Origin of the sequence: Enterobacter cloacae complex sp. SHL022, from assembly GCF_049237785.1 — a bacterium.
Taxonomy (GTDB): domain Bacteria; phylum Pseudomonadota; class Gammaproteobacteria; order Enterobacterales; family Enterobacteriaceae; genus Enterobacter; species Enterobacter hormaechei_C.
Genome location: NZ_JBMKJH010000001.1, coordinates 230,687 through 287,128 on the forward strand (window position 1 = coordinate 230,687; position 56,442 = coordinate 287,128).

54 protein-coding genes, 1 pseudogene and 1 riboswitch (2 of these 56 only partly in view) are annotated in these 56,442 nt (G+C 54.0%); of the genes and pseudogenes, 22 read left to right on the forward strand and 33 right to left on the reverse strand.

The window, feature by feature from the left end:
• Both sdaA and ACOTZD_RS01115 read left to right on the forward strand, forming a co-directional pair.
• Positions 1-793: the 3' portion of an L-serine ammonia-lyase gene (gene sdaA / locus ACOTZD_RS01110; RefSeq protein WP_003859920.1), read on the forward strand. 572 nt of this gene lie to the left of the window's left edge; 793 of the gene's 1,365 nt are visible here — the last part of the coding sequence; its start codon lies off the left edge, out of view; it ends in the stop codon at positions 791-793.
• Between the two features lie 129 nt (positions 794-922).
• Positions 923-2,521 carry an EAL domain-containing protein gene (locus ACOTZD_RS01115; protein ID WP_048240598.1) on the forward strand — a complete coding sequence of 533 codons (1,599 nt, stop codon included), beginning with the start codon at positions 923-925 and terminating at the stop codon, positions 2,519-2,521.
• Positions 2,522-2,527: 6 nt separating this feature from the next.
• Here ACOTZD_RS01115 and yoaE read toward each other — a convergent pair whose 3' ends face one another.
• Both yoaE and ACOTZD_RS01125 read right to left on the reverse strand, forming a co-directional pair.
• Positions 2,528-4,087: a CNNM family cation transport protein YoaE gene (gene yoaE / locus ACOTZD_RS01120; protein ID WP_003859916.1), complete on the reverse strand. Its 1,560-nt coding sequence runs from the start codon at positions 4,085-4,087 to the stop codon at positions 2,528-2,530.
• Positions 4,075-4,284, reverse strand: coding sequence for a protein YoaL (locus ACOTZD_RS01125; RefSeq protein WP_071785693.1), 210 nt, complete (start codon positions 4,282-4,284; stop codon positions 4,075-4,077). Before ACOTZD_RS01125 ends, yoaE begins: the two co-directional genes overlap by 13 nt.
• Before the next feature lie 265 nt (positions 4,285-4,549).
• Here ACOTZD_RS01125 and manX point away from each other — a divergent pair, with 265 nt between their 5' ends.
• The 5 genes from manX (at position 4,550) to mntP (ending at position 8,705) form a co-directional block, all read left to right on the forward strand.
• Complete coding sequence (gene manX, locus ACOTZD_RS01130; protein WP_022651434.1) at positions 4,550-5,512, forward strand: PTS mannose transporter subunit IIAB; 963 nt, start codon at positions 4,550-4,552, stop codon at positions 5,510-5,512.
• 47 nt (positions 5,513-5,559) lie between these two features.
• Positions 5,560-6,360, forward strand: coding sequence for a PTS mannose transporter subunit IIC (gene manY / locus ACOTZD_RS01135; protein ID WP_003859914.1), 801 nt, complete (start codon positions 5,560-5,562; stop codon positions 6,358-6,360).
• A gap of 12 nt (positions 6,361-6,372) precedes the next feature.
• Positions 6,373-7,224, forward strand: a complete 852-nt coding sequence (locus ACOTZD_RS01140; RefSeq protein WP_006810994.1) for a PTS mannose transporter subunit IID — start codon at positions 6,373-6,375, stop codon at positions 7,222-7,224.
• 54 nt (positions 7,225-7,278) lie between these two features.
• A complete protein-coding gene (locus tag ACOTZD_RS01145) occupies positions 7,279-7,737 on the forward strand; it encodes a DUF986 family protein (protein WP_003859912.1) in 459 nt (152 codons plus the stop codon).
• Positions 7,738-7,935: 198 nt separating this feature from the next.
• Positions 7,936-8,137, forward strand: a riboswitch (yybP-ykoY riboswitch).
• Position 8,138: 1 nt separating this feature from the next.
• Positions 8,139-8,705: a manganese efflux pump MntP gene (mntP, locus tag ACOTZD_RS01150; RefSeq protein ID WP_003859911.1), complete on the forward strand. Its 567-nt coding sequence runs from the start codon at positions 8,139-8,141 to the stop codon at positions 8,703-8,705.
• On the opposite strand, the gene rlmA is transcribed toward mntP, so the two are convergent.
• The 6 genes and pseudogenes from rlmA to mgrB form a co-directional block, all read right to left on the reverse strand.
• Positions 8,702-9,517, reverse strand: coding sequence for a 23S rRNA (guanine(745)-N(1))-methyltransferase (gene rlmA / locus ACOTZD_RS01155; RefSeq protein ID WP_045329821.1), 816 nt, complete (start codon positions 9,515-9,517; stop codon positions 8,702-8,704). The two genes, mntP and rlmA, sit on opposite strands and share 4 nt — an antisense overlap.
• A 39-nt stretch (positions 9,518-9,556) precedes the next feature.
• Entirely contained in the window at positions 9,557-11,302 is a 1,746-nt protein-coding gene (ftsI, locus tag ACOTZD_RS01160) for a peptidoglycan glycosyltransferase FtsI (RefSeq protein WP_003859909.1), read from the reverse strand.
• Positions 11,303-11,518: 216 nt separating this feature from the next.
• Complete coding sequence (gene cspE / locus ACOTZD_RS01165) at positions 11,519-11,728, reverse strand: transcription antiterminator/RNA stability regulator CspE (RefSeq protein ID WP_001062678.1); 210 nt, start codon at positions 11,726-11,728, stop codon at positions 11,519-11,521.
• A gap of 12 nt (positions 11,729-11,740) precedes the next feature.
• A pseudogene (locus ACOTZD_RS01170) lies at positions 11,741-11,885 on the reverse strand (DUF2627 domain-containing protein).
• Positions 11,886-12,553: 668 nt separating this feature from the next.
• Entirely contained in the window at positions 12,554-12,841 is a 288-nt protein-coding gene (locus ACOTZD_RS01175; protein WP_003859907.1) for a YebO family protein, read from the reverse strand.
• Between the two features lie 74 nt (positions 12,842-12,915).
• Positions 12,916-13,059 (reverse strand): PhoP/PhoQ regulator MgrB, encoded by a 144-nt coding sequence (gene mgrB / locus ACOTZD_RS01180; protein WP_003859906.1) that lies wholly within the window; start codon positions 13,057-13,059, stop codon positions 12,916-12,918.
• Positions 13,060-13,219: 160 nt separating this feature from the next.
• Here mgrB and ACOTZD_RS01185 point away from each other — a divergent pair, with 160 nt between their 5' ends.
• Positions 13,220-13,459 carry a YobH family protein gene (locus ACOTZD_RS01185; RefSeq protein ID WP_003859905.1) on the forward strand — a complete coding sequence of 80 codons (240 nt, stop codon included), beginning with the start codon at positions 13,220-13,222 and terminating at the stop codon, positions 13,457-13,459.
• A 63-nt stretch (positions 13,460-13,522) separates the two neighbouring features.
• Here the strand turns inward: ACOTZD_RS01185 and kdgR are convergent, their stop codons facing one another.
• Positions 13,523-14,314, reverse strand: coding sequence for a DNA-binding transcriptional regulator KdgR (gene kdgR, locus ACOTZD_RS01190; protein ID WP_003859903.1), 792 nt, complete (start codon positions 14,312-14,314; stop codon positions 13,523-13,525).
• Between the two features lie 178 nt (positions 14,315-14,492).
• On the opposite strand from kdgR, the gene ACOTZD_RS01195 reads away from it, so the two are divergent.
• Positions 14,493-15,866, forward strand: coding sequence for an MFS transporter (locus ACOTZD_RS01195; RefSeq protein WP_023314330.1), 1,374 nt, complete (start codon positions 14,493-14,495; stop codon positions 15,864-15,866).
• Positions 15,867-15,917: 51 nt separating this feature from the next.
• On the opposite strand, the gene htpX is transcribed toward ACOTZD_RS01195, so the two are convergent.
• The 4 genes from htpX to ACOTZD_RS01215 form a co-directional block, all read right to left on the reverse strand.
• On the reverse strand, positions 15,918-16,799 hold the full coding sequence (gene htpX / locus ACOTZD_RS01200) for a protease HtpX (RefSeq protein ID WP_003859899.1): 882 nt from the start codon (positions 16,797-16,799) through the stop codon (positions 15,918-15,920).
• A 193-nt stretch (positions 16,800-16,992) separates the two neighbouring features.
• A complete protein-coding gene (prc, locus tag ACOTZD_RS01205; protein ID WP_003859896.1) occupies positions 16,993-19,041 on the reverse strand; it encodes a carboxy terminal-processing peptidase in 2,049 nt (682 codons plus the stop codon).
• Positions 19,042-19,060: 19 nt separating this feature from the next.
• Positions 19,061-19,747, reverse strand: coding sequence for an RNA chaperone ProQ (gene proQ, locus ACOTZD_RS01210; RefSeq protein ID WP_003859895.1), 687 nt, complete (start codon positions 19,745-19,747; stop codon positions 19,061-19,063).
• A gap of 96 nt (positions 19,748-19,843) precedes the next feature.
• A complete protein-coding gene (locus ACOTZD_RS01215) occupies positions 19,844-20,341 on the reverse strand; it encodes a GAF domain-containing protein (RefSeq protein ID WP_032609503.1) in 498 nt (165 codons plus the stop codon).
• 132 nt (positions 20,342-20,473) lie between these two features.
• Between ACOTZD_RS01215 and yebS the strand changes: the two genes are divergently transcribed.
• From yebS to ACOTZD_RS01235, 4 genes are all read left to right on the forward strand, one after another.
• Positions 20,474-21,757 (forward strand): membrane integrity lipid transport subunit YebS, encoded by a 1,284-nt coding sequence (yebS, locus tag ACOTZD_RS01220; protein ID WP_003859890.1) that lies wholly within the window; start codon positions 20,474-20,476, stop codon positions 21,755-21,757.
• Positions 21,726-24,359, forward strand: a complete 2,634-nt coding sequence (locus ACOTZD_RS01225) for a PqiB family protein (protein ID WP_023314332.1) — start codon at positions 21,726-21,728, stop codon at positions 24,357-24,359. The genes yebS and ACOTZD_RS01225 overlap by 32 nt, the downstream gene beginning before the upstream one ends.
• A gap of 56 nt (positions 24,360-24,415) precedes the next feature.
• The gene (rsmF, locus tag ACOTZD_RS01230) at positions 24,416-25,879 is read left to right on the forward strand and encodes a 16S rRNA (cytosine(1407)-C(5))-methyltransferase RsmF (RefSeq protein WP_174401961.1); all 1,464 of its coding nucleotides are present in this window, start codon (positions 24,416-24,418) and stop codon (positions 25,877-25,879) included.
• Between the two features lie 106 nt (positions 25,880-25,985).
• Positions 25,986-26,225, forward strand: coding sequence for a YebV family protein (locus ACOTZD_RS01235; RefSeq protein WP_003859885.1), 240 nt, complete (start codon positions 25,986-25,988; stop codon positions 26,223-26,225).
• 34 nt (positions 26,226-26,259) lie between these two features.
• Here ACOTZD_RS01235 and pphA read toward each other — a convergent pair whose 3' ends face one another.
• Positions 26,260-26,904 (reverse strand): protein-serine/threonine phosphatase, encoded by a 645-nt coding sequence (gene pphA, locus ACOTZD_RS01240; RefSeq protein WP_045337547.1) that lies wholly within the window; start codon positions 26,902-26,904, stop codon positions 26,260-26,262.
• Positions 26,905-27,071: 167 nt separating this feature from the next.
• On the opposite strand from pphA, the gene ACOTZD_RS01245 reads away from it, so the two are divergent.
• Both ACOTZD_RS01245 and ACOTZD_RS01250 read left to right on the forward strand, forming a co-directional pair.
• Entirely contained in the window at positions 27,072-28,052 is a 981-nt protein-coding gene (locus tag ACOTZD_RS01245) for a VirK/YbjX family protein (RefSeq protein WP_045337549.1), read from the forward strand.
• Between the two features lie 45 nt (positions 28,053-28,097).
• Positions 28,098-28,295, forward strand: coding sequence for a hypothetical protein (locus ACOTZD_RS01250; protein ID WP_032609507.1), 198 nt, complete (start codon positions 28,098-28,100; stop codon positions 28,293-28,295).
• A 125-nt stretch (positions 28,296-28,420) separates the two neighbouring features.
• Here ACOTZD_RS01250 and ACOTZD_RS01255 read toward each other — a convergent pair whose 3' ends face one another.
• The 3 genes from ACOTZD_RS01255 to yobA are packed head-to-tail and all read right to left on the reverse strand — an operon-like array spanning position 28,421 to position 30,018.
• Positions 28,421-28,759: a YebY family protein gene (locus ACOTZD_RS01255; protein WP_003859787.1), complete on the reverse strand. Its 339-nt coding sequence runs from the start codon at positions 28,757-28,759 to the stop codon at positions 28,421-28,423.
• Between the two features lie 16 nt (positions 28,760-28,775).
• On the reverse strand, positions 28,776-29,645 hold the full coding sequence (gene copD / locus ACOTZD_RS01260) for a copper homeostasis membrane protein CopD (protein ID WP_022651438.1): 870 nt from the start codon (positions 29,643-29,645) through the stop codon (positions 28,776-28,778).
• A 1-nt stretch (position 29,646) separates the two neighbouring features.
• Positions 29,647-30,018 carry a CopC domain-containing protein YobA gene (gene yobA, locus ACOTZD_RS01265; protein ID WP_023314337.1) on the reverse strand — a complete coding sequence of 124 codons (372 nt, stop codon included), beginning with the start codon at positions 30,016-30,018 and terminating at the stop codon, positions 29,647-29,649.
• A gap of 137 nt (positions 30,019-30,155) precedes the next feature.
• On the opposite strand from yobA, the gene ACOTZD_RS01270 reads away from it, so the two are divergent.
• From ACOTZD_RS01270 to exoX, 3 genes are all read left to right on the forward strand, one after another.
• Positions 30,156-30,386 (forward strand): DNA polymerase III subunit theta, encoded by a 231-nt coding sequence (locus tag ACOTZD_RS01270; protein ID WP_003859784.1) that lies wholly within the window; start codon positions 30,156-30,158, stop codon positions 30,384-30,386.
• A gap of 111 nt (positions 30,387-30,497) precedes the next feature.
• Positions 30,498-31,148, forward strand: a complete 651-nt coding sequence (locus ACOTZD_RS01275) for a carbon-nitrogen hydrolase family protein (RefSeq protein ID WP_003859783.1) — start codon at positions 30,498-30,500, stop codon at positions 31,146-31,148.
• Positions 31,149-31,172: 24 nt separating this feature from the next.
• Entirely contained in the window at positions 31,173-31,835 is a 663-nt protein-coding gene (gene exoX, locus ACOTZD_RS01280) for an exodeoxyribonuclease X (RefSeq protein ID WP_015570288.1), read from the forward strand.
• Here exoX and ptrB read toward each other — a convergent pair.
• Positions 31,817-33,892: an oligopeptidase B gene (gene ptrB, locus ACOTZD_RS01285; protein ID WP_045343596.1), complete on the reverse strand. Its 2,076-nt coding sequence runs from the start codon at positions 33,890-33,892 to the stop codon at positions 31,817-31,819. The genes exoX and ptrB overlap by 19 nt on opposite strands.
• A gap of 75 nt (positions 33,893-33,967) precedes the next feature.
• Positions 33,968-34,618 carry a tellurite resistance TerB family protein gene (locus ACOTZD_RS01290; protein WP_032609515.1) on the reverse strand — a complete coding sequence of 217 codons (651 nt, stop codon included), beginning with the start codon at positions 34,616-34,618 and terminating at the stop codon, positions 33,968-33,970.
• A gap of 171 nt (positions 34,619-34,789) precedes the next feature.
• Here ACOTZD_RS01290 and purT point away from each other — a divergent pair, with 171 nt between their 5' ends.
• A complete protein-coding gene (gene purT / locus ACOTZD_RS01295; RefSeq protein WP_023324868.1) occupies positions 34,790-35,968 on the forward strand; it encodes a formate-dependent phosphoribosylglycinamide formyltransferase in 1,179 nt (392 codons plus the stop codon).
• Between the two features lie 61 nt (positions 35,969-36,029).
• Here purT and ACOTZD_RS01300 read toward each other — a convergent pair whose 3' ends face one another.
• The 11 genes from ACOTZD_RS01300 to zwf form a co-directional block, all read right to left on the reverse strand.
• Positions 36,030-37,424, reverse strand: a complete 1,395-nt coding sequence (locus tag ACOTZD_RS01300; protein ID WP_023324869.1) for a hypothetical protein — start codon at positions 37,422-37,424, stop codon at positions 36,030-36,032.
• Positions 37,424-37,681: a PAAR domain-containing protein gene (locus ACOTZD_RS01305; protein WP_023324870.1), complete on the reverse strand. Its 258-nt coding sequence runs from the start codon at positions 37,679-37,681 to the stop codon at positions 37,424-37,426. Before ACOTZD_RS01305 ends, ACOTZD_RS01300 begins: the two co-directional genes overlap by 1 nt.
• Before the next feature lie 12 nt (positions 37,682-37,693).
• Positions 37,694-38,401 (reverse strand): T6SS immunity protein Tli3 family protein, encoded by a 708-nt coding sequence (locus ACOTZD_RS01310; RefSeq protein WP_032659013.1) that lies wholly within the window; start codon positions 38,399-38,401, stop codon positions 37,694-37,696.
• A gap of 3 nt (positions 38,402-38,404) precedes the next feature.
• The gene (locus ACOTZD_RS01315) at positions 38,405-39,112 is read right to left on the reverse strand and encodes a T6SS immunity protein Tli3 family protein (RefSeq protein WP_047653736.1); all 708 of its coding nucleotides are present in this window, start codon (positions 39,110-39,112) and stop codon (positions 38,405-38,407) included.
• Between the two features lie 3 nt (positions 39,113-39,115).
• Positions 39,116-39,823: a T6SS immunity protein Tli3 family protein gene (locus ACOTZD_RS01320; RefSeq protein ID WP_048208506.1), complete on the reverse strand. Its 708-nt coding sequence runs from the start codon at positions 39,821-39,823 to the stop codon at positions 39,116-39,118.
• A 3-nt stretch (positions 39,824-39,826) separates the two neighbouring features.
• Entirely contained in the window at positions 39,827-40,534 is a 708-nt protein-coding gene (locus tag ACOTZD_RS01325; protein WP_045329866.1) for a T6SS immunity protein Tli3 family protein, read from the reverse strand.
• 9 nt (positions 40,535-40,543) lie between these two features.
• Positions 40,544-42,658, reverse strand: coding sequence for a T6SS effector phospholipase Tle3 domain-containing protein (locus ACOTZD_RS01330; RefSeq protein WP_174401964.1), 2,115 nt, complete (start codon positions 42,656-42,658; stop codon positions 40,544-40,546).
• Complete coding sequence (locus ACOTZD_RS01335; RefSeq protein ID WP_048240583.1) at positions 42,655-45,168, reverse strand: DUF2345 domain-containing protein; 2,514 nt, start codon at positions 45,166-45,168, stop codon at positions 42,655-42,657. The genes ACOTZD_RS01330 and ACOTZD_RS01335 overlap by 4 nt, the downstream gene beginning before the upstream one ends.
• 333 nt (positions 45,169-45,501) lie before the next feature.
• Entirely contained in the window at positions 45,502-46,143 is a 642-nt protein-coding gene (kdgA, locus tag ACOTZD_RS01340) for a bifunctional 4-hydroxy-2-oxoglutarate aldolase/2-dehydro-3-deoxy-phosphogluconate aldolase (RefSeq protein WP_003859774.1), read from the reverse strand.
• A gap of 39 nt (positions 46,144-46,182) precedes the next feature.
• On the reverse strand, positions 46,183-47,994 hold the full coding sequence (edd, locus tag ACOTZD_RS01345) for a phosphogluconate dehydratase (protein WP_015570284.1): 1,812 nt from the start codon (positions 47,992-47,994) through the stop codon (positions 46,183-46,185).
• A 233-nt stretch (positions 47,995-48,227) separates the two neighbouring features.
• Positions 48,228-49,703 (reverse strand): glucose-6-phosphate dehydrogenase, encoded by a 1,476-nt coding sequence (gene zwf / locus ACOTZD_RS01350; RefSeq protein WP_174401965.1) that lies wholly within the window; start codon positions 49,701-49,703, stop codon positions 48,228-48,230.
• A gap of 356 nt (positions 49,704-50,059) precedes the next feature.
• On the opposite strand from zwf, the gene ACOTZD_RS01355 reads away from it, so the two are divergent.
• A complete protein-coding gene (locus tag ACOTZD_RS01355) occupies positions 50,060-50,929 on the forward strand; it encodes a MurR/RpiR family transcriptional regulator (RefSeq protein WP_003859769.1) in 870 nt (289 codons plus the stop codon).
• A 114-nt stretch (positions 50,930-51,043) separates the two neighbouring features.
• Positions 51,044-52,486, forward strand: coding sequence for a pyruvate kinase (pyk, locus tag ACOTZD_RS01360; protein ID WP_003859767.1), 1,443 nt, complete (start codon positions 51,044-51,046; stop codon positions 52,484-52,486).
• A gap of 42 nt (positions 52,487-52,528) precedes the next feature.
• On the opposite strand, the gene lpxM is transcribed toward pyk, so the two are convergent.
• The 3 genes from lpxM to znuA all read right to left on the reverse strand — a co-directional run bounded on the left by lpxM (position 52,529) and on the right by znuA (position 55,897).
• Positions 52,529-53,500 (reverse strand): lauroyl-Kdo(2)-lipid IV(A) myristoyltransferase, encoded by a 972-nt coding sequence (gene lpxM, locus ACOTZD_RS01365; RefSeq protein ID WP_022651444.1) that lies wholly within the window; start codon positions 53,498-53,500, stop codon positions 52,529-52,531.
• Between the two features lie 117 nt (positions 53,501-53,617).
• Positions 53,618-54,937 carry a murein DD-endopeptidase MepM gene (gene mepM, locus ACOTZD_RS01370; protein WP_003859762.1) on the reverse strand — a complete coding sequence of 440 codons (1,320 nt, stop codon included), beginning with the start codon at positions 54,935-54,937 and terminating at the stop codon, positions 53,618-53,620.
• Between the two features lie 15 nt (positions 54,938-54,952).
• On the reverse strand, positions 54,953-55,897 hold the full coding sequence (gene znuA, locus ACOTZD_RS01375; RefSeq protein ID WP_160858327.1) for a zinc ABC transporter substrate-binding protein ZnuA: 945 nt from the start codon (positions 55,895-55,897) through the stop codon (positions 54,953-54,955).
• A 77-nt stretch (positions 55,898-55,974) separates the two neighbouring features.
• Between znuA and znuC the strand changes: the two genes are divergently transcribed.
• Positions 55,975-56,442, forward strand: partial view of a zinc ABC transporter ATP-binding protein ZnuC gene (znuC, locus tag ACOTZD_RS01380; protein WP_003859757.1) — the 5' portion only. The gene runs 288 nt beyond the window's last position; only the first 468 of its 756 coding nucleotides appear in the window; the start codon lies at positions 55,975-55,977; its stop codon lies off the right edge, out of view.

Sequence of the window (56,442 nt, forward strand, 5' to 3'; positions counted from 1 at the left end):
GGTGATGCAGAACGAACTGGCGCTGCACAGCAAGAAAGAGATCGAAGACTATTTTGCTAACGTGTGGCAAACCATGCGCGCCTGTATTGACCGCGGGATGAACACCGAGGGTGTTCTGCCTGGGCCTCTGCGCGTACCGCGTCGTGCCTCTGCGCTGCGCCGCATGCTGGTCACCACCGACAAGTTCTCCAATGACCCAATGAACGTGGTCGACTGGGTGAACATGTTCGCCCTCGCGGTTAACGAAGAGAACGCAGCGGGTGGTCGCGTGGTGACGGCGCCGACCAACGGCGCGTGCGGTATCGTTCCGGCGGTGCTGGCCTATTACGATCACTTTATTGAGCCCGTGACACCGGATATCTATATCCGTTATTTCCTCGCGGCAGGCGCTATCGGCGCGCTGTACAAAATGAATGCGTCCATCTCTGGTGCCGAAGTAGGCTGTCAGGGTGAAGTGGGCGTGGCCTGCTCTATGGCGGCAGCGGGTCTGGCGGAACTGTTGGGCGCCAGCCCTGAGCAGGTGTGCGTGGCGGCGGAAATCGGTATGGAGCACAACCTCGGTCTGACCTGTGACCCGGTTGCCGGTCAGGTGCAGGTGCCGTGCATTGAGCGTAACGCCATCGCCTCCGTCAAAGCGATCAACGCCTCGCGTATGGCGATGCGCCGTACCAGCGAGCCACGCGTGTCGCTGGATAAGGTTATTGAAACCATGTACGAAACCGGCAAGGACATGAACGCGAAGTACCGTGAGACCTCGCGCGGCGGTCTGGCCATTAAGGTGCAGTGCGACTAAGCCTTCCTTTCGCCCATCTGCAACAGATGGGCGAATTTTCCCCTCTCGTCTCGTCGCTTCACGTATTCCCCACTACACTGTCACTGTTGCGTCTGGCTTTTCTGGCCGGTGCTTAACAGGCGACCGTTCATGCAAACTGCACAAACGATCATTAAAGACTATCGCCGAAAACGCGTTATCGTCTGTGTCACGGTTGCGCTCGTTACGCTCGTCCTGACGCTGGGCATTCGCTTTATTTCACAGCGCAACATAAATCAGGATCGGATCCACGACTTTACCCACCACACCGTGCGTGCGCTTGATAAGGTGCTTCTCTCGTTAGAGGCCCAGCGTGAAACGCTACTTTCACTGGTTGGCATACCCTGTTCCGAAGCAAATCTAATCCTGCGAAAACAGGCGGCGATCCTCCAGACCGTACGCTCCATCGCCCTCATTCAAGACGGAATACTGTATTGCTCAAGCGTCTTTGGCAGCCGTAATGTGCCCGTCAGTGAGTTTGTGCCGGAGCTTCCAGTCAGTGAATCCAGGCTGCTGCTGTCGACTGACCGGTGGCTGGTAAAAGGCAGCCCGGTACTGATTCAGTGGTCTCCCGTTGCGGGCGACGGCAACGACGGGGTGATGGAGGTGGTGAATATCGATCTCATCACTAAAATGATTCTCGAGCCGCAGCGGCCGCAGATCACCGACGTTGTCCTGAGAGTAGGAGATAACTTCCTCCGCGACGGGCAACAGGTGACGACTACGCCGACCTTCGATGAAAACGCCTCCCTGCTGGAACAGTCGTCACAACATTACCCTTTCAGCGTCACGGTGAGCGGCCCCGGGCCTGGCGAAATGGCGTTAAAAAATCTGCCCACCCAGCTGCCGCTGGCGTTGATGCTCAGCTTACTGATGGGCTATATCGCCTGGCTCGCCACGGCGCGGCGAATCAGTTTCACCTGGGAAATCAACATGGGAATTGCGGCCCGGGAGTTTGAACTCTTCTGCCAGCCGCTGGTGAATGCCCGCACCCGGGAATGCGTCGGCGTCGAGATCCTCCTGCGCTGGAACAACCCGCGTCAGGGATGGATTTCGCCCGATGTCTTTATCCCTCTGGCCGAAGAACATAACCTGATTGTTCCGCTTACCCGCTACGTCATCAGCGAAACGGTGCGGCAGATAGGCTATTTCCCTGCCTCGCGCGATTTCCATATCGGCATTAACGTGGCCGCCAGCCATTTTCGCCGCGCTGCGCTTATCCAGGATCTCAACCGCATCTGGTTTAACGCCAGCCCTGTTCAACAGTTGATCGTGGAGTTAACCGAACGCGATGCGTTGCTGGATGTGGATTACCGCATCGTGCGGGAGCTGCACCGCAAAGGGGTGAAACTTGCGATTGATGATTTTGGTACCGGCAACAGCTCACTTTCATGGCTAGAAAAACTGCATCCGGATGTGCTGAAAATTGATAAATCCTTCACCACCGCGATCGGCACCGACGCCGTGAACTCAACGGTAACAGATATTATTATTGCGCTTGGCCAGCGACTGAATATTGAACTGGTTGCGGAAGGGGTGGAAACCGAGGAGCAGTCACGCTACCTGCGCCGTCACAGCGTACATATTTTGCAGGGGTACTTGTATGCGCGGCCAATGCCGCTGCGCGAGTTTCCGAAATGGCTGGCGGAAAGCCACTCTCCGCCAGCCCGTCACAACGGACACATCGTGCCCTTACTGCCGTTACGCTAGATAACGTTACTCTTCTTCGTCGTGCGCAGAGTGCTCTTTAACAATACGCACCATATCAACGCGATAGTCGTTGGCTTCGACGATGGTAATTTGCAGCGGCGGCAGCTCCAGCACATCACCGATACGCGGGATCTGCCCGTTAACGGAGATCACCAGCCCCGCCACGGTGGCAATGTCTTCATCATCATTGACCACGTTTTCGACGCCCAGCGTGTGCGAGAGCGCGTGCAGGTCGGTGGTGCCTTTCACCAGCCAGCCGTCACCGTCGGCAACGATTTCCGGGGTTTCATCCGCATCAGGGAATTCACCGGCAATGGCTTCCAGCACGTCCAGCGGCGTCACCAGGCCCTGTACCACACCAAATTCGTTGGTGACGATAACAAAGCTCCCGCGAGCACGGCGCAATACGCCCAGCAGGTTGATCGGATCCAGCGTTTCAGGCACCACGATAGCGGGCGACGCGGCCGCTACGGCCTCGACGTTAACGCCCTCTTCCAGCGCCACCAGCATCTCTTTCGCGCGTACCACACCGATGATCTCATCCAGCTCACCCCGGCAGACCGGGAACAGGCTGTGCGGCGAGGAGAGCAGCTGCTGACGAATTTCGTCGACGCTCAGGTTGGCGTCCACCCAGCTGATTTCGCCGCGCGGCGTCATAATACCGCGCAGGGAGCGGGAAGCCAGCGAAAGCACGCCATTGATCATGTAGCGTTCTTCTTCCACAAACGCGCCTTCCGGCACCGGAACCGGGTTGCGGTTCTCGTTATCAGCCTGCACGTTCACCTGACGACGCCCGCCCATCAGTCGCAGAATCGCATCTGCGGTACGGGCTCGCAGCGGCTGATTCGACTGCTGCTTAATAAAGTTACGGCGCGCAATCTGGTTAAACAGCTCGATCAGAATCGAGAAGCCAATCGCGGCGTACAGGTAGCCTTTCGGAATATGGAAGCCAAACCCTTCTGCCACCAGGCTCAGACCAATCATCAGCAGGAAGCTCAGACACAGCACAACGACCGTCGGATGCTGGTTGACGAAACGCGTCAGCGGTTTCGACGCCAGCAGCATTACCGCCATCGCAATCACCACCGCCGCCATCATCACCGGCAGATGGTTCACCATGCCGACCGCCGTAATCACCGCATCCAGTGAGAAGACCGCATCAAGCACCACAATCTGTAGAACAACCACCCAGAAGCTGGCATAACCCTTACCGTGGCCATCATCGTGCTGCCGGTTCTCCAGCCGTTCATGCAGCTCTGTTGTGGCTTTGAACAGCAGGAACAGTCCCCCTACCAGCATAATTAAATCGCGGCCGGAGAAGGTGAAATCCATGACGGTGAACAGGGGCTTCGTCAGGGTGACCATCCACGAGATAACAGACAGTAAGCCCAGACGCATGATCAGCGCCAGCGAGAGGCCGATCAGACGGGCTTTATCACGCTGTTTCGGCGGCAGTTTATCTGCGAGGATGGCGATAAACACCAGGTTATCAATACCGAGAACGATCTCCAGCACGACCAGCGTAAGCAAGCCTACCCAGATTGACGGGTCCATTAAGAATTCCATGACACGCTCCTGCTAAAGGAATGACAAAACGGTGCCCCGCTAATGTCGGGCATTTCAAAGGGAATGAGAGTCGATGCGTGGCGAAGATCGCCGGTGATTAAGGCGCGGAATGGCCTGGAAGATGACTGACGTCGGTGACGGTCCATATAGTGGGCTGTAGCCCTATACTCCTGAATAATTAAACGGACGCTAAACATATCAGAGACAATTGGTTTTTAGCAAAGATTTACGTTCCTTTGCAAACTTCTGTAACACACGCGGATTATCTTAGAGAAAAATCTGTAAGGCGTAGCTAAATTACGGATCTTCATCACATAAATTATTTTTTCACTATCTAAAATAATTCGCGGAAGTCTTAGTTTTTTGAACTCTAACCCTTATCTGAATCGATTCGGTTCGCCAATACGATTCTCAGTACGCCTGCCTGGCAGACGTATAAATGATAATAAAAGGAGGTAGCAAGTGACCATTGCTATTGTCATAGGCACACATGGTTGGGCTGCGGAGCAGTTACTCAAAACGGCAGAAATGCTGTTGGGCGAGCAGGAAAACGTCGGCTGGATCGATTTCGTTCCCGGTGAAAATGCCGAGACGCTGATTGAAAAATACACTGCTCAGCTTGAGAAGCTGGATACCAGCAAAGGCGTGCTGTTTCTCGTGGATACATGGGGCGGCAGCCCGTTCAACGCTGCCAGCCGCATTGTCGTCGATAAAGAGCATTATGAAGTCGTCGCCGGGGTGAATATCCCGATGTTGGTGGAAACCTTCATGGCGCGTGACGACAACCCAGGCTTTGACGAGCTGGTGGCGCTGGCGGTGGAAACCGGTCGCGAAGGCGTGAAGGCGCTGAAAGCGCAGCCGGTTGAAAAACCTGCCCCTGCCCCTGCTGCACCAAAAGCCGCTGCACCGGCGAAGCCAATGGGTCCGAACGATTACATGGTTATCGGCCTTGCGCGTATTGATGACCGTCTGATCCACGGCCAGGTGGCGACGCGCTGGACCAAAGAGACCAACGTACAACGCATCATCGTGGTCAGTGACGAAGTGGCCGCCGACACTGTCCGTAAAACCCTTCTTACCCAGGTTGCACCGCCGGGCGTCACCGCGCACGTCGTGGATGTCGCCAAAATGATCCGCGTTTACAACAACCCGAAATATGCGGGTGAGCGCGTGATGCTTCTCTTCACCAACCCGACAGACGTCGAACGCATTGTTGAAGGCGGCGTGAAAATCACCTCCGTTAACATTGGCGGTATGGCTTTCCGTCAGGGCAAAACGCAGGTCAACAACGCGATTTCAGTGGATGCGAAAGATATCGAGGCCTTCAACAAGCTGAATGCACGCGGTATCGAGCTGGAAGCCCGTAAGGTTTCCACGGATCAGAAACTGAAAATGATGGATTTGATCGGCAAAGTGGGGAAATAAGCCCGGGCCGGTTTTTCATATAGAGCTTATGTAATAGGAGAAGTGCAATGGAGATTACTACTCTTCAGATTGTGCTGGTGTTCATCGTCGCGTGTATTGCGGGTATGGAGTCCGTACTTGATGAATTTCAGTTCCACCGCCCTCTGGTGGCCTGTACGTTGATTGGCGCCGTTCTCGGTGACATGAAAACCGGTATCATCATCGGTGGTACCCTGGAAATGATCGCCCTCGGCTGGATGAACATCGGTGCGGCAGTTGCGCCAGATGCCGCGCTGGCGTCCATTATTTCGACCGTTCTGGTTATCGCCGGTCATCAGAGTATTGGTGCCGGTATCGCGCTGGCCATCCCGCTGGCCGCAGCGGGTCAGGTGCTGACCATTATTGTCCGTACTATTACCGTGGCCTTCCAGCACGCGGCGGATAAGGCGGCCGAAAACGGCAACCTCACCGCGCTCTCCTGGATCCACGTTTCTTCCCTGTTCCTGCAAGCGATGCGTATCGCGATCCCTGCAGTTATCGTGGCGATTTCTGTCGGTACCAGCGAAGTTCAGGGCATGCTGAATGCGATCCCTGAAGTGGTCACCAGCGGTCTGAATATCGCCGGGGGTATGATCGTGGTGGTCGGTTATGCGATGGTCATCAACATGATGCGCGCGGGCTACCTGATGCCATTCTTCTACCTCGGCTTCGTTACCGCTGCGTTCACCAACTTCAACCTGGTTGCGCTGGGTGTGATTGGTGCGGTGATGGCGATTCTTTATATCCAGCTCAGCCCGAAATACAACCGTGTCGCGGGTGCCCCTGCGCAGGCTGCTGGTAACAACGATCTCGATAACGAACTGGACTAACAGGTGAGCGAAATGGTTGATATGACAAAAACTACCACTGAGAAAAAACTCACTCCGGGTGATATTCGTGGCGTGTTCATCCGTTCTAACCTGTTTCAGGGTTCATGGAACTTCGAACGTATGCAGGCGCTCGGCTTCTGCTTCTCCATGGTGCCGGCCATCAAACGCCTGTATCCGGAAAACAACGAAGCACGCCGTCAGGCAATTAAGCGTCATCTGGAATTCTTCAACACCCATCCTTATGTTGCGGCGCCGGTTCTGGGCGTGACGCTGGCGATGGAAGAGCAGCGTGCGAACGGGGCTGAAATCGACGATGGTGCCATCAACGGTATCAAAGTTGGTCTGATGGGGCCGCTGGCAGGCGTGGGCGACCCGATTTTCTGGGGTACCGTGCGTCCGGTCTTTGCGGCGCTGGGCGCCGGGATCGCCATGAGCGGCAGCCTGCTCGGTCCTCTGCTGTTCTTCATCCTGTTCAACGCGGTGCGTCTGCTGACCCGTTACTACGGCGTGGCGTACGGCTATCGTAAAGGTGTGGATATCGTTAAGGATATGGGCGGCGGCTTCCTGCAAAAACTGACTGAGGGGGCGTCAATTCTCGGCCTGTTTGTAATGGGGGCGCTGGTTAACAAGTGGACGCACGTAAACATCCCGCTGGTGGTATCAACGATCACCGGTCAGGATGGTCAGACGCGCGTTACCACCGTGCAGACCATTCTGGACCAGCTGATGCCGGGCCTGGTACCGCTGCTGTTAACCTTCGCCTGTATGTGGCTGCTGCGTAAGAAAGTGAACCCGCTTTGGATCATCGTTGGCTTCTTCGTCATCGGTATCGCGGGCTACGCTGTCGGCCTGCTGGGTCTGTAATAAAATGCTTTACTGACCGGGGGCTTGCCCCCGGTCTTTTTATCTGGAGGATGAATGACTGTCACGGACACCGTACTGGTTTTATTTATTGTTGCCCTTCTGGCTTACGCGATCTATGACGAGTTTATTATGCCTCGCCGCCACGGCGAGACGCTGCTGACCCTTCCCCTCTTACGCCGTGGACGTATTGATGCGTTTATCTTCGCCGGTCTGGTAGTCATCCTCATTTACAATAATGTGACCAGCCACGGCGCAATATTAACCACATGGTTATTATGTGCGCTGGCATTAATGGCGATTTACCTGTTCTGGATCCGCTCGCCAAAACTCATTTTTAAAAAACACGGATTCTTCTTCGCCAATGTCTGGATAGAATATAACCGTATTAAAGAGATGAATTTATCCGAAGACGGGGTTCTGGTGATGCAATTAGAACAACGCCGCCTGCTCATCCGGGTCAGAAATATTGATGACCTGGAAAAGATATACAAATTACTTGTTAAAACTCAATGATTTATAATTATAGCATCGGCTATATATTGCATTATTCTTGAACCAGCAATATAGCCGGTGCTATATCTCCTCTGTTAATTGACTTATATTTATTAACGATATTTTCACGCATAAATCTAAATGAAAATCGTTATCAACATAGTGGCTATATAAAGCCATCTTCGTTGTTGTTTTATATTCTCAAAATATGTTAAGGTTGCGCCCGTCGTTGGGGAGTAGCCGATTTCCTGCCTGCGGGAAATGTACGTGTCAACATACTCGTTGAAAAACGTGGCGCGTACGGATCGTTTTTAAGCACAATTACTGTGCCAGAAGCGATCAGGCGAGACCATAGATACATCAACTGCTGTTTACTGGGGGCAGTGATGTGTCATATGGATATCCCCGGTCTGGACGCTCTTATGAATATCTCCGCTACGATCCTTCTGGCTTTTGGCATGTCCATGGACGCATTTGCCGCCTCTATCGGCAAAGGTGCCACTCTCCATAAACCTAAATTTTCCGAAGCCCTGCGTACCGGTCTCATCTTTGGCGCTATCGAAACGCTGACGCCGCTTATCGGCTGGGGACTGGGGATGCTCGCCAGCCAGTTTGTGCTGGAGTGGAATCACTGGATTGCTTTCGTGCTGCTGGTGTTCCTCGGCGGACGTATGGTGATTGAAGGTTTTCGTGGCAACGGCGATGAAGATGATGCGCCGCTGCAACGCCACGGCTTCTGGCTTCTGGTGACAACCGCCATCGCAACCAGCCTGGATGCAATGGCCGTGGGTGTCGGTCTGGCGTTTTTGCAGGTCAATATTATCGCCACCGCGCTGGCGATTGGCTGCGCCACGCTGATCATGTCAACGCTGGGGATGATGGTGGGTCGGTTCATTGGCCCGCTGTTAGGCAAACGCGCCGAAATTCTGGGCGGTATCGTGTTGATCGGGATTGGTGCCCAAATCCTTTGGGCACACTTCGCGGGTTAACCTTCGCGCTGCCAGCAATGGATGCTGAAATCCGTCTGGCAGCGAAATTCTGTCTGCGCTGCCAGCGTTTCCCACACCTCTGGTTTTGCCCGCCACGCAAACGGCGTCATTTGCAGTAACGCCACCGCTTCACTTCCCTGCAACATCATTTCATACGCTACCGACTGCGCCTGCTTTAACGCAAAGCCTGCCAGCTGTTCAGAGTGAGGCGCATGCAGGTGAACTTCATCATAGATCAGCCCTTTTAGCTCCAGCAGATGACGCGGCCCTGGCGTAACGGTGATAACCCAGCCGCCGGGCTTAACGACGCGCGCCAGCTCCTCTGCCTTGCACGGCGCATAGATACGCACCACGGCGTCCATACTCGCTTCCTCAAACGGCAGGCGGTGGCTGGAGGCCACGCAGAACGTTACCGCTGAGTAGCGTTTGGCTGCCGCACGGATAGCCACTTTAGATACGTCCAGCCCGTACGTTTCGGCGCCCTTCTCAGCCGCCACGTCAGCAAACGTGGCGGTGTAGTAACCTTCGCCGCAGCCGATATCCAGCATGGCGGATGCGCCTTCTGTCAGATATTCACGGAGTAAGGCGACAACGGCATCCCTGAGCGGTTGATAATGCCCGGCATCGAGAAACGCCCGGCGCGCCTGCATCATCTCCGCGCTGTCACCCGGGTCCCGGGAGCGCTTGTGCTGTACCGGCAGAAGATTTACATAGCCCTCTTTCGCCCGGTCAAACTGATGTCCCTGTGGACAGATAAACGTTTTCTCCGCGCGCGTCAGCGGCGCGTGGCAAAGGGGACAACTGAAAGACATGACAGCTCCAGGGCGTAAACCAAAAGGCGAAGTGTACCGCTATTCGCCAGGGTTATAAACGGCTGGGTGATGCATCACGATCAGATGGTCAGAATCTGCCGGCAGCCCGTCAGGCTTTACGTTTTCCAGACGCAGAACGTTCCCCATGATTTCGCTGAAAACGGGCGCGGAAACGGCCCCGCCGTAATAGGCACCGTTTTGCGGATCGTTAATCACCACCACCAGCGCAAAACGGGGATCGCTGGCAGGCGCAACGCCTGCGGTATAGGCGACGTATTTATCCACATACTTACCGTGTTCATCGATTTTTTTGGCCGTCCCGGTTTTTATCGCCACGCGATAGTTACGCACCGCCGCTTTGATTCCACCACCGCCGGGTAACGCGACGCTCTCCATCATGTGCTCCACCTCGTGAACAATTTCCTCGGGCATCACCCGCTTGCCAATCACCGGCGGATCGATTCGGGTGATGGACAGAGGCCGTTCAATGCCATAGCTGCCGATGGTGGCATACACATGCGCCAGCTGGAGGGGGGTTACCATCAGGCCATATCCAAAGGCAAAGGTCGCCCGGTCTAACTGGCTCCAGAATTTCCGCTGCGGCAGTAAACCTGCGCTTTCTCCCGTTAAGCCAAGCCCGGTACTCTCGCCAAAGCCAAAGTGTTTATAGGTATCCAGTAACCGTTGCACAGGCATCGCCAGCGAAAGACGGGACACGCCCGTGTCACTGGATTTTTGCAGGATGCCGGTCATCGTCAGCTCGGGATAGTAGCCCACATCGCGGATACGATGGCCATCAATGGTGTAGGGATGCGTGTCTATGACGCTGTCAGGCTGTACCAGCCCCTGCTGTAGCGCCGTCATCAGCACCAGAGGCTTAACGGTAGAGCCAGGTTCAAAGGTGTCACTGATCGCGCGATTGCGAAAATCATCCAGCGTTGCCCCTTCCCGGTTGTTGGGGTTGAAGTCGGGGAAGCTCGCCATTGCCAGAATTTCGCCCGTCTGGATATTAATTAGCACCGACGCGCCTGACTCAGCTTTGTTCCACGCCACGGCATTATCCAGCGCGTCTTCGGTGATAGTTTGCAGGCGTTCATCGATACTAAGCTGGATATTATGTGCAGGTACGGGAGCCACCTCCGTGAGGTTCTCCACCACATGTCCGTAGCGATCTTTCCTGACCAGCCGCACGCCTGCCTTCCCGGTAAGCTGCGTGTTGAAGCTTTTCTCGACACCCTCAATGCCCTGACCATCAATATTGGTGAAGCCAATCAGGTTCGCCGCCACGTGCCCGGCAGGATAAAAGCGGCGGGACTCATCGCGAAGGTTGATACCCGGAAGACGCAGCTTATCGATCCACTTTGCCTGGGAGGGATCAACCTGACGGGCAAGGTAAATAAATCGCCCGTGCGGGTTACTGTTGATTCGCGATGCGAGCGTGCTCAGAGAAAGGTGTAAGGCATTTGCCAGGGCCTGCCAGCGCGAATCATAACCGATCCCCCCTTTTTCCAGCACTGTTTTGGGATCGGCCCAGACGGCCTGGACAGGTACGCTCACCGCAAGGGGTCGTCCTTCACGGTCCACAATCATCCCCCGCGGGGCGTCTATCGCCACTTCGCGCAGGGAGCGCATATCCTCCTGCTTAACCAGATTATCCGGTTTGATAATTTGCAGCCACGCCACGCGGCCCAGCAGAAACGCAAGACTACAAAAGATAGCGAGACACAGAAGTGCAAAACGTGCCGGAGTAAAGTTTCCGGTGGTCGTTATTGTCTTTTTTTTCACCTTAACCCCAGGGCTGTTGATCAACGCCCTGATTTAACGGGAAAAGCTGATAATAAGGCGGGAAAACAATGCTAATATTCTCGCGGGTTTGCAACAAGATAATAACAGCGGAGGATTACGTAATATTTTGAAAAATAAGTGAATAAAAAAGCCCCGCATCGGCGAGGCTTATGTCTGGGATCGAAGCGCTGAGCGCTTCAGTCAGCAGTGATTCGATCAGATAGCAGTTACGTTAACCGCAGCTGGGCCTTTCTGGCCATCCTGAATTTCGAACTCAACGTTCTGGCCTTCAGCCAGAGTTTTGAAGCCGTTACCCTGGATTGCAGAGAAGTGTACGAACACATCTTTGCTGCCGTCAGCAGGAGTAATGAAACCAAAACCTTTAGACTCGTTGAACCACTTAACTTGACCTTTAATCTTTGCCATTTGCAAAATTCCTTAGAGTGTTTTCTTAGCCCGCAGGCTTTGACTTAGATAAAACTGAGACATTACTGCTTGAGGCACTAATATAAGGTTCGGCAGAGAAGCGGTATTCAACGACAACGTGTTTACTCAGGACTTCTTTACTGAAAATGCCACACATAAACAGAACTGTACCTCGTTTGACCCAAAACGTGTTATCACACACAACGTTTAATATGGCAAGCCATTTTTAAACATGTCTCGATCCGCCGCACAAATTCAGGTGTTACTCCATAACAATCTGCACAGTTATGCGAATTGTCAAATGAAGCGCTACCTGACCTCACTGCCCGCAGGGTGCGTTGACGTGCCCTGTAATCAAAGACTTTTTAAACATAGCTCAATCATTTCAAAGCGTCCATCCCAATCCCTGATTTTCTTTAAAAGAATGACTGAGTTAGAACATTTTGTGAAAAGTTATGCTGAAAACATTGCAACGCACCGACATGTGTCAGGGAATATAGGATGTTAATTACATTTTGCTAATTGTATTAAAATCCACCATTTAATTAGCGTTATTCTGCACCAAAATAATGAAATTTTTATGACTCTGCCTCAAAACAAGGCAAGCAAAACGTTTCGATAAAAATAAAACACTTCGGGAAAGATAAAACACACAATTTATTCAACGAAACGGTAATTATCGAATAAGGATAAATATTCACCAGTTTTCAGTATGCTGAAACAATAGTTAACTGCTGCTTAATTATACGTTGGGATGTTGTGGATCACATTTGATAAGGGAGGGGATTTACGCCGTACGTCAGGCCACCTCCCTTTCCGGGCAAACTATCGTTCGGCTACCAGGCGAATGAAGTCTTCCTCGTCCTGTTGTTGAGCAACAGCGTCCTTAGGTACCGCTTTCTCCTCCGGCTCGTTGGCTTCGCACAGACGACGCAGCAACGCATTCTGCCGTTTCTGCTGATCGAGCAATGCTTCCAGCAGTTCAATCTGCTCGTTTGTGCGGGAGCTGGCGCGGTTAACGAAGAACCACAGTACCAGCCCAACGACCAGCACCACCAAAGACATTACCAGGGATGCAATGCTCAGCAGCCCCGAATTCAGTAACTCACCCATTTCACCACCTCAGTAAAAACAGTCATTTTACCACTGCCGCCACGTAAGGACATCACTCAGCGTAAAAATGGCCTCTACCAGGGGATAAACTTATTGATTGAACAAATGCCGCTAAAGAATTGTACATCCTGATCGCACATCACATTGATAGTCTGCGTCCACAGCACCACACAAGCTATCAACACTATAATCAGAATTACCCAGCGTATTTTTTTCACTCCACACTCCGTCTTATGACCTGATGCAGCCAGGTTATCACGGTTATCTTAAACAGGGGCTAACTGTACCTTCAACAGACGCTTTTCGGAATCGTGCACTTGTTTCACTGCGTAAACCCGTTACGCTTACTCCATGACAACAAAGAAAAAAGAGGCAACGATGCGTTTACTTATTCGTACAGTAATTGTACTGGCCATTGTGTGGATCGGCCTGTTATTAAGTGGGTACGGCGTATTAATGGGAAGCAAAGAAAATGCCGCGGGTCTGGGTATCCAGTGTAAATATCTTACCGCCCGGGGGGTAAGCACGGCGCAGTACATTCATTCCGACAGCGGGATCATCGGGTTAACCAACTGTCCTGTGCTGCGTAAATCATCTGATGTGATTGATAACGGTTAATCAGCGTTGAATTTCGCTTACAAGAACGCCGCACTGTTGCGGCGTTTTTATTGAAAGCGTCGATCAGAACGGATAATCGTTATAGCCCATCTGCTCTGAAATTTTGCGCGCTGCGGTATGCAGGATCGCCACATATTCATGAAGACGCTCTTCAGAGAAACGCAGCGTTGGGAACGAAATGCTCAGGCCCGCAATGACAACGCCGAAGCGGTCAAATACCGGCACACCGATGCAACGCAGCCCCTCTTCCTGCTCTTCGTTATCTTCCCCGTAACCCTGCTCACGCACGTTATCCAGCACGCTCAGCAGTTCATCCGTACTGGTAATGGTGCGGTCGGTGCTGCGTTTGTACTCCACCCCGTCAAGGATCTGCTTCACCTCTTCGCGATCGCGCCAGGCCAGCAGTACTTTACCAATTGCGGTGCTGTAGAGCGGGTTACGACGACCGATGCGTGAATACATGCGCAGGTTGTACATGGAGTCAATTTTGTGGATGTAAACAATGCTGTCTTCATCCAGCGCACCGAGGTGAATTGTCTCTTTCGTCAATCGTGAAAGTTCACGCATCTGAATGTCAGCGCTGCGGATCAGATCCACGTTTTGCAAAGCGCGGGCGCCCAGTTCAAACAGTTTCAGCGTCAGAGAATATTTTTCTGATTCTCCTTCCTGCGCGACATAACCCAATGATTTCATCGTCTGCAAAAAGCGATAAACGGTGCTTTTCGACATCATCACACGCTGCGACAACTCTGTAATACCAATTTCACGCTCTTCTCCGAGCGCCTGCAAGATGCCAAACACCTTCAGCACGGAAGAAACAGAATCTGGCTGCTTATCCAAATCTGCGATTGCCATTTATCACCTCATGGAGAGTGTTTTATAAAAATCAGAACCGGTTTTTATTATAAATTCGTGTGATGCGTGCTGCAATCTATCTGGGTTTACTTCGTTACAAATCTGCGACATAAAACCGAAATAACGATGCTAAAATAGTTACTCTGAAAATAATTTCACGCTGAGTCATTCTTTTCCCATGCAAAAAAACGTTTCTGATGGCCTGCCCTTACCGCAGCGGTACGGGGCAATTGCCACTATTGTCATCGGTATTTCGATGGCTGTCCTTGACGGTGCGATTGCCAACGTTGCTCTTCCTACCATTGCAAAAGACCTTAATGCTTCTCCCGCAAGCTCTATCTGGATTGTGAACGCGTACCAGATAGCAATTGTGATTTCCCTCCTGTCACTCTCTTTCCTGGGCGATATGTTTGGCTATCGCCGGGTTTACCAGTGCGGGCTGGTGGTCTTTACCCTCACCTCGCTCTTCTGTGCCCTTTCCGATTCACTGCACACCCTCACCCTGGCGCGTATCGCGCAGGGCTTTGGCGGCGCGGCGCTAATGAGCGTGAACACGGCCCTCATACGGCTTATCTATCCTCACCGCCACCTGGGGCGCGGCATGGGCATTAATTCCTTTATTGTGGCCGTGTCGTCCGCTGCCGGGCCGACGATTGCCGCCGCCATTCTGTCCGTTGCCTCGTGGCAGTGGCTGTTTGCCATTAATGTGCCGCTGGGTATTGTGGCGATCTTCTTCGCCCTGCGCTATCTTCCGGAAAATGGTCCGAAAAACACCATGCCGCGTTTTGACCTGCCCAGCGCCGTGATGAACGCGCTGACCTTTGGCCTGCTGATTACCGCGCTGAGCGGATTTGCGCAGGGGCAGTCTCTGTCGCTCATTGCCGCAGAAATCGTTGCCATGCTTATCATCGGATTTTTCTTCGTACGACGTCAGCTGGCGCTGCCCGTGCCGTTACTGCCGGTGGATTTGCTGCGTATTCCGCTGTTTTCGCTATCCATTTGTACCTCCATTTGCTCGTTCTGCGCCCAGATGCTGGCGCTGGTTGCGCTGCCGTTCTTTTTGCAGAGCGTGATTGGCCGTTCGGAAGTGGAAACAGGCTTGCTGCTCACGCCCTGGCCTCTGGCAACCATGGTGATGGCCCCGCTGGCCGGTTACCTTATTGAGCGCGTTCATGCCGGGCTTCTGGGGGCGATTGGGCTGGTTGTCATGGCGGTGGGACTGTTTGCACTGGCGCTCCTGCCCGCCTCGCCAGGGGATCTGGATATTATCTGGCGCATGATCCTGTGCGGGGCCGGTTTTGGTCTGTTCCAGTCCCCTAATAACCACACGATTATCACCTCTGCCCCACGTCATCGCAGCGGTGGCGCCAGCGGGATGCTGGGCACGGCAAGACTGTTAGGGCAAAGCACCGGGGCCGCACTGGTAGCCTTGATGTTTAACCTGGCCGGGCAGAATGCGACACACGTTGCGCTGATTACCGCAGGGACACTGGCGACCCTCGCGGCTGTCATTAGCGGTCTTCGTGTCACCCAGCCAAAGGCGCAGGCATAAAAAAACCGGGCGGAGAAGGACTCCTGCCCGGTTGTTTTCAACCCGATTACGTTACTTCAGATATTCGCCGCTACGCAGCGCTTCAATACGTTTATCCAGCGGCGGGTGAGACATAAACAGCTCGCTCAGCGACTTTGACTTGCCGTTGATGCAGAAGGCCATCATGCTGTTTGCTTCCTGCGGCTCGTAGCTGGTTTTAAGACGTTGCAGCGCAGCAATCATCTTTTCACGACCCACCAGTTTCGCGGAACCGGCATCCGCATGGAACTCACGATGACGGGAGAACCACATGGTAATAATGCTTGCCAGGATACCGAACACCAGCTCCAGCACCATTGAAACAGCAAAATAGATCAGCGGGTTGCCGTTGCTCTCTTCACCCTCATCACGGTTGCCACCCATAAACCCGGCAGCAATCTGCGCCAGAATACGGGAAATAAAGATAACGAAGGTGTTCACCACGCCCTGGATCAGGGTCATGGTGACCATATCGCCGTTGGCGATGTGGCTGATCTCGTGAGCAATAACCGCTTCCGCTTCGTCACGGCTCATGTTTTGCAGCAGACCGGTGCTGACGGCCACCAGGGACGCGTCACGACGCGCACCGGTAGCAAACGCGTTGATATCCGGCGCGTGGTAGATGGCTACCTGCGGCATGGCAATGCCCGCCTGCTTTGACTGCTGAGCAACCGTGCTCATCAGCCACTGCTCCATATCGTTACGCGGTTGCTCAATAACTTCACCGCCCACGGATTTCAGTGCCATCCACTTCGACATTAGCAGTGAAATGAAAGAGCCACCGAAACCAAACAGCAGCGCCATAATCAACAGACCCTGAACGCTGCTCGACTGAATTCCCGTCAGGCTTAGCACCAGCCCGAATACCACCATCACCGCCAGGTTGGTGAGCAGGAAGAGCGCGATTCGCATCATAATATTCTTTTAACCTCAGTTTAACAAAACGCACTATGCGATTACCCACATCGTATGGGTATTACGGCTATTTTCAAGCATCCAGACGGCGTAAGTCACCAGAAAGACACAACTTTACACAATTGGAAATCTGCCTGACGGAAGGATGAGGAACAAAAAGAAACAGGCACAATTTCTTGTGCCTGTTGGGGGATTATTTTGTCGGAGCAGGTTGCACAGCAGGTTTCTCTTTTTCCAGCTTCGCGAGATCAAGCGCGATATGCACCGTCTCGTCCAGATACGGATCGGGCTCCTGGTAATCCTTAGGCAGATCGTCCAGTTTTTTGAGCAGAGGCTTGCCTTCACGTTTGAAGCGATCGTTGATACGCGCCAGACGTGTCGCGTCATCTTCATTGTTCTCTTTCTCACGCTGAGCGTAGTTCAGAGACACAATGTTCCGTTTTGCTTTCAGGGCGTTGAAACGCGCGATGTCCTTCATGATGTACTGGAATTCCGGATCCTTCCCGATGCGATCGTTGTGATTTTTCAGCAGTTCCGGTCCGAACTGTTTCATATCACCCGATTTCACGAATGTCGCGGCATCAATGCTATCCCACGGCAGCGCGTTATCTTCAAACTTCTCGCCCGTTTCCGTCTCTTCGGTACCTGTCGGCATCATAATATCCGGCGTCACGCCTTTGCGCTGCGTGCTGCCGCCGTTGACGCGGTAGAACTTCTGAATGGTGTACTGTACTGAGCCCAGCGCCGGCCATTCAGGGCGCAGCATCTGGTCGTAAATACGGTTCAGAGAGCGGTACTGCTGAACGGTGCCCTTGCCAAACGTCGGTTCGCCGACGATTAACGCCCGGCCGTAATCCTGCATGGCAGCAGCGAAGATTTCCGATGCAGAGGCGCTGAAGCGATCGACAAGCACCACCAGCGGCCCCTTATAGTAGACCACACCATCGGTATCCGCATCTTCACGCACTTTACCGTTGTTATCGCGCACCTGTACCACCGGGCCAGACGGGATAAACAGCCCGGAAAGCGAGACGGCCTCGGTCAATGCCCCGCCGCCGTTGCTGCGCAGGTCAATGATCACGCTGCTGACATTCTGCTTTTCAAGCTTCTGAAGCTGCACTTTCACATCATCGGTCAGGCCGACGTAGAAACCTGGGATATCCAGAACGCCAACCTTCTCTTTACCCACGGTTTTCACCGACATTTTCACCGCGCGATCTTCCAGACGGATACGCTCACGGGTCAGAGTAACGATACGGGTTTTGGTCCCCTTACCGGCTGGCAGGATCTCAAGGCGAACTTTGCTGCCCTTCGGCCCTTTGATCAGCGCAACTACGTCATCAAGACGCCAGCCAATCACGTCCACCATGCTCTTTCCGGTTTGGCCCACACCGACAATACGGTCGCCTACGCTGATCGCTTTGCTTTTCGATGCAGGGCCACCGGCCACCATGGAGTTGATTACGGTGTAGTCATCGTCCATCTGAAGCACAGCACCGATACCTTCCAGAGACAGGCTCATTTCGGTATTGAACTGTTCGGTGTTACGTGGAGAGAGATAATTAGTGTGCGGATCAATTTCGTGCGCAAACGCGGTCATCGCCAGCGAGAAAACATCTTCACTGTTGGTCTGCGCCAGTCGGCGAATAGCGAACTTGTAGCGACGGTTTAACGTCTCACGGATCTCTTTCTCGTCTTTGCCTGTGAGCTTGAGGCTCAGTTCGTCATATTTGACTTTTCCATCCCACAGCGCATTCAGTTCAGCCTCGTCTTTCGGCCATGGCGCTTTGCTGCGGTCCAGATTAAAGGTGTCGTTGCCGGTGAAGTCCATAGGACGTTCCAGCACTTTCAGCGCGTATTGATAACGCTCAAAACGGCGCTTTTGCGATAAGTTGTACAGATCGTAGAACAGATCGAGTTTTCCGGAGCGCAGCTCATCACCCACTTCGGATTTGCGTTTAGCGAACTGTTCGACATCGCTGGCCAGCAGTACGTTATGACTGTAATCCAGCAAGTTCAGATAACGGTCAAAGATTTTGGCCGAAAAGGCCTGATCGAGATCGAACTGACGATAGTGCGAACGAGTAAAGCGCGACGTCACGCGCTCACTCACCGTCGCGTGCTGAGTCTCTTCCTTGAGAACCGGAATTTGATCAACACGCGTAATATCGTCCACAGCGAAAGCGTGGCCTGTTATAGCAAACAGGCCAGCCAGCGCGGTGAGCTTAAAAAAAGTGTTCATGCCAGGCTCGGCCTCCGTTTCAGAACAACAAGTGTTCTGCGCGTACAATCATTGACATACCAGAAGTCAGCTGTACACGAACGCCATCTTTGGTGATTTCCAGTACGGTGGCGTCCATCGCGTTGTTACCCGCTTTCACCTTCAGAGACTGACCTACGCTCAGCGCATTGATGTCAGAAACCGGGGTGTGGCGCGGCTCTTCGCGCGGCGCACGTGGGGCTTTAGCTGCTGGTTTGTCAGCACGCGGTTTGCGATCGTTATTTTCAGTACGACGCGGTGCCGGGCGCGGTTTACGCTCGCGACGAGGGGCGTCTTCCTGACCGTTTGCCGCTGCGGCTTCGCGTTTTTTCGCCTGCTGTTCCGCACGCTGTGCCTGCACGCGAGCTTTGGCTTCTTCAAGCTGCTTACGCGCATGTTCTACGTGCTGCTCGTCCAGCTCACCGCACGGGTTGCCGTCAAGGTCGACACGGGTCGCACCCGGCTTGATACCGTACAGGTAACGCCAGCTCGAGGTATAAAGGCGCAAGGCAGAACGAAGCTGCGTTTTGCTGAGGTTCATCTCCCCCTCAACGCGCGCGACCAAATCCTGAAAGATACCGACTTTCAGAGGACGCGCTTCACCTTCAGCGCTGAAGCACTGCGGGAAACGCTCGGCCAGAAATGCGATAACTTCTTTACTGCTATTCAACTTAGGTTGATTTTCCATGAAATTTCCTGATTACAACGGACGTTGCCAACAAGCGCAGGCATGAACAGGCGACATTATAATGACGCTATCAGTAAATGCTACGTTATCCGTTGATTATCCTGCGACGCTCGCAAAGAATTTATGATAATCGGTGTCTGCCAGAACATTTTCCAGGTTTGCGGCCAGCGCGCGCAGCCCCTGCTCATCCTCGGCAGTAAAGCGACTGAAGACCGTGCTGTCGATATCCAGAACGCCAATAATCTGATTTTTAACCACCAGCGGCAGTACGATTTCAGAATTGCTGCTGGCATCGCAGGCGATGTGGCCGTCAAACGCATGAACATCTTCGACACGCTGAACCTGACGGGTCGCCACTGCGGTACCGCACACGCCGCGACCTACCGGGATACGCACGCAGGCGAGTTTCCCCTGGAAAGGCCCCAGTACCAGCGTGTCGCCTTCCAGCAGATAAAAGCCCGCCCAGTTCACGTCAGAAAGGCGTTCGAACAGTAACGCACTGGTATTTGCCAGAGTGGCTAAGAAACTGGTTTCCCCTGCCATTAATGCCTTAAAATCGCGATTCAGATCCGCGTAGAATTCTGTTTTGTTCATTATTCAATCACTTAGTTATCTTACATAGTTACCGCATAGCCTATTAAAATAAGCATTAAATGCGCTCATGCTCAAGATGAATCCGTTCATGAGTTATTATAACTTTCAACAATACTAATCTGTGTGCGACTGATGGCCCTAAAAACACCCCAAATTACGCCGACACGAAAGATCGTTGTCCGTACGGTAAGCCAGGCTCTGCCCCGTGCACATTATCAGCGTTGTCCCCAGTGCGATACGCTTTTTATGTTGCCGAAGATGAAATCGCACCAAAGTGCTTTTTGTCCATGCTGCGATGCCAAAATTCGCGATGGCCGGGACTGGTCATTGACGCGTCTGGCGGCAATGGCGGTAACCATGCTGCTGCTGATGCCCTTCGCCTGGACCGAGCCGCTGTTAAAGCTATACCTGCTTGGCGTGCGTATTGACGCTAACGTGTTGCAGGGGATCTGGCAGATGACGCGCCAGGGCGATCCGCTTACGGCCGCCATGGTGCTGTTCTGCGTCGTCGGCGCGCCGTTGGTGCTGGTCGCGGCAATTGCCTACCTGTGGTTTGGCAACATACTGGGGATGAACCTGCGCCCCGTCCTGCTCATGCTGGAAAAGCTCAAGGAGTGGGTGATGCTGGACATCTATCTGGTGGGCGTCGGCGTGGCGTCTATCAAGGTGCAGGATTATGCATTTTTACAACCTGGCATTGGCCTTTTTGCGTTTATTTCACTGGTCCTGCTGAGTATTCTGACCCTGATTCATCTCAATGTTGAACAGCTTTGGGAGCGATTTTACCCGCAGCGTCCCGCGACCCGGCCTGATGACAACCTGCGCGTCTGCCTGGGGTGCCATTACACCGGTTTTCCGGATAAACGCGGGAGATGTCCGCGCTGCCACATTCCGTTAAGATTGCGACGCAACAACAGCCTGCAAAAATGCTGGGCGGCGCTTATCGCCTCCCTGGTATTTTTGTTCCCGGCCAACATGCTGCCGATCTCCGTAATTTATGTGAACGGCGCCCGTCAGGAAGATACTATCCTTTCAGGGATTATCTCTCTGGCGCACAGTAACGTGGGGGTCGCCGCCATTGTTTTCATCGCCAGTATTCTGGTGCCCTTTACCAAAGTGGTGGTGATGTTTACGCTGCTTATCAGCATTCACTTTAAATGCGAACAAGGACTACGCACCCGCATCCTGCTTCTGCGATTCGTGACCTGGATTGGTCGCTGGTCGATGTTGGATCTGTTCGTGATTTCGCTGATGATGTCGCTCATCAATCGCGATCAGTTACTTGCTTTTACCATGGGACCCGCAGCTTTTTATTTCGGCTCTGCGGTGATATTGACTATTCTTGCAGTGGAATGGCTGGACAGCCGCTTACTTTGGGACGCACATGAGTCAGGAAACGCCCGCTTCGCCGACTGAAGCGAGAATTAAAACAAAACGCCGCATTTCGCCATTCTGGTTGCTACCTGTCATCGCGCTGATGATCGCAGGCTGGCTTATCTGGACGAGCTATGAAGATCGCGGAAGTACCATCACGATTGATTTCCAGTCTGCGGACGGCATTGTCGCCGGACGTACCCCCGTTCGCTTCCAGGGGGTGGAAGTGGGTACCGTGCAGGATATTTCCCTCGGCAAAGGGCTGAACAAAATTCAGGTCCGGGCGAGCATTAAGTCTGATATGCAGGATGCCCTGCGCGCCGAAACGCAGTTCTGGCTGGTCACGCCTAAAGCCTCCCTGGCCGGCGTTTCCGGGCTGGATGCGCTTGTGGGCGGTAACTATATCGGCATGATGCCCGGCAAAGGCGAGCCACAGGATCACTTTGTTGCGCTGGATACCCAGCCGAAATATCGGCTGAATAACGGCGATCTGATGATCCACCTCCGCGCGCCGGATTTGGGCTCGCTGAACAGTGGTTCTCTGGTCTATTTCCGCAAAATTCCGGTTGGTCGCGTTTACGACTACGCCATTAACCCGAACAAAGATGGCGTGACCATTGATGTACTCATCGAGCGCCGTTTTACCAACCTGGTGAAAAAAGGCAGCCGCTTCTGGAACGTCTCCGGCGTCGATGCCGACCTGAGCTTAAGCGGTGCGAAAGTGAAGCTTGAGAGCCTGGCGGCGCTGGTGAATGGCGCTATCGCCTTCGACTCACCTGCTGACTCCAGCCCTGCCGCCGCAGAAGATACCTTTGGCCTGTACGCCGACCTGGCGCACAGCCAGCGCGGTGTCATCGTCAAGCTGACCCTGCCGGATGCCAAAGGCCTGAAAGCCGGTTCGACCCCGTTGATGTACCAGGGTTTAGAGGTCGGGCAACTGACAAAATTAACCCTCAATGCGGGCGGCTCCGTTACCGGCGAAATGACGGTGGATCCGAGCGTGGTGGATCTCCTGCGGGAAAAAACGCGCATTGAACTGCGTAATCCGAAGCTCTCCCTCAGCGACGCCAGCATCAGTTCCCTGCTGACGGGAAGCACCTTTGAGCTGATCCCCGGTGAAGGCGCGCCGAACAAAAACTTTGTTATCGCCCCGGCGGATAAAGCCCTGCTGCAAAAACCGGGCGTGTTGACGGTTACGCTGAATGCGCCGGAAAGCTACGGTATCGAAGCCGGGCAACCGCTGATCCTGCACGGTGTGCAGGTGGGCCAGGTCCTCGAACGTAAGCTGACAGAAAAAGGGGTCTCCTTCTCCGCCGCCATCGATCCGCAGTACAGCAATCTGGTTCACGGCGACAGTAAATTTGTGGTTAACAGCCGGGTCGACGTGAAGGTGGGTCTGGACGGCGTTGAGTTCCTCGGCGCCAGCGCCAGCGAGTGGGTTAACGGCGGGATCCGCATTCTGCCGGGCAGCAAAGGTGCGCTGCGCGAGAGTTATCCGCTGTTCGCCAATCTGGACAAAGCCATTGAAAACAGCCTCGGCGACCTGCCGACCACCACGCTGACCTTAAGCGCTGAAACGCTGCCGGACGTCCAGGCAGGCTCCGTCGTGCTTTATCGTAAGTTTGAAGTCGGGGAAGTGATCACCGTTCGTCCTCGTGCGGACGCGTTTGATATCGAACTGCATATCAAGCCGGAGTACCGCAAGCTGCTCACGCCAAACAGCGTGTTCTGGGCTGAAGGCGGCGCGAAAGTGCAGCTCAACGGCAGCGGGCTGACCGTACAGGCGTCTCCCCTCTCCCGTGCCCTGCGCGGTGCGATCAGCTTCGATAACCTGAGCGGCGCGGGCGGCAACATGCGTAAAGGTGACAAGCGGATCCTCTTCCCGTCCGAAACCGCGGCGCGCGCGGTCGGGGGGCAGATTACCCTGCACACCTTTGATGCCGGTAAACTGGCTGAAGGCATGCCCATCCGCTATCTCGGCATTGATATCGGGCAGGTCCAGAAGCTGACGCTGATCACCGCGCGCAACGAAGTTCAGGCGACCGCCGTGCTTTATCCGGAATATGTGCAGACGTTCGCCCGGGCAGGCTCGCGCTTCTCGGTGGTTACGCCGCAAATTTCTGCCGCAGGGGTTGAGCATCTCGACACCATACTTCAGCCGTACATAAACGTTGAACCGGGTCGTGGCAACGTGCGTCGTGAATTTGAGTTGCAGGAGGCCACCATCACCGACTCCCGTTATCTGGACGGTCTGAGCATTGTGGTTGAAGTTCCGGAAGCCGGTTCGCTGGGCATCGGTACGCCGGTCTTGTTCCGCGGCATTGAAGTAGGGACAGTAACAAGCCTGACGCTGGGTAATCTGTCCGATCGCGTGATGGTCGGCCTGCGCATCAGCCAGCGTTATCAGCATCTGGTTCGCAACAACTCGGTGTTCTGGCTCGCTTCAGGCTACTCGCTGGACTTCGGCCTGACCGGTGGCGTGGTCAAAACGGGGACCTTTAACCAGTTCATTCGCGGCGGCATTGCCTTCGCGACGCCGCCTGGCACGCCTCTGGCGCCTAAGGCGCAGGCAGGTAAACACTTCCTGCTGCTGGAAAGTGAACCGAAAGAGTGGCGCGAATGGGGAACGGCGCTGCCGCGTTAATCTCGCAGGCTCCGGTGTCAACGCGCCGGAGCCTTTATGTTACACTGCGCACCTGAATGTTTCCCTGTGGTGTGCCCGTGGCTCAAAACTCCGTATTTCTTCCCGAACAATTCCTCGCACAGATGCGCGAGGCGCTTCCAGCTCATCTCTCTTTCGACGATTTCGTCGCCGCATGCCAGCGCCCTTTGCGCCGGAGTATTCGCGTCAATACGCTGAAAATCAGCGTCGGGGCGTTTCTGGATCTCGTCTCCCCCTACGGCTGGCAATTAACGCCAGTGCCGTGGTGTGAAGAGGGTTTCTGGATCGAACGGGATGAAGAGGAGAGCCTGCCGCTCGGCAGCACCGCCGAGCACCTGAGCGGGCTGTTTTATATTCAGGAAGCCAGCTCCATGCTGCCGGTTGCTGCGCTGTTTGCCGACGGGAACCAGCCTGAGCGGGTTATGGATGTCGCGGCGGCGCCGGGCTCTAAAACCACCCAGATTGCCGCCCGGATGAACAACCGCGGCGCGATCCTCGCCAACGAATTTTCCGCCAGCCGCGTTAAAGTCCTGCATGCCAATATCAGCCGCTGCGGGATCCACAACGTCGCGTTAACGCACTTCGACGGTCGCGTGTTTGGCGCTGCCCTGCCGGAAGCCTTTGATGCCATCCTGCTCGACGCGCCCTGCTCCGGCGAAGGCGTGGTGCGTAAAGATCCTGATGCGTTAAAAAACTGGTCCGTTGAAAGCAACCTGGAGATCGCCGCCACGCAGCGCGAACTGATCGACAGCGCGTTTCATGCCCTGCGCCCAGGCGGGACGCTGGTTTACTCTACCTGCACGCTGAATCGCGATGAAAACGAGGACGTCTGCCTGTGGCTCAAGCAACGCTATGTGGATGCCGTCGAGTTTCTGCCGCTGGACACCCTCTTCGACTCGGCCATCCATGCGGCCACGCCTGAAGGCTTCCTGCATGTCTTCCCGCAGATTTACGATTGCGAAGGCTTCTTTGTTGCCCGTCTGCGTAAAACCCGCGCCGTCGATCCCTTGCCTGCCCCTAAGTTTAAGGTCGGCAACTTCCCGTTCGCGCCGGTCAAAGGCCGTGAGGCGGCACAGGCGCAAGCGGCTGCGAGCAAAGTCGGCCTGCACTGGGATGAGAGCCTGCGCCTCTGGATGCGTGACAAAGAGCTGTGGCTGTTCCCGGTCAACATCGAACCGCTGATTGGTAAGGTGCGTTTCTCCCGCCTCGGTATTCGCCTGGCGGAGATCCACAACAAAGGCTATCGCTGGCAGCACGAAGCGGTCATTGCGCTGGCCGGCAGTGAGAACACCTTTGCCCTGACGCATCAGGAAGCGGAAGAGTGGTATCGCGGTCGTGACGTTTACCCGGAAGACGGCCCGTTACAGGATGAAGTCATCGTGACGTATCAGGGCTATCCGCTGGGGCTGGCGAAAAAAGTCGGCTCGCGGCTGAAAAACAGCTATCCGCGCGAACTGGTACGCGATGGCCGCCTGTTTACCGGTAACAACCGCAGCGCCTGAAAAAAAGCGCATTTTTTTACTGGCGATTTCGCTCTCCTTGTCTAGGATCAAAAATGGGTGACTGCACTGGTCATACCAGATTTTGGGCAACAAACCGGAGAGCATTATGACGAAAACCAGCGTACGCATTGGCGCTTTTGAAATCGACGACGCTGAATTGCGCGGCGAATCACAAGGCGAACGAACGTTAAGTATTCCCTGCAAATCCGATCCGGATTTGTGCATGCAGCTGGACGCCTGGGATGCAGATACCAGCGTCCCGGCAATCCTTGATGGGGAACATTCCGTTCTGTACCGTGAGCATTACGACAGTAAAACCGATGCCTGGGTCTTGCGTCTTGCCTGACCCAAAGAGAACCCGCCCGAAGGCGGGTTATTTATTACTGAAGCTGCGCCAGCGTCAGAAAGCCCCCGAATACTGCCCCCGTATCAATGTAGTGCAGATTGTTAAAATCGTAGCGTTTGTCCACAGGCGTATGTCCAAACCAGAAGTGATCCGCGCCGCTAATGCCCTGCCCTTTGCCCACCATAAAGCCCATTAACCGGTCGCGATCCCACAGCACGCGCTGGGCATCCACCGGCTTATGCCAGCCATATTCGGCGGAGGGATAATCCGCATGAGCAATCACGTTGAGACCGTTTTTGCAGGTTATTTCAATAATGTGCGGTAAGTCCCGACACGCGTTGAGTAAACCCTTCACCTGTTTTTGTTGAGCGTCCTTAAGACCGGTAAACCAGTTACCGCCATTTATCGACCAGAGACTAAAATCATTATTTTTAAGCGCATCTAACGCCATTTGCTCGTGATTACCGCGTACCGCATAAAACCAGTTTTCCTGCATCAGCTGTAAACATTTTACGCTGTCAGGCCCGCGGTCGATAATATCCCCCACCGAGATCAGCAGATCCGTATCAGGATTAAAATGTCGTCGTTTCAGCTCATCCATAAGCCACTGATAGCAACCATGAATATCGCTGACAACCCAGACATGACGCCAGTGTTCTCCCTCTATTTTCTGATACATAACGCCTCCTGTAAGAAGTATAGCTGCCACAGAAAATGTCATGAACTGGCGTCGGATTTCGCGAATCCAAACAAACCATAAACCAGCCGGAAATAAAGATCGCTGCGCTATTAATCCCTTATTCCCTGGCCTTTAAAATAGAGCGGAATAAAAAGAGGGATTTTCACGTGTCAAACATACACCTGCAAAACGATGTTTTTTATCCGCATCGCACAAATATTATTTCTGAACTGGTGAGAGGAAAACGCGTTCCCGGCCCAATCTGGCACAAACGTGATTACCGGTTAAAGTTCCTTCTGCGCTCGCTTTTATTCTGGTCCTCCACCCATCGCATGCTGGAGGCCCTGTCCGGGCGCGATGATTTCGACAGGCTGCTCACCTCTCAAATTACCTTGCCGAGCAAAACTCACCGCCAGTATCTGATGCGCGGCCTGAACTCAAACGACCGGGCCGATGCTATCGTCAGCCACTATCAGTGGATTGATAGTCTGAAAAACATCGCCCTCGCCCACGCGCTGACCAGCCCGCAAGAGGTGCCGGTTGTCCGGTTCGAGGCAAAAAACGGCGAAATCTATACCGTCCACGCCTCGTCCGCGGGTAAGGCCGAACGCGAAGGCGAAAGCACGCTTTGGCTGCACGACAATGACAATACGCTGCTTGCCAGCCTGACGTTCTGTGTCGCACGCAGTAACGGCCGTACGGTGCTGGTGATCGGCGGCCTTCAGGGTCCACGTCGTCATGTTTCACGGGAGGTGATTAAGCAGGCTACCCGTGCCTGCCATGGTCTTTTCCCGAAACGCGTGCTGATGGAGGTGATCTTCCAGCTTGCCTCACGCTCGAACATCAGCGCGATTTTTGCCGTCAGCGATGAAGGCCATGTTTTCCGCGCGCTGCGCTACCGTCTGAGCAAAGGCCGTCATTTTCACGCCAGCTACGACGAGTTCTGGGAAGGCCTGAACGGAAAGAAACTCTCCCCCTTCTGCTGGCAGTTGCCGCTCCAGATGGAGCGTAAAGCACTGGAGGAGATTGCCAGCAAAAAACGCGCCGAATACCGTCGCCGCTTTGCGTTACTTGATGATATTGCGGCTTCCGTACAGGCGCGCATTGATCCCGTAGTCGTCTCAGGCAAAATACAAACAAAAATTTAACAAAACAGCCAAAAAGGACTGGACTTACGCCTGCCGGGTTGTGGTATGTTTGAGGCAGGCGCACAGGAAGTGAACCTTCTGCTGAGACGAAAACCGGATTTTATCGTTTATTTTCATGCAGATAAAAAGAGACCGAATACGATTCCTGTATTCGGTCCAGGGAAATGGCTCTTGGGAGAGAGCCGTGCGCTAAAAGTTGGCATTAATGCAGGCTCAATCGCCTTGCCCTTTAAGAATAGATGACGACGTCAGGTTTTCCAGTCCACATTAAAAGTGGTCTGAAAAAAAGCGTCAGAACATCACTAAATGTGAAAAACCGCAGAGCTTTTACAAGCACCTGCGGTTTTTTTTTACTGGAAACCTGACGGCTAGCAGAGCTTTTCAGCGCGCTCAATAAACGGTGCCAGACTTTTCTTCTGCCCGGGGTTTGCCGGGTCATCCACCTGGATCACGCTGACAGGCTGTCCGTTACTTTTCCCGCTGGCCACCTGCTGCTCCGCTACGTCATTTAACGGATACTGCACGAGCGTACTGGGATTGATGACATACAGCGCGTTACCGGGACGGCAGGTGAGCATGACCTCTTCACGATTAAATGCCCAGTTGTCCTTGCCCACTTCAAACCGGCTGACGGTGATGACCTGCGGCGCGGCCAGCGCACTGCTGGCACAGGTGAGAAGTAAAAGAGAAAGCAGTGTCTTTTTCATATGTTATTTAACCTTGTCAGAAGGGTTCCCAGGTCGCGAACAGGCTGACGGCCGCCAGTACCAGCGCGCCCAGCACCACCTCTGCCTGTGTCATCCTGATAAAAATCTGTTGTTCCCGCCCGGCCTCCGGGCGAAAGCGTGGCACAAGAAAATACCGATTCGCCAGCGCAATTGCCACCATCATCATGACCAGCGCACATTTGAACAACAACAGCTGGACATAAGGCGCATGCCACGGCACGTTTATGCCAACAATAAAGAGCGTATTGATTATCCCGGTCAGCAGCACGCCTGCCACGGCGTAATGCCCCACGCGGGAGAAGCGCATCATGGTAAAGATAGCGGCTGGCTGCCAGCGGCCTTTCGCCAGACGCATACAAAACAGCAGCGGCAGTAAACCACCCACCCAGGTCGCGGCGCAGAGCAGGTGAAGCGCATGGTTGAGACGATGCAATGCTCCCGGTGCGCCACCGTTCATCGCGGCATGTCCCACGCCCGCCAACAGCACCAGCTGCCCCATCACGAGCAGTAACAGCCGTGAGCCTTTTTGCGGGGTAAGCCATGCAGCGCCCGCCGTCACAGCGGCCAGCACCATTTGCCACAACCAGACGCCGCCAAATTGCGTTCCCAGCACGCTGCGCCAGACCGCCGGACGAATGACATCGCTCCAGCCGTTGCCCATCAACCCACTTTGCAGGCCAAACATCAGCAGAGCCGCCATCAGGCTGATTAAGGCCGCGAGTTTCTGCTGCCGCTGGAAACGCCGGGTCATGAGGCGCTGCAACGAAGACGGTGCAAACCAGACGCTGTAAAGCGCGTTGCCGAAAAGCAGCATCAGCGCAGCAAAATGGATAAAGCGTAACGCGACGTAGCTCAGGGCCAGCATACTATTTCACGCTAAAGTGATAGCTGCCTTTGGTTTTGTGGCCGTCCACGGAGACCACATGCCAGTCCACCGTGTAGGTGCCGGTCGTCAACGGTTTCTCAAGAGGAACAATCAGCTTTGCGTTATCCTTCTCGTCACGCTTCACCGCGCCGGTCTGGATCTTGTGCTGCTGCGCGTCCGTCACCACCACGCCGCTGAAGGCAGGCTCAATTCCTTCCGAGAAGTTCAGGGTAATGACCTCTGGTGCCACCGCAACGGTATTTTCCTGCGGGGATTGCTGCTTAAGATGCGCATGGGCCAGAGCTGAGGTCGCGGTTGCTGAAGAGAGCAAAAATGCCAGCGCGCACGCGACGCGGGAAGGGGTAAAGTGCATCACAATCATTCCTTTTCGTTATGCCTGAATGCTAAAGAATAACTCTGTATAATTAACGAGTCGAGGAACATCCTTTGCTCCCTTGTCATCGTTGAACAATCGCGGTAACGTTGCCGCCGCAGAAAAAGGAGAAGGAAATGAACGTTAACCTGGCCGCCCTTCCTCAGGACGAGATGGACAAAGTGAATGTCGATCTCGCCGCCGCGGGTGTCGCATTCAAAGAGCGTTACAACATGCCCGTCGTAGCTGAAGTGGTAGAGCGTGAACAACCCGCACATCTGCGCGACTGGTTTCGCGAACGTCTCATTGCGCATCGCCTCGCCTCCGTCAATCTCTCGCGCCTGCCGTACGAACCTAAAGTTAAATAAGCTTAACGTCTCGTTACACTTCCTTACGCGTTATGTGGCAGGATAAGAAAACCCTGATAAATTTAGGTGTAATCTTAAAATCCCAGCGACTTAGTGTATAAGGAAGTCACGATGTCACGATGGAATATTGCCGCGGCTCAGTATGCCCCGCGGCACAACTGTGTTGATGAGCACGTAAAACATCACCTGCACTTTATTGCCGAAGCTGCCTGGCATGGGTGCGATTTGATCGTCTTTCCGGAGCTTTCGCTTACCGGCCCAGGCGGAACATCCTTACCCCCACCTCCTGACGATTTGCAGCTTGCCCCCCTCCTTCACGCCGCCCAGTCACGTTTCATCACGGTGATTGCTGGTATTACGCTCCAGCAACACGGCCAGCGCCAGAAAGGACTCGCGCTTTTCACCCCTAACCTGTCGACCATCCGGCGTTATCCGCAGGGCAACGGTGCGGGTGTTATTCCTGGCGATAAAAGGTTAACCATCGTGGATAACCAGGCTGACGCCCCGGAACTGGACCCGGAGGCAACGCTGTTCACCAGCAGCCTGGCCGTGGGCGAGCACCGCTGGCGACAATCGATCGGTTCGTTACAACGCTTCGCGCACAAGTACGCCATCGCGGTATTAATGGCGAACGCGCGCGGCGGTAGCGCGTTATGGGATGAAAAAGGTCAGCTGATTGTACGTGCCGATAAGGGAGAACTGCTGCTAACCGGTTCTTTAGGCCAACAGGGTTGGCAAGGCGATATCATTCCATTAGGCTAGGCATTTTAGGATCAGGAGCGATCAATGCTGCGCGTTATCGATACCGAAACCTGTGATTTGCAGGGTGGAATTGTGGAAGTCGCTTCTGTCGACGTGATTGACGGAAAGATAGTCAACCCAATGAGCCATCTGGTGCGCCCGGATCGTCCCATCAGTGCGCAGGCGATGGCTATACATCGCATTACGGAATCGATGGTGGCGGATAAGCCGTGGATTGAAGAGATCATCCCTCTTTACCACGGTAGCCAGTGGTATGTCGCCCATAACGCCAGCTTTGACCGCCGCGTGCTGCCGGAGATGCCCGGCGAATGGATTTGCACCATGAAGCTGGCGCGCCGTCTGTGGCCTGGGATCAAATACAGCAATATGGCGCTGTATAAGTCGCGCAAACTCAGCGTGCGGACGCCGGAAGGGCTGCATCATCACCGTGCCCTTTATGACTGCTACATCACCGCAGCGCTCCTGATTGATATCATGAATACTTCCGGCTGGACGCCAGACGATATGGCGACCATTACCGGGCGCCCCGCGCTACTGACTACCTTTACGTTCGGTAAATATCGCGGGAAGCCAGTATCGGAAGTGGCGGACAAAGATCCGGGCTATCTGCGCTGGCTGTACAACAACCTCGACAGAATGAGCCCGGAACTGCGCCTGACGCTGAAGCATTATTTAGGCGAAGCCTGAGTCCCCGCCCGGCCTGGCAGCGTATCCTGCGCCAGGCCAATCAAAAAGGCGTACTCCAGCGCCACCCCTTCATAGGATTTAAATCGCCCTGATTTCCCTCCGTGCCCCGAGTCCATATCGGTACACAGCAGCAGCAAATTATCGTCAGTTTTCAGCTCACGCAGCTTCGCCACCCATTTCGCGGGCTCCCAGTACTGCACCTGGGAATCGTGCAGGCCGGTGGTCACCAGCATATGCGGATAGGCTTTCGCCTCAACGTTATCGTACGGGCTGTACTCTTTCATGTAGCGATAATAGGTTTCATCCTGCGGATTCCCCCACTCTTCAAACTCCCCGGTGGTCAGTGGAATGGACTCATCCAGCATGGTCGTCACCACGTCCACAAACGGCACCTGGGCGATAACGCCTTTAAACAGTTCAGGCCGCTGGTTGATCACGGCACCCATTAGCATGCCCCCGGCGCTGCCCCCCATGCCAAAGCAGAGCTGCGGATCGCCATAACCCTGCGCGATCAGCGCATCGCAGACATCAAGGTAGTCGTTAAAGGTATTTTTCTTTTTGAGAAATTTTCCGTCTTCATACCAGTGTTGACCCAGTTCGCCGCCCCCGCGAATATGGGCAATCGCATAAACAAAACCGCGGTCGAGCAGGCTCAGCCTGCTGCTGCTGAAATCGGCATCCATGCTTGATCCATAGGAGCCATAGCCATAGACGAGGATGGGGTTTTTACCTTTGTTGAAGTGCGCCTTGTGATAGACGAGCGATACAGGGACTTCAACGCCGTCGCGTGCGGTCACCCACAGGTGCTCACTGCGATAATTTTCCGACTCAAAACCCCGGACCTCAGCCTGTTTAATCACCTGACGCTGCCCGGTGTCCATATCCAGTTCAAACAACGTATCCGGGGTGGTCATCGACGAATAGCCGTACCGCAGGCGGGACGATTCCGGTTCCGGGTTAAAGCCGATCCACGTTACGTAAGCCGGGTCATCGAACGCAATGCCCACCACTTCGCGGGTTTTGCGGTTGATTTGGCGGATACTGGTCAGTCCGCGCTGACGCTCTTCCACCACCAGCCAGTCGGTAAACAGGGTGAACCCCTCCAGCATCACCTGATCGCGCGCGGGAATTAACACTTCCCATTTGCGTTCATCGCGCACTTTGGTTTTATAAAGGCCAAAGTTTTTGCCCTCGCGGTTCGAACGCAGGTAAAAGCTGTGCTGGAAGTGATCCAGGCTGTACTCATGATCTTTACGGCGCGGCAGGAAGCACAGCGGCTGCGCATCCGGCAGCTCTGCATCCAGCAGCAGCACTTCTGAGGTGGTGGCGCTGGAGAGGAAAATGATCACGTAGTGGCGAGATGACGTTTTATGCAGGCTGACATAGAACGTCTCGTCTTTTTCCTCGTAGACTAATTCATCGTCGGCGGAATCGGTCCCCACCGTATGACGCCAGACCTGATAAGGCAGCAGCGTTGAGGCATGCTTTTTAACGTAGTAGACCGTTTCTGAATCGTTACCCCAGACGAAATCGGGGGAGACATTATCCAGCATTTCGGGATACCAGTTTCCCGTTTCAAGATTGCGGAAACGCAAACCGTACTGGCGGCGGGAGAGGTAATCCTCAGCCAGCGCCATAATGGCGTTATCGGGGGAAATGGACATGCCGCCCAGCGTATAAAACTCACTGTGGGCAGCACGTTTGTTGGCATCCAGCAGGATCTCCCATTCGTCCCACTCGGCGCTCAGCACAGACTGGCGCTGGTAGATGGGATATTCGTTTCCCGGCTCATAAATATGGCGATAGCGATAACCGTTTTTGCACCACGGGGCAGAGACATCACGCTGGGGGATACGCTGCACCATTTCGTTCAGGAGCTGATCCTGAAGCGCCTGCTGGCTGGCCATGACCTGGCGGCCATAGTCGTTTTCCTCATGCAGATAGTCGAGCACCTCTGGCCGGGAACGAGAATCGTCCCGCAGCCAGTAGTAGTTATCGATACGCGTATCGCCATGCGTGGTGATCGCATAAGGAGTACGTCGGGCTTTTGGAGGCATGGCATTCTTACTTTTTCGTTTTACATCCTATAAGGTTGGCAAAACACGCGTATGATGCAAGCGAAACATGGCCTTCTAGCCCGCGAGAGTCTGCTTCTGCTGCTGAATATCCTGCTCAATTCCCTCGCGAACGTCCTGGGGGATCTTCAGCGCATCGCCCAGGGCGTTCAGGTAGCTGCGCTCCATAAAGTGATCGATATCGATGGCGGCACAGCTCAGAAAATAGAGTTCCAGCGCCTCTTCTTCGTTTTTCACGCCTTGCGCCAGACGCTGCGGATCGAGCGGCTGTTCAATGGCCTGCGCCACCAGCGCCCTGCCCTGCTCCTCAACGCCCGCTTCCCGCATCTGCTGTTCAATTGCGGCACGTTCACTGGCATCAATATGCCCGTCGCTCTTGGCTGCAAAGACCAGGGCGAGGATCAGGCGCTCGGTGCGTAAATCTAACGGTGATACCTGCTTCCCGTACTGCGGTTCATCCTGATGCGCGCTGCGCACCTTGTCTTTGTATTTGTTCCATAAGACGGAGCCTGCAATAGCCCCTCCGCCCGCCAGCAGCGCGCCGGTACCGTATTTGGTAAGCAGTTTCCGCGATGATTTATTGGCAACCAGCAAACCGGCCAGCCCGCCAAGCGCACCCGGCACCAGCAGCTTGCTTAGACCCTGCTCGCCCGACGACGAGCCTTTTTGTCCCAACAGGGATTGCAGTTGATTCATCCAGCCTGACATATTTTTCCTCACGTAACAGTGCGTAACCTTCACAGCCTAAGCGAGCGGGTGTCAGGAAATGTCTGTCAGTGCTAAAGAAGCGCAAATTTCCCCCCTGTCCGGTTATCCCCATACAAGACAGACGCAAACGTTTTCGTTTATACTACCCGCATCTTTTTCAGGGGGATTTTTATGACTCTTTTAGGAACCGCGCTGCGCCCTGCCGCGACGCGCGTCATGCTGTTGGGATCGGGTGAACTGGGTAAAGAAGTAGCCATTGAATGCCAGCGTTTGGGCGTGGAGGTGATTGCGGTGGACCGTTACGCGAACGCCCCTGCCATGCACGTTGCGCATCGCTCGCACGTCATCGATATGCTTGACGGCAATGCCCTGCGGGCGTTAATTGCCGAGGAAAAACCGGATTTCGTGGTGCCTGAAATTGAGGCCATTGCCACTGAGATGCTGGTTGCCCTTGAGCAGGAAGGCCAGCGCGTAGTGCCTTGCGCCACTGCGGCAAAACTGACCATGAACCGGGAAGGCATTCGTCGCCTGGCGGCAGAAGAATTACAGCTCCCGACCTCCAGCTACCGTTTTGCCGGGGATAAAGCTGCGTTTCTCCAGGCCGTCGAAGAGATTGGCTACCCGTGCATCATTAAGCCGGTAATGAGCTCCTCCGGCAAAGGGCAGAGCTTTATCCGCGACAGCAGCACGCTGGACCAGGCCTGGGACTATGCCCAGCAGGGCGGTCGTGCCGGTGCCGGGCGCGTCATCGTGGAAGGCGTGGTGAAGTTTGATTTCGAAATTACCCTGCTTACCGTCAGTGCCGTGGACGGCGTTTATTTCTGCGACCCGATTGGTCATCGTCAGGAAGACGGCGATTATCGAGAATCCTGGCAGCCGCAGCAGATGAGCGCGCTGGCGCTGGCACGCGCGCAGGAGATCGCCCGCAAGACGGTGCTGGCGCTGGGCGGCTACGGCCTGTTCGGCGTGGAATTGTTTGTTTGCGGCGACGAGGTGATCTTCAGCGAAGTCTCCCCTCGCCCGCACGATACCGGGATGGTTACGCTGATTTCACAGGATCTCTCCGAGTTCGCGCTGCACGTGCGCGCTTTCCTCGGCCTGCCGGTTGGCGGCATCCGTCAATACGGCCCGGCAGCCTCCGCGGTGATCCTGCCGCAGCTGACCAGCCAGAATGTCACCTTTGATAACGTCGAAGGTGCGGTTGGTGCAGGCTTACAGGTCAGACTGTTCGGCAAACCGGAGATCGACGGAAGCCGTCGTCTGGGCGTGGCATTAGCAACCGGGGAAAACGTGGACGAAGCCGTCGCGAGAGCGAAAATAGCGGCCACTGCGGTAAAAGTGACAGGGTAAATAACTAAAGGCTGGTCAACTAAGCGACCAGCCACATTACATGATTAACATTGTTCCGTTTCTATCGCTTCCATTCGTATTCCATATCCTCGTAGGCTTCATTCGTTTTCGAGATGAAAACAAAAATACCGAGGCCAATAAAAATAACGAAGGGAATGATGATGCTCGCAATCAGTTCCCAGATTGCTGGCGGATCGTTTTGCGCCAGGAAACTGATACGATAGGCAATGAGGGATAACACGCAGAATAAAGCCGCCATCCCCGCAGGATAAAGGGGATTACTCCAGTTACACCAGGTAAGTTTTTTTGGGATAGCTGTCTTCATGGAGGAAAGCGAAGTAATACAAAATTTGTTTTTGTCTGAATAAGCTGCCAGTTGCTCCCCCTGGGCATATTTGACCGCATCCGCCGCAAATGCCAGAGCCAGCCACCGATACCCGGCACTCTTTGCGCCCAGAGAGGCATCGATATCCAGCCGTTCCACCGTGAGCGCTTTTTTATCCAGTGCCTGCATTAATGGATATTTTTCAATACGGGACAGCCCGGTATACCAGAGATTTTTCGGCGTAAGTACCGAACCCGTCTCAAGGAAGACCGCCATTTTGTCCTCTACATCGGTCACGTCAGACATAGGCTGATATAAATATACCGGTTTTTCGCCCTCCTCCCGGACATAATGACTGGTCAGCAGGAATGCACATGCATTTTCCATGCTCTTTGATTCGCCGCTTTCTTCATGTAAATCAACGATAACAATCAACCGGTTTTCAACTCTGTAATCAGATAAGTTCATCCATTGGCTAACGATCGCGTAGTCAGGACATTCTGTGCTGTACTCAATTTTACACGTGCTTGCCGTTTCAATACCCAACCGCTCCAGAGTGCGCCTCAGTTCATCAATGCAGGATCCACTCCCTCCGTGAACCCAGACAACGGTTTCAAAAATACGGTAGTTATAGTCCTTCAATTTTTCTGCCATCGGGTCCAGTAAGCGGTAAAACATCTGTTCATTCCTGGTCTGGTCGAAGCGATCTTCCAGCTGAATATTAACCGGCGTTTTCGGTGCCAGCGGAAATTCGCCTTCCAGTTTCAACATATTCAGCGCGGGTTCCTCCAGGGGGGTGATTGCAGACCATGCTGCGATAGCGATATTTTTTCGCGCATACGCCTTTAAATTAATCTCCTGCTCTTTTGCTATGAATTTTCGGGTTTCAGCATAATGAATGTTGGCGTCATGAAATATGAAACTTGTAAAAACTAGCAACGATACAACACAGATGGGCAGAATAACTGAAGGCACAAAAAAGAGAGCCGTAACGTGTTCCTGTTCAGGCCAGGTGAGAGCCCGGATCGCGAGGCCCATTGCGACGGCTATCACATAGAGGAAAACAATCATGACGACTGGCACAGTGGAATCCGGGTCTGGCTGTTGTTTGTATAACCACCACGCGCGCATTACGAAGCTCCCGCCACAGGTAAGGTACTTTTGATTTCACATCCACACGCCGCGCGACAGCCATCTACCACAACCCCACGGCCATGCATGGTCCAGGTTGGGTGACATTCAGTGATTGCGAACGTCCCTTTATGGAGCGGACACTGCGCAAGATCATCTTTTAAGGCCACGGGCTGCCCCATAAAGTCTGCCCCGGAGGCCTTAGTGACTTTTCCTCCGCTTATCAGCGGATCGTTTAACCTAATGACGCCTTTCATCGCTTTATCTCCCTATTTTCCCGCATCCATGTTGCATTGCATGTGCTCCCAGCCGGTATAGCCTTTCACGTCGGGTACGCTGTCGGGTAAATCTTGCCAGTTAGCCTTAAGTTGCTGCGTGCTGCCCTCGAGCCCCTGCTTAGTCATGTAGACCATTCCCCACGCCCAGCCAGGGGAACGGGGGTCCAGCTTCCCGCTGACTTTATTTCCCATTCCGTCATCCACGGTATAGGCAATCCCCGGCCCGCCGGGCAGAATGCGCGGGTCTTCAAATGGCTTTGATGACATATACAGCCGGTGTTTGGTCTGTAAAAAACCTTGGTCGTTGACGACGGTGAAAGAAATAATATCCTCATAGGATGGTTGGTTAGTACCATCGGGCTCATTAGGCCCTACCGAAAAAAACTGGGGAGACCATGTTTTACCATAATCTTTAGAAATCATTGTTCCTGGGTCATCCCAGGTGGGTATGGCAATATATCGTTCAGAAGGATGAACAAATTTTTTGGTGAAAATCCGATAAAATTGACTGACGGGCCTGGTATGAATACCCCGAAAAGTATCCGTATACCAGAGTTCACCTTCGCAGCCCCAGCCTTTCAATTCGAGAAAACGGTGATCATCGAACCGGTAAACAACCTGTGTGGGCGGTTCTTTAGCCTGGCATCCGGTCGCCAGCACAACGGACGTCGCTGCGAGAACGGTACATAATCCTTTCATCAGTTATCGCCCCGCATCCATATCACAGCGCATATGATCCCAGCCGGTGTACCCCTTCACTTCGGGTACGCTGTCGGGTAAATCTTGCCAGTTAGCTTTAAATTGCTGCGTGCTGTGCTTAAGCCCCTGCTTAGTCATATAGACCATTCCCCAGGCCCAGCCAGGGAAACGGGGGTCCAGCGTATCGCTTACTTTATTTCCCATTCCGTCATCCACGGTATAGGCAATCCCCGGCCCGCCGGGCAGAATGCGCGGGTCTTCAAACGGTTTTGACGACATATACAGCCGGTGTTTGGTCTGTAAAAAACCCTGATCGTTGACGACGGTGAAAGAAATAATATCCTCATAGGATGGTTGGTTAGTACCATCGGGCTCGTTAGGCCCTACCGAAAAAAACTGGGGAGACCATGTTTTACCATAATCTTTTGAAATTATTGTTCCTGGGTCATCCCAGGTGGGTATAGCAATATATCGTTCAGAAGGATGAACAAATTTTTTGGTGAAGATCCTGTAAAATTGGCTAACAGGTTGGGTATGAATACCCCGCCGAGTATCCGTATACCAGAGTTCACCTTCGCAATCCCACCCTTTCAGTTCGAGATAACGATGATCATCGAACCGGTAAACAACCTGTGTCGGTGGTTCTTTCGCCTGGCACCCGGTTGCCAGCACAACGGACGTAGCTGCGAGAACGGTACATAATCCTTTCATCAGTTATCGCCCCGCATCCATATCACAGCGCATATGATCCCAGCCGGTGTAGCCTTTCACGTCGGGTACGCTGTCGGGTAAATCCTGCCAGTTTGCCTTAAGTTGCTGCGTGCTGCCCTCGAGCCCCTGCTTAGTCATGTAGACCATTCCCCACGCCCAGCCAGGGGAACGGGGTTCCAGCTTCCCGCTGACTTTATTTCCCATTCCGTCATCCACGGTATAGGCAATCCCCGGCCCACCGGGCAGAATGCGCGGGTCTTCAAATGGGTTCGACGACATATACAGCCGATGTTTGGTCAGTAAAAAACCCTGATCGTTGACGACGGTGAAAGAAAGAATATCCTCATAAGGCGCGTAGTCATCGCCATTGGGTTCATTATGATTTGGTGAAAACGCTACGGAGTGCCACGTTTTCCCATAGTCCTTAGATACTATGAATCCACTCGCGCCCCATCCCGTCAGTGCAATATATCGCTCTGATGGATGAATAAATTTACGGGTAAAGAGTCGATAAAACTGACTTACGGGTTCGGTGTGAATGCCTCGCTTAGTATCCGTGTACCAGAGTTCGCCTTCACAATCCCAGCCTTTCAGTTCGAGATAACGATGATCATCAAATCGGTACACCACCTGCGTTGGTGGTTCTTTCGCCTGGCATCCGGTCGCCAGCACAACGGACGTAGCTGCGAGAACGGTACATAATCCTTTCATCAGTTATCGCCCCGCATCCATATCACAGCGCATATGATCCCAGCCGGTATAGCCCTTCACCTCGGGTACGCTGTCGGGTAAATCTTGCCAGTTAGCCTTAAGTTGCTGCGTGCTGCCCTCGAGTCCCTGCTTAGTCATGTAGACCATTCCCCACGCCCAGCCAGGGGAACGGGGGTCCAGCTTCCCGCTTACTTTATTTCCCATTCCGTCATCCACGGTATAGGCAATCCCCGGCCCGCCGGGCAGAATGCGCGGGTCTTCAAACGGTTTTGACGACATATACAGCCGGTGTTTGGTCAGCATAAATCCCTGGTCCTTAACAACAGTAAAGGAAATAATGTCATCGTAGGGCGGTGAAGAATCTCCATTTGGTTCGTTAGAACCCGCTGAATAAAACTGAGGGGACCAGGTTTTACCATAATCTTTTGAAATTATTGTTCCTGGAGAGCCCCAGGTAGGGATAGCTATATAACGCTCCGATGGATGTATGAATTTTTTGGTGAAGATCTTGTAAAATTGGCTAACAGGTTGGGTATGTATACCCAGCTCAGTATCCGTGTACCAGAGTTCGCCTTCGCAGCCCCAGCCTTTCAGTTCGAGATAACGATGATCATCGAACCGGTACACCACCTGCGTTGGCGGTTCTTTCGCCTGGCATCCGATCGCCAGTAAAACAGCAGTGGCCATCAGACCCATAAATGATATTTTCATGCTCTATCCTTAAGCCAGTTGACTGTCACTTATGGGCTTTGGCATGTCCCATTGCAGATTTGCGACGTCCTGATTCCCTGCGACAAGATCACTGGACGGCTTGACAGTCGTTGCATTATTGAACTTATTTACCACCCCATACTCACCTTTCGGCAGCACGTCATATGGCTTATTCATGAAAAATTTGGTTGTAGGTTCATCTAGCTTACCCGTCCGGTAATATGCCCTTGCATAGGGATTTTCATTCTGAGGATCGCGCCAGTCTGCACGATGTAACAACCCTTCCCAAAATTTCCCCGCCTGATAATCGAATGATTTGCACTGCCCAATAGCCAAATCAAACGCCATAGCGTGCGATGGCGCAAATTCGCTCATCACAATAGAGGAGTGCTGGCTGTAGCCCACCGGGTCGATTTTCTGCCATTCCGCTTGCAGTTCTTCCGGTGTTTTCTTCCAGGTAAGGGTAACTAACTGAAAATCACGCGAACCTGACACCTCACCATAAATAACCTCATGCTTGCGTTCAAAACTCTCTTCTTTAAGCTCTGAAGCAGATAAAACGTGACCCGGCTGCCAGCCAATATTTTGATAGCGGTTCACTGCAAAGGTTGTCGTTACCGTGCGCTTAATGGCGCTGGCTTTGGCGGAATAGGAAATGTAGGCGTCCGGGCTGTCCGGATCGACATAATAGGTATACGGTTTATCACTGGTTTTAGGATCGTTATCCGGGTGATTATCCTCCCCCTGAAGTTTGAAAATAAAAGGTTCCGGTAACTCCTCACCGTTTATCACCACATCGCGAGCGCTGTAACTGGCGTTCGTGAGAAAGGCATATTTTGCATCCCCCTCATTTCGCGGTGGTAGCTCAAAGGGGTTAGCGTCAGGGATGTTTCCTACTTCACCATGCTGGTAAAACACGCGCTGAAACAGATTAGGTATATCACTGGCAATATTCTGAGGAATGCCTCGCCAGCCAAACCCCTGCACATTCTCCAGCGACACGACGCCATCGTTCGGGCAAAAGTAGTTATACACTTTACCGTCGTTGCTTCGGCAATATCTGCCATCCGTTCGCAGCGGATTATCGGAAGGTTTACGCAGGGTACAGGAGGCCTCCAGAGCAAGTAATTCGCTCTCGGCCATTTTCCCGCCACCTTTCCATTGCGTATGCATCAGGCGACAGAAATTTTTAAATGTCTGCTGTCTGGCGTCGTCGGTCTGTTGATAACCCGGCTGAATATTTTCAGCCACGCGCGACTCAAGAGAATATGGTGAGTGATTAAGAGTCACACAATTTACCGGATCGTATCCGGCCTGTTTCACCAGCATATTTGCCAGCATAGTAATAATCGTGCCCTGACTGTGAGCGACGATATTGATAACATCGTTTTGAGTTACTAACGGCTGACGAATCTGAATAATCAAATCCGCCAGCCGTTGAGCGGCAAAAAACTGGTAAATGCGGTGCGGGTTTTCATAAATGGGATGGGTAAAATCGCCATCATTGAAGTGCAGCGAGGCAAATCCCGCAGCGGCAACGCCGAAGCCACCGGCGCCGGGCCCCAGCATATCCGGGATCGTCGTCGTCGCGTTGGCAAAGGTCCCGCCCCCCTTGGCAAAACTCTTATCAAGTGCGTTCTTAAAGTTATCGTTCTGGTACTGAAACGGCCCTTTTCCGTCATTACCCAGCGACTTTTTATTCGTCTCGTTATCTTCCTGGTACGCATCATAGGGAAGATGCGCTTTGTCACTCAGCTTCCCGACCTCCTCCCGGTAGCGCTTCTGGTCCGCCCGGTAATCAGCATGCGTAACCGGTTTATATCCCCAGTAAAACGGGATGATGGGGGAACGCCCTGGAGTGATAATTCTGTAGTCTTTCCATTCGTGGGCGTAAAAATCCTGCCGGTTAAGTCGCTTACCCAGCCCGGCAAGTATACCTTTCTCCTGGTTCTGGTAGGCTTCACCCACGTCGTTCACGCCATGGACGAGGATCACAATGCCGGGCATCGGACGCGGTATCCCGACGTTGCGCGTCTGGGCGACTTCGCCCAGGGTTTTGTGTACCGGAATATCGCCTTCTGATACCACCCGTGGAGCGTAGGGTTTTGTCTTCGCCTCCGTCATTCCATTATCTCCATTTTATAGCTGTCGAGGTCGTCAGCATCGAGCAGGGGTGAACGACCGCAGCTGTCCGTCACGCCTTCCACCACCTGTCCGGATGCACTGGTCAGCCTGAATTTTTTGTTTGCCAGAATTTGCTCCGGATCATCGCCGGCGTGCAGTTTGTAGCGAAGTTTAAAGGCGCCTTTCTCAAAGGATGGCGTCGGTACCGACACACTTTCCGGACCGTCGTATTTCAGGCTCGGCGCTTTGAGCTCAATGCCCGTCGGCGAGAAAATGGTGACCAGTCCGGTCGGGCTGATACGGATCCCGCCGCCCCCGCAGACAAACTGCATTCCCTTTCTGGCACTGCCGTTCATTTTCCCGGCGGTGCTCGTCAGCGTGAAATCCTGCTGCGACAGCATGTGCATTTCGCCCCGCTGCGCCTGCGTCGTAATATCCCCCGCACCGGCAATCATCTGGATGCCGAGTTTGCGGGCAAACAGCGACAGTTTTTCCCCTACGGCCAGCGAGAATTTTTTCACCACATTCACGCTGGCATTCCCGCCCGCTGTGGCAATCAGGTCTTTCCCGGCGGAAAGTTGCAGGCTGTCCGGCGTAACCAGCGCAATTCCACTTTTTCCATATGCCAAAATACCGGGCTCCGCGAGATGACTCAGCGTCTGGCTGAGCGCATTTTGCCGATCGGTTTCCACATTACTCGCACCTGCCGTAAGCGCACTTTGTTGTAGGGTCATCGCCAGCGATAACGCCTTTTCAAGTTGTGTAATAGCCGCTGTCATATCCAGTTGCTTACCCCCCGCGCGGGGCTGGGCTTCCGTGGTGATCATCACGCCTTTCGCAGCACGCAGCGCCATCCAGTCGTCGGTGCGAGCCTCCACACCTTCCCCGCGCTTTTTGCCTTCAGCATCAACCAGGTGACCCACACTCACTTGCCCTTTGCCGTACTCCGTAGCGATTTTGATGTGCTCCTGCCCGCGACGATCTTCAAGACGGATCTTGTTCAACGCGGCCGTGCGGATCACGTTTCGGGTATCGTTACGGTTTGTGACTAAATCCGGGTGGCTGCCGTCGTGCATGACATGCGCGATAAAAGGTCTGTCCGGATCGCCGCCTTCGAAACCAACGGCAACTTCAGTCCCCTCCAGTAGCGGAAAGTGAATACCAAAGGTGTCACCGGCGTACGGCCTGCCGAGGCGTACCAGGGCGCTTTCGAATCCGACCCGTTTTTCATCAAGGTCAAAATCGAACTTAACCCTGTAGCGCCCAACCGCATCAAGTCCGGCATAGGTTTTATCTCCCCCGATAGCCTTCACTCTGGCGGGCACCGTTCCGGCTATCACCGGCCGGGATAAGTATTCAGGACGGAAGCTATAGCCCTGGATATAGGGGATCCCAGAAAGTACGGCGCGATAGTGTTCAGCACGGCTGCCGCGGATAGTCATCGCAGTTATCACAAACCCGGACTTAAACCCGTCAGGTACAGGCCCTGAGGGATAAAACATAATGCCTGGCTGAAGCTCGGGATCGCTGGTTGTCGCCCCCAGAAGACTCTGTCCGTTCAACAGGCGTTCATAACGCAGACGAGCGTAAAATGCGGCGGTTTCCGCCTCTTCACCGTGAAAATCCCCCGCAGTCAGATAGTGATCGGCATAGTGATAGTGTTGGCCTGTCGTTACACCTTCGGGAATATCGCTCGTTTTAACGGTCTTATCCGTCTGCGGCGATTGCGGGTCACGGTAGTTATAGGTGCGAACCAACACATTTTTGGGGATCAGGCCGTGCTGCTCCTCCAGATCGGTAATGTATTCGCTATAACTGGTCATGCCTGAATGTCGGACATAAGGCATCTGTTTGTCGCTGAAGTTGTAACGACGCGCAGAATCCCCAAAAATAACGACGGTTTCCGTTTTCACTTTGTTGTGATTCTCAAATCGGAACCAGATCCCTATCTCTGCCAGCAGCCGACGGATGAACCGCAAATCGGTTTCTTTCCACTGAACGATCATTTCCCGTCGTGGATAACTGTGGCTCAGTTGGTCAAAATCAATGTTGTAGCCGTCAAAGTGACCACTGTCCTTCATCAGCTTTGTAACGAGCTCCGGGACTGTCATGTTCATGTAAACCGCAGAACGGTAATTTTGATCCAGCAGCGCCAGCTCATGCTCCAGCACGCATTCATACAGTGCTTCGTCACCTGAAGACATCAGCCGCGAAAATTGGGTGATCGTGCCATTAATCTGGCGAACCGGCAGCCAGGAGGTTTGCCCATGCCATGAGGCTTCCAGATTGGGTGCACGCAGAATAAACTCAGCCCTTTGATTAAGAACAGCATTAATGGCAATGTTTAGATCCGGACTGGTAAAGCGAATGGTATAGCGATAAGGCTCGCTTAATATCTCTTTTCCTGTAAAAGAATGAACATCTGAAATAACATTTTTGCTACGCGGGAAATACAATAAATATCTGTTTAACGTGTCCTGCCTTTGAGCTACCTCAGATTCCCCTGACATTATTAGCTATCCTTTTAACAAACATTCCGTTCATTAAAAACAATACACCCATCGCTCCCCCATTAAAATACCCAACTTCAGGTTGAATTAATTCACGGGAAGTGAATCTATTCACAGAATAAATAAAAAAGGACCAGACAATTTTATCACACATAAATTCAGAATGATTTATTCATCAAATATATAAGTGAAGGATTATTTAATAATGAAAAATAATACGCCTGGGGTTAGGGATATTAGAAATGTTGTGTAGAGAAGAAGAACTTATACATGCTGGTCACATAAAGTGACCAGCATCAGGCCAGAGGGCCTGCTTTATGCATTGGGCATTTGTTACTGTTTCGCGCCTTCTACCGCTTCGCGAGCCAGTTTAGTGATGCGATCCCAGTCGCCTGCTTCCAGCGCATCCGCCGGAACCAGCCAGGAGCCACCGATGCACAGCACGCTTTTCAGCGCCAGGTAGTCACGGTAGTTGGCCGGAGAGATGCCGCCCGTTGGGCAGAAACGCACCTGGGAGAATGGGCCCGCAATCGCCTGCAACGCTTTGGTGCCGCCGTTCGCTTCAGCCGGGAAGAATTTGAACTCTTTCAGGCCGTAGTCCATGCCCAGCATCAGTTCAGAAACGGTGCTGATACCCGGGATCAGCGGAATAGAACCTTCGGTTGCGGCTTTCAGCAGGGGCTCGGTCAGCCCCGGGCTGATGGCAAACTGTGCGCCCGCTTCGGTCACTTCCGCCAGCTGCTGCGCATTCAGAACCGTACCTGCACCGATGATCGCTTCCGGCACTTCTTTGGCGATAGCGCGAATCGCATCCATCGCACAGGCCGTACGCAGGGTCACTTCCAGAACACGAACGCCACCCGCAACCAGCGCCTTCGCCATTGGGACAGCGTGCTCCAGTTTGTTTACCACAATAACCGGCACGACAGGGCCAGTAGTCAGGATTGCTTCTGCACTTGTTTTCCAGTTTTTCATCAGAGTTTTCTCTCGCCAGATCGTTAAAATCAAGTCGTCTTAAAACGTAATACAGGTTGCGCCCTGCTCCGCACCGGAGAGTTTCTCACGCAACGCACCAAACATTTCGCGTCCGGTACCCACGCGGGATGCGCTCAGGTCAGGAATATGTGGCTGACGCGCCGCCAGCTCTGCTTCGTCCACCAGCAGGGTTAACTCGCCTGTCTGACCGTTAACGCGGATCATGTCACCATCACGCACTTTCGCCAGCAGGCCGCCGTCGTAGGCTTCCGGGGTGACATGAATCGCTGAAGGCACTTTACCGGATGCCCCCGAGAGGCGTCCATCGGTCACCAGTGCAATTTTGAAACGGCGGTCCAATAATACACCAAGCGGCGGCATAAGTTTATGTAATTCTGGCATCCCGTTCGCTTTTGGTCCCTGATGACGCACCACGACCACACAGTCTTTATCAAGCAGACCCGCGTCAAAAGCAGGTAAAACGTCGTGCTGGCTTTCAAACACCACCGCCGGGGCTTCAATCACCTGATTCTCTTCCGGCACGGCAGAGGTTTTCATCACGGCACGTCCAAGGTTACCGCTCAGCACTTTGGTGCCGCCGTGAGGAGAGAATGGCTGTTCGAAGGTTGCGATAACCTGAGGATCGAGCGAGTCGCTCGCCCCTTCGCGCCAGTCCAGCTCACCGTTGTTCAGCCAGGGTTCAAGGGTATAGCGATGCAGGCCAAAGCCCGCCACCGTGTTGACATCCTCATGCAGCAGGCCGCCTTTCAGCAGCTCGCGCATCAGCACCGGCACGCCGCCCGCGGCCTGGAAGTGGTTGATGTCCGCCGGACCGTTCGGGTACAGACGCGCCATCAGCGGTACCACGGAGGAGATATCGGAGAAGTCATCCCAGTTAATCAGAATGCCCGCCGCGCGCGCCATCGCGACAAGGTGCATGGTATGGTTGGTTGAACCGCCGGTCGCCAGCAGGGCGACAATCCCGTTTACGATAACTTTTTCATCCACCATTTTGCCCATTGGCATCCACTCGTTGCCGTTACCGGTCAGGCGCGTCACCTGACGGGCTGCGGCTTCGGTCAGCGCTTTACGCAGTGGCGCATCCGGCTGGATGAACGACGAGCCCGGTAGCTGCATCCCCATAAACTCCACCACCATCTGGTTGGTGTTGGCCGTACCGTAGAACGTACAGGTGCCCGGCGCGTGATAAGACGCGGCTTCCGCTTCCAGCAGTGCCTGACGGTCCGCTTTTCCTTCGGCATACAGCTGACGGATACGGACTTTTTCCTTGTTTGGCAGACCGCTTGCCATCGGGCCTGACGGCACAAAAATCGCTGGCAGGTGGCCAAACGACAGCGCGGCCATCACCAGCCCCGGGACGATTTTGTCGCACACGCCCAGATAAAGCGCGCCATCAAACATATTGTGAGACAGGCCCACTGCCGCTGACATGGCGATCACTTCGCGGCTCAGCAGGGACAGCTCCATACCGTCCTGGCCCTGGGTTACGCCATCACACATGGCCGGCACGCCGCCTGCAACCTGGCCCACCGCGTTCACGCTGTGCAGCGCATTGCGGATGATAGACGGGTAGACCTCATACGGCTGGTGGGCTGAAAGCATGTCGTTATAGGAGGTAATGATGGCGATATTGTTACGCAACATGCTTTTCAGCGCGTCTTTATCACCAGGCTGGCAGGCCGCAAAGCCGTGGGCCAGATTCCCGCAGGCCAGCTGTGAGCGATGGACCGTTTCACTCTTCGCCTGTTCGATGCGGGCAAGGTAGGCAGCACGGGTCTCTTTCGAGCGTTCAACAATGCGTTGTGTTACGCGTAACAATGTCGGATTCATAAAAGCTCCTCTAATTTATCTGTCCAGGCTCGGGAGTTTACACAGTTTCTGACGGTTGTTAACAACGCTGAAACGCCTGATATCCGGAGCACAGGGGCAAAATATCTGAAGGGAGTGTAATAAAAAAAGCTCCGCGGGTGAATCCACGCGGAGCTTAAAAGATAAAAATTATGCCACTTGCTGTGTTAGATCATGTTACCGGTAAAATAACACCTTTGGGCTAGAGAAGGTGGTTATTCAAACTCGTTCCAGGAGCGGCCATCACGGGTGATCATCGCAACGGAGGCGACAGGTCCCCATGTTCCCGCCTGATACGGTTTTGGCGCGTCCTGGTCGGCTGCCCACGCTTCGGTGATGGAGTCGACCCACTTCCACGCCTCTTCCACTTCATCGCGGCGGACGAACAGCGCCTGGATACCACGCATGGTTTCCAGCAGCAGACGCTCGTAAGCATCGGCCAGATGCGTCTGGTTGAAGGTTTCAGAGTAGCTCAGGTCGAGCTTGGTGGTTTGCAGGTTGTGTTTGTGATCAAGACCCGGCACTTTGTTCAGGATCTGAATATCCACACCCTCGTCCGGTTGCAGACGGATGGTCAGTTTGTTCTGCGGCAGTTCCTGCCAGGATTCTTTGAACAGGTTCAGTTCCGGATTTTTGAAGTAGACCACCACTTCGGAGCATTTTGCTGGCAGACGTTTCCCGGTACGCAGGTAGAACGGCACACCGGCCCAGCGCCAGTCGTCGATATCCACGCGGATCGCCACAAACGTCTCGGTGTTGCTGGACTTGTTCGCGCCCTCTTCTTCCAGATAGCCAGGAACTTTTTTCCCCTGGGCAAAACCTGCGGTGTACTGGCCGCGCACGGTTTTCTCACGCACGTTGGAGCGGTCAATACGGCGCAGTGATTTCAGCACTTTCACTTTGGCGTCACGAATGCTGTCGGCCGTCAGATCTGACGGTGGAGACATGGCAATCATGCACAGAATTTGCAGCAGGTGGTTCTGGATCATGTCACGCATCTGGCCGGCCTGGTCGAAGTAGCCCCAACGGCCTTCGATGCCCACCTCTTCCGCCACGGTAATTTCCACGTGGTCGATAGTGCGGTTGTCCCAGTTGTTCACAAACAGGGAGTTGGCAAAACGCAGCGCCAGCAGGTTCAGTACCGTCTCTTTGCCCAGATAGTGGTCAATACGGTAAACCTGACACTCCTCAAAGAACTCGCCTACCTGGTCGTTGATTTCACGCGAGGTCGCCAGCGACGTACCCAGCGGTTTCTCCATCACTACACGCGCCGGTTTGGCGTTCAGCTTCGCCTCGCCCAGACCTTTGCAGATGGCGCCGAAGGTGCTTGGCGGCATGGCGAAATAGTTAATAGTGACACGATTTTCCTGGTCAAGCATTTCACCCAGACGGGTAAAGGCGCCTACATCGTTGACGTCCAGGTTGCAGAAATCGAGACGCCCGCTCAGCTTATCCCAAAGGCTTTCATCGATTTTCTCTTTCATGAACGTTTCGAGCGCCTCAAGCACGACTTTGGTATAAGCCTCCTTATCCCAGTCTGCGCGCCCTACCCCAAGGATCCGGGTGTCGGGATGGATCTGGCCCGCTTTTTCGAGCTGATACAGGGAAGGCAGCAATTTTCGGCGTGCAAGATCGCCTTTCGCGCCGAAAATGACCAGGTCACATGCCTGGGCTGTTTGCGTTACCGCCATGTCATTCTCCTCAGTTAGATCGCCTGGTACTCTGCCAGGTATCGTTGTAATTTTATTACAATGCACTGTACTGCTTTTACGCGTTTCCTGAAACCATTAGCGCTTAACGTCGCGTGCGATACGGTGATTTTTCGTCGCCTGGGCCATTACGCCCGTCTGATGACGCAACAAACGTCGATTCTTTGCGCAACGGGGTCAGAGCAAAACCCGACGTCGATCAAGTAATGAAAAAAAACAACAACATTTCTTGTCGACGATTACCCTTTCGGGAGTCCTGGGGGTAATATCGGCTAAATCGAATCAAGGTTTCATCTCTTTATGAAATCGTTTATGCCCTCATGAGCGTCTTGTTAACAATGAACATGCTGGAAAAAATCCAGTTTCAACTGGAACACCTTAGCAAATCCGAGCGCAAAGTGGCTGAAGTTATTCTCGCCGCGCCCGCTCAGGCGATTCATTCAAGCATCGCCGCTCTGGCACAGGAATCGGGCGTCAGCGAACCGACGGTCAATCGATTCTGTCGTAGTCTGGACACGCGCGGCTTTCCTGATTTTAAACTGCATCTGGCCCAAAGTCTGGCAAACGGCACCCCGTATGTTAATCGCAATGTCGATGAAGACGACAGCGTTGATGCATACACCGCAAAAATATTTGAATCGGCAATGGCCACGCTCGACCACGTTCGCCAGTCTCTGGACATGAGTTCAGTAAATCGCGCGGTCGATCTTCTCACGCAGGCCAAACGGATTGCCTTCTTTGGCCTTGGCTCGTCCGCCGCCGTGGCGCATGACGCCATGAATAAGTTCTTTCGCTTTAACGTGCCGGTGATTTACTCCGATGACATTGTGCTGCAACGCATGAGCTGTATGAATTGTAGCGAAGATGATGTCGTGGTACTCATCTCTCATACGGGCCGCACCAAGAGCCAGGTGGAGCTGGCGCAGCTCGCGCGTGACAACGATGCGATGGTCATCGCCCTGACGACGGCAGGTACGCCGCTCGCCCGGGAAGCGACGCTCGCCATTACCCTGGACGTACCGGAGGATACCGACATGTACATGCCGATGGTCTCCCGCCTGGCGCAGTTGACGGTCATCGACGTATTGGCGACCGGTTTTACCTTACGCCGGGGCGCAAAATTCCGGGATAACTTGAAGCGGGTCAAGGAAGCCCTGAAAGAATCGCGTTTTGATAAAGAATTGCTTATAAAGAGCGATGTTCCCTAATAACGACGAAGTACGATTTACGGCATTCGGTCCCCTCGCTACTGCCTTGCGATAGATGAAGGCCGATTCTATGTTCACGCAACACCAAAGTTGTTTCAGTCAACGGAGTATTACATGTCCAGAAGGCTTCGCAGAACCAAGATCGTCACCACCTTAGGCCCGGCCACCGACCGCGATAATAACCTCGAAAAGATTATCGCCGCGGGTGCTAACGTGGTGCGTATGAACTTCTCTCACGGTACGCCAGAAGACCATAAATTACGTGCCGACAAAGTGCGTGAAATCGCAGCTAAACTGGGCCGCCATGTTGCTATCCTCGGTGACCTGCAAGGTCCAAAAATCCGCGTATCGACCTTTAAAGAAGGCAAAGTCTTCCTCAACATCGGCGATAAATTCCTGCTGGACGCCAACCTGAGCAAAGGCGAAGGCGATAAGGAAAAAGTGGGTATCGACTACAAAGGTCTGCCTGCTGACGTTGTGCCTGGCGACATCCTGCTGCTGGACGACGGACGCGTACAGCTGAAAGTGCTGGAAGTTCAGGGTATGAAGGTGTTCACCGAAGTGACCGTCGGCGGCCCGCTCTCCAACAACAAAGGCATCAACAAACTCGGCGGTGGCCTGTCTGCCGAAGCGCTGACCGATAAAGACAAAGCGGATATCGTGACCGCAGCGCAGATCGGCGTGGATTATCTGGCCGTCTCCTTCCCGCGCTGCGGTGAAGATCTGAACTATGCTCGCCGCCTGGCGCGCGATGCAGGCTGCGATGCGAAAATCGTTGCAAAAGTGGAACGCGCTGAAGCGGTCTGCGATCAGGACGCGATGGACGACGTGATCCTGGCGTCTGACGTGGTGATGGTTGCCCGTGGTGACCTGGGCGTGGAAATTGGCGACCCTGAACTGGTCGGTATCCAGAAAGCGCTGATCCGTCGCGCGCGTCAGCTGAACCGCGCGGTGATCACCGCCACCCAGATGATGGAATCCATGATCACCAACCCAATGCCGACCCGTGCAGAAGTCATGGACGTGGCGAACGCCGTGCTGGATGGTACTGACGCGGTGATGCTGTCAGCGGAAACCGCGGCGGGCCAGTATCCGGCGGAAACCGTGGCCGCCATGGCGCGCGTCTGCCTGGGTGCAGAGAAGATCCCAAGCATTAACGTCTCCAAGCACCGCCTGGATATCCAGTTCGACAATGTGGAAGAAGCGATTGCGATGTCCGCGATGTACGCAGCCAACCACCTGAAAGGGGTCACGGCGATCATCACCATGACCGAATCTGGCCGTACCGCGCTAATGACGTCCCGTATCAGCTCCGGTCTGCCGATCTTCGCCATGTCCCGTCACGAGCGTACGCTGAACCTGACGGCGCTGTATCGCGGCGTGACGCCAGTATACTTCGACAGCACCAACGACGGCGTGGCCGCCGCGCACGATGCCGTGAACCTGCTGCGCGACAAAGGTTATCTGGTATCCGGTGATATCGTTATCGTGACGCAGGGTGACGTGATGAGCACCATCGGCTCAACCAATACCACCCGCGTACTGACCGTAGAGTAAGCTCCGCACCCCTCTTCCCTAAGGGAGAGGGGTGAAGGTTTCCTATTTCTTCGGGAAAAGTTCTTTACGCTTGTACGGCTCTGTTTCGCCAGGTTTACGCGTTTTGAGCAGCTTCAGGATCCACGTATATTGCTCCTTATGCGGCCCCACCAGCACTTCCACCTCTTCATTCATGCGGCGTGCGATGGTGTGATCGTCTGCGGTCAGCAGATCGTCCATCGGCGGACGTACCTCAATGCTCAGGCGATGCGTTTTACCGTCATAAGCCGGGAACAGTGGGATCACGCGGGCGCGGCAGACTTTCATCAGGCGACCAATCGCTGGTAGCGTGGCTTTATAGGTTGCGAAGAAATCGACAAACTCGCTGTGCTCAGGACCATGGTCCTGATCGGGCAGATAGTAGCCCCAGTAACCCTGACGTACCGACTGAATGAAAGGCTTAATGCCATCGTTTCTGGCGTGCAAGCGTCCGCCAAAGCGACGGCGCACGGTATTCCAGACGAAATCGTAGATTTTGTTTCCCTGATTATGGAACATCGCCGCCATTTTCTGGCCCTGCGACGCCATTAACATCGCCGGAATGTCGACCCCCCAGCCGTGCGGCACCAGGAAAATCACCTTTTCATCATTGCGACGCATCTCGTCGATGATCTCCAGCCCTTTCCAGTCAACGCGTTCGACGATCTTCTCCGGCCCTTTCAGCGCCAGTTCCGCCATCATCGCCATCGCCTGCGGCGCAGTGGTATACATGTCATCAATGATTGCTTCGCGTTCGGCGTCGCTTTTATCCGGGAAACAGTACAACAGGTTTATTTGCGCGCGTCGGCGCGCGCTTTTACCCAAGCGCCCTGCCAGGCGCCCCACTTTACCGAGCACCGGATCGCGAAGGGAAGCAGGTAGCAACGCCATGCCAGCAAACGCGTATACGCCAATCCAGGCGCCCCAGTTACGCGGGTGGCGAAAAGATTTTTCAAACTCAGGAATGTACTCAATATTGTTTTTTTTGGTTTCCATGCGGGTTCCAGGGTCTGGTGACGCAAAAATATATGCGGATAGTGTAGCGAGGCTGCCGCCCGCGCACAAAAGAAAAAGCCGGCGCATACTGACGCCGGCTTTTTAAATCAGGAGAGCTTAGTCGAAGCGCAGCTGCGGCATCACCTCTTTCACCTGCGCCAGGTAATCTTTGCGATCTTTTCCGGTCAGCCCTTCGGTGCGCGGCAGTTTCGCCGTCAGCGGGTTAACCGCCTGCTGGTTGATCCACACTTCATAGTGCAGGTGCGGCCCCGTCGACCGGCCGGTGTTACCGGACAGCGCGATGCGATCGCCACGTTTCACCTTCTGGCCCGGTTTGACCAGCAGTTTACGCAGGTGCATGTAGCGGGTGGTGTACGTACGACCGTGACGAATAGCAACGTAATAGCCAGCAGCACCGCTGCGTTTCGCCATGACCACTTCACCATCTCCTACCGCCAGCACTGGCGTGCCCTGCGGCATAGCGAAGTCAACGCCACGGTGCGGCGCTACGCGGCCCGTTACCGGGTTCAGACGACGCGGGTTAAAGTTGGAGGAGACGCGGAACTGTTTCGCCGTTGGGAAACGCAGGAAGCCTTTTGCCAGACCCGTACCGCTGCGGTCATAGAACTTACCGTCTTCCGCGCGAATGGCGTAGTAGTCTTTGCCGTCTGAACGCAGACGAACGCCCACCAGCTGGCTCTGCTCGCGCTTACCGTCCAGCATTTCGCGGGACATCAGGACAGAGAACTGATCGCCTTTTTTCAGTTTGCGGAAATCCATCTGCCACTGCATGGCTTTGATCACCGAGCTGATTTCAGCGCTGGTCAGGCCGGCATCGCGTGCGCTGGAAACAAAGCTGCCGCCGACGGTCCCTTTCATGACGCTGTTAACCCAGTCGCCCTGCTGCAATTCACTGGTCATTTTGAAACCGTTTGCAGTGCGATCGTAGGTGCGGGTTTCGCGACGGGACATCTCCCAGGTCAAACGTTGCAGATCGCCGTCGGGCGTTAAGGTCCAGGAAAGTTGCTGACCAATTTTCAGGTTACGCAGCTCTTTATCGGATGCGGCGAGCTGGCTGATGTTGCCCATGTCGATACCGTACTGGTTCAGGACGCTGCTCAGCGTATCGCCAGTGGATACAACATATTCATGAATGCCAGCTTCATTCTGGATCTTGTCATCCAGCTCATCCTGGGGAATCGCTTCATCTTCCTGAGCGGCCTGATCGATAGGCTCGCTGGCCTCGGGCAGCAGAGAGCGGATCTCGCTCTTCTCCAGTTCGATGGTTTTGATGATTGGGGCGGAACTCGGGTGGTAAACATAGGGCCGCCAGACGGCGACCGCTAATGTGAGAACTGTAAGCGACCCCAGCATAACGCGGTGGGGTCGAGGCAGATTGTTAAATGCCAGGGCGACAGAGCGGGCTATCTGTTGCACGTATTCACTTCCTCGTTAATCTCCTTTCAGGCAGCTCGCATACTGATTCGCCAGTTGGCTGAGGAACTGCGAATAGCTCGCTTTGCTCAACTGGATGTTCGTACCTAGCGGGTCAAGGGTTCCCATGCGCACGGATGTTCCCCTGGCCACGGCTTCTACGACCGCTGGCCTGAACTGTGGCTCAGCAAAAACGCATGTCGCTTTTTGCTCAACCAACTGTGTTCTGATTTCATGTAAACGCTGCGCACCAGGCTGAATTTCAGGGTTGACGGTAAAATGCCCCAGCGGGGTCAGACCGTAATGTTTCTCGTAATACCCGTAGGCATCATGAAAAACGAAGTACCCTTTTCCTTTAAGCGGTGCGAGCTCGTTACCCACCTGTTTGTCGGTTGCGGCTAATTGAGCCTCAAAATCCTTCAGGTTGGCGTCGAGTTTGATTCGACTTTGCGGCATAAGTTCCACTAATTTGTCGTGGATTGCAACCGCTGTAAGCCGCGCTATCTCTGGGGAGAGCCAGAGATGCATGTTGTATTCACCGTGATGGTGATGGTCGTCACCATTTTCACCATGAGCATGGTCGTGGTCATGCTCATCACCCTCGTCCTCAGCTCCTTTCATGAGTAACGGTTTCACGCCGGACAGCCCGGCAATCGTCACCTGTTTCTCAGCGGGAAGCTGTCTGGCTGACTTCTGCATGAACGCTTCCATCTCAGGACCAATCCAGACGACTAAGTCCGCGTTCTGTAAGCGTTTTACATCAGATGGACGCAGAGAATAATCATGCTCGGAAGCCCCGTCAGGCAGCAGAACCTGTGTCTCAGTGACCCCGTCCGCGATGGCAGAGGCGATAAATCCAAGCGGTTTAAGCGAAGCGACAACGGCGGCGTTAACATCTTGTGCTGTTGTACCCCAAAGAGCAGCGGATAAAGCTGCGAAAAGAAGCGTATTTTTCTGTAACATAATGCGACTAATCATCGTAATGAATGCGTGGAATGTGATATTATAACATTCGATGACTTCTGCAAGCTTAAATTGACATGACGACTTTAGTTTCTCTTGAAAATGTTTCGGTCTCATTCGGCCAGCGCCGCGTCCTTTCTGACGTGTCGCTGAATCTGAAGCCCGGCAAAATACTCACGCTGCTCGGCCCTAACGGTGCAGGCAAATCGACGCTGGTGCGCGTCGTATTAGGCCTGGTAGCCCCTGACGCAGGTGTTATCGTCCGCGAAGACAAATTGCGTATCGGCTATGTGCCGCAAAAATTACATCTTGATGCCACCCTGCCCCTGACGGTGAGCCGCTTCCTGCGCCTCCGTCCCGGTACGCGTAAAGCGGATATCCTCCCGGCGCTGAAACGCGTTCAGGCGGGACATCTTGTTGAGGCGCCCTTGCAAAAGCTGTCGGGCGGTGAAACCCAGCGCGTATTGCTTGCCCGTGCCCTGCTCAGCAGCCCTCAGCTGCTGGTCCTGGACGAGCCGACGCAGGGTGTTGACGTCAACGGTCAG

What these genes read in the sequence shown, in the direction of transcription:
- ACOTZD_RS01115 (WP_048240598.1), top strand. Translation starts at nt 923, where the DNA reads ATGCAAACTGCACAAACGATCATTAAAGACTATCGCCGAAAACGCGTT.
- yoaE (WP_003859916.1), bottom strand. Translation starts at nt 4,087, where the DNA reads ATGGAATTCTTAATGGACCCGTCAATCTGGGTAGGCTTGCTTACGCTG.
- ACOTZD_RS01125 (WP_071785693.1), bottom strand. Translation starts at nt 4,284, where the DNA reads ATGTTTAGCGTCCGTTTAATTATTCAGGAGTATAGGGCTACAGCCCAC.
- manY (WP_003859914.1), top strand. Translation starts at nt 5,560, where the DNA reads ATGGAGATTACTACTCTTCAGATTGTGCTGGTGTTCATCGTCGCGTGT.
- ACOTZD_RS01140 (WP_006810994.1), top strand. Translation starts at nt 6,373, where the DNA reads ATGGTTGATATGACAAAAACTACCACTGAGAAAAAACTCACTCCGGGT.
- ACOTZD_RS01145 (WP_003859912.1), top strand. Translation starts at nt 7,279, where the DNA reads ATGACTGTCACGGACACCGTACTGGTTTTATTTATTGTTGCCCTTCTG.
- mntP (WP_003859911.1), top strand. Translation starts at nt 8,139, where the DNA reads ATGAATATCTCCGCTACGATCCTTCTGGCTTTTGGCATGTCCATGGAC.
- rlmA (WP_045329821.1), bottom strand. Translation starts at nt 9,517, where the DNA reads ATGTCTTTCAGTTGTCCCCTTTGCCACGCGCCGCTGACGCGCGCGGAG.
- cspE (WP_001062678.1), bottom strand. Translation starts at nt 11,728, where the DNA reads ATGGCAAAGATTAAAGGTCAAGTTAAGTGGTTCAACGAGTCTAAAGGT.
- ACOTZD_RS01175 (WP_003859907.1), bottom strand. Translation starts at nt 12,841, where the DNA reads ATGGGTGAGTTACTGAATTCGGGGCTGCTGAGCATTGCATCCCTGGTA.
- ACOTZD_RS01185 (WP_003859905.1), top strand. Translation starts at nt 13,220, where the DNA reads ATGCGTTTACTTATTCGTACAGTAATTGTACTGGCCATTGTGTGGATC.
- kdgR (WP_003859903.1), bottom strand. Translation starts at nt 14,314, where the DNA reads ATGGCAATCGCAGATTTGGATAAGCAGCCAGATTCTGTTTCTTCCGTG.
- ACOTZD_RS01195 (WP_023314330.1), top strand. Translation starts at nt 14,493, where the DNA reads ATGCAAAAAAACGTTTCTGATGGCCTGCCCTTACCGCAGCGGTACGGG.
- htpX (WP_003859899.1), bottom strand. Translation starts at nt 16,799, where the DNA reads ATGATGCGAATCGCGCTCTTCCTGCTCACCAACCTGGCGGTGATGGTG.
- prc (WP_003859896.1), bottom strand. Translation starts at nt 19,041, where the DNA reads ATGAACACTTTTTTTAAGCTCACCGCGCTGGCTGGCCTGTTTGCTATA.
- proQ (WP_003859895.1), bottom strand. Translation starts at nt 19,747, where the DNA reads ATGGAAAATCAACCTAAGTTGAATAGCAGTAAAGAAGTTATCGCATTT.
- ACOTZD_RS01215 (WP_032609503.1), bottom strand. Translation starts at nt 20,341, where the DNA reads ATGAACAAAACAGAATTCTACGCGGATCTGAATCGCGATTTTAAGGCA.
- yebS (WP_003859890.1), top strand. Translation starts at nt 20,474, where the DNA reads ATGGCCCTAAAAACACCCCAAATTACGCCGACACGAAAGATCGTTGTC.
- ACOTZD_RS01225 (WP_023314332.1), top strand. Translation starts at nt 21,726, where the DNA reads ATGAGTCAGGAAACGCCCGCTTCGCCGACTGAAGCGAGAATTAAAACA.
- rsmF (WP_174401961.1), top strand. Translation starts at nt 24,416, where the DNA reads ATGTTTCCCTGTGGTGTGCCCGTGGCTCAAAACTCCGTATTTCTTCCC.
- ACOTZD_RS01235 (WP_003859885.1), top strand. Translation starts at nt 25,986, where the DNA reads ATGACGAAAACCAGCGTACGCATTGGCGCTTTTGAAATCGACGACGCT.
- pphA (WP_045337547.1), bottom strand. Translation starts at nt 26,904, where the DNA reads ATGTATCAGAAAATAGAGGGAGAACACTGGCGTCATGTCTGGGTTGTC.
- ACOTZD_RS01250 (WP_032609507.1), top strand. Translation starts at nt 28,098, where the DNA reads ATGTTTGAGGCAGGCGCACAGGAAGTGAACCTTCTGCTGAGACGAAAA.
- ACOTZD_RS01255 (WP_003859787.1), bottom strand. Translation starts at nt 28,759, where the DNA reads ATGAAAAAGACACTGCTTTCTCTTTTACTTCTCACCTGTGCCAGCAGT.
- copD (WP_022651438.1), bottom strand. Translation starts at nt 29,645, where the DNA reads ATGCTGGCCCTGAGCTACGTCGCGTTACGCTTTATCCATTTTGCTGCG.
- yobA (WP_023314337.1), bottom strand. Translation starts at nt 30,018, where the DNA reads ATGCACTTTACCCCTTCCCGCGTCGCGTGCGCGCTGGCATTTTTGCTC.
- ACOTZD_RS01270 (WP_003859784.1), top strand. Translation starts at nt 30,156, where the DNA reads ATGAACGTTAACCTGGCCGCCCTTCCTCAGGACGAGATGGACAAAGTG.
- ACOTZD_RS01275 (WP_003859783.1), top strand. Translation starts at nt 30,498, where the DNA reads ATGTCACGATGGAATATTGCCGCGGCTCAGTATGCCCCGCGGCACAAC.
- exoX (WP_015570288.1), top strand. Translation starts at nt 31,173, where the DNA reads ATGCTGCGCGTTATCGATACCGAAACCTGTGATTTGCAGGGTGGAATT.
- ptrB (WP_045343596.1), bottom strand. Translation starts at nt 33,892, where the DNA reads ATGCCTCCAAAAGCCCGACGTACTCCTTATGCGATCACCACGCATGGC.
- ACOTZD_RS01290 (WP_032609515.1), bottom strand. Translation starts at nt 34,618, where the DNA reads ATGTCAGGCTGGATGAATCAACTGCAATCCCTGTTGGGACAAAAAGGC.
- purT (WP_023324868.1), top strand. Translation starts at nt 34,790, where the DNA reads ATGACTCTTTTAGGAACCGCGCTGCGCCCTGCCGCGACGCGCGTCATG.
- ACOTZD_RS01300 (WP_023324869.1), bottom strand. Translation starts at nt 37,424, where the DNA reads ATGCGCGCGTGGTGGTTATACAAACAACAGCCAGACCCGGATTCCACT.
- ACOTZD_RS01305 (WP_023324870.1), bottom strand. Translation starts at nt 37,681, where the DNA reads ATGAAAGGCGTCATTAGGTTAAACGATCCGCTGATAAGCGGAGGAAAA.
- ACOTZD_RS01310 (WP_032659013.1), bottom strand. Translation starts at nt 38,401, where the DNA reads ATGAAAGGATTATGTACCGTTCTCGCAGCGACGTCCGTTGTGCTGGCG.
- ACOTZD_RS01315 (WP_047653736.1), bottom strand. Translation starts at nt 39,112, where the DNA reads ATGAAAGGATTATGTACCGTTCTCGCAGCTACGTCCGTTGTGCTGGCA.
- ACOTZD_RS01320 (WP_048208506.1), bottom strand. Translation starts at nt 39,823, where the DNA reads ATGAAAGGATTATGTACCGTTCTCGCAGCTACGTCCGTTGTGCTGGCG.
- ACOTZD_RS01325 (WP_045329866.1), bottom strand. Translation starts at nt 40,534, where the DNA reads ATGAAAATATCATTTATGGGTCTGATGGCCACTGCTGTTTTACTGGCG.
- ACOTZD_RS01330 (WP_174401964.1), bottom strand. Translation starts at nt 42,658, where the DNA reads ATGACGGAGGCGAAGACAAAACCCTACGCTCCACGGGTGGTATCAGAA.
- ACOTZD_RS01335 (WP_048240583.1), bottom strand. Translation starts at nt 45,168, where the DNA reads ATGTCAGGGGAATCTGAGGTAGCTCAAAGGCAGGACACGTTAAACAGA.
- kdgA (WP_003859774.1), bottom strand. Translation starts at nt 46,143, where the DNA reads ATGAAAAACTGGAAAACAAGTGCAGAAGCAATCCTGACTACTGGCCCT.
- edd (WP_015570284.1), bottom strand. Translation starts at nt 47,994, where the DNA reads ATGAATCCGACATTGTTACGCGTAACACAACGCATTGTTGAACGCTCG.
- zwf (WP_174401965.1), bottom strand. Translation starts at nt 49,703, where the DNA reads ATGGCGGTAACGCAAACAGCCCAGGCATGTGACCTGGTCATTTTCGGC.
- ACOTZD_RS01355 (WP_003859769.1), top strand. Translation starts at nt 50,060, where the DNA reads ATGAACATGCTGGAAAAAATCCAGTTTCAACTGGAACACCTTAGCAAA.
- pyk (WP_003859767.1), top strand. Translation starts at nt 51,044, where the DNA reads ATGTCCAGAAGGCTTCGCAGAACCAAGATCGTCACCACCTTAGGCCCG.
- lpxM (WP_022651444.1), bottom strand. Translation starts at nt 53,500, where the DNA reads ATGGAAACCAAAAAAAACAATATTGAGTACATTCCTGAGTTTGAAAAA.
- znuA (WP_160858327.1), bottom strand. Translation starts at nt 55,897, where the DNA reads ATGTTACAGAAAAATACGCTTCTTTTCGCAGCTTTATCCGCTGCTCTT.